Origin of the sequence: Arthrobacter sp. efr-133-TYG-120, assembly GCF_030209785.1 — a bacterium.
Lineage (GTDB): Bacteria > Actinomycetota > Actinomycetes > Actinomycetales > Micrococcaceae > Arthrobacter.
The window spans coordinates 57,672-100,847 of record NZ_JARVRI010000020.1; the positions used below are offsets into that span (position 1 = coordinate 57,672).

Annotated in this window: 31 protein-coding genes and 2 pseudogenes (1 of these 33 cut by a window edge); 15 read left to right on the forward strand and 18 right to left on the reverse strand. The window is 61.1% G+C overall.

Annotated elements, in window-relative coordinates; all coding sequences use genetic code 11:
- Nucleotides 1–3,320, reverse strand: the 5' portion of a protein-coding gene (gene mobF, locus QRN51_RS13050; RefSeq protein ID WP_284990281.1) for a MobF family relaxase. Its footprint begins 232 nt before the window's first position; the window shows 3,320 of its 3,552 coding nt (coding positions 1–3,320); the start codon lies at nt 3,318–3,320; its stop codon lies off the left edge, out of view.
- A 119-nt stretch (nt 3,321–3,439) separates the two neighbouring features.
- On the opposite strand from mobF, the gene QRN51_RS13055 reads away from it, so the two are divergent.
- Nucleotides 3,440–3,766 (forward strand): hypothetical protein, encoded by a 327-nt coding sequence (locus tag QRN51_RS13055; protein WP_284990282.1) that lies wholly within the window; start codon nt 3,440–3,442, stop codon nt 3,764–3,766.
- A 1,133-nt stretch (nt 3,767–4,899) separates the two neighbouring features.
- Here the strand turns inward: QRN51_RS13055 and QRN51_RS13060 are convergent.
- The 3 genes from QRN51_RS13060 to QRN51_RS13070 all read right to left on the reverse strand — a co-directional run bounded on the left by QRN51_RS13060 (nt 4,900) and on the right by QRN51_RS13070 (nt 8,822).
- Nucleotides 4,900–5,370: a hypothetical protein gene (locus QRN51_RS13060; RefSeq protein WP_284990284.1), complete on the reverse strand. Its 471-nt coding sequence runs from the start codon at nt 5,368–5,370 to the stop codon at nt 4,900–4,902.
- Nucleotides 5,371–5,482: 112 nt separating this feature from the next.
- Nucleotides 5,483–7,330 (reverse strand): helix-turn-helix domain-containing protein, encoded by a 1,848-nt coding sequence (locus QRN51_RS13065; protein WP_284990285.1) that lies wholly within the window; start codon nt 7,328–7,330, stop codon nt 5,483–5,485.
- Between the two features lie 541 nt (nt 7,331–7,871).
- Nucleotides 7,872–8,822, reverse strand: coding sequence for a LysR family transcriptional regulator (locus QRN51_RS13070; protein ID WP_284990287.1), 951 nt, complete (start codon nt 8,820–8,822; stop codon nt 7,872–7,874).
- A gap of 112 nt (nt 8,823–8,934) precedes the next feature.
- Between QRN51_RS13070 and QRN51_RS13075 the strand changes: the two genes are divergently transcribed.
- Both QRN51_RS13075 and QRN51_RS13080 read left to right on the forward strand, forming a co-directional pair.
- Nucleotides 8,935–10,179, forward strand: a complete 1,245-nt coding sequence (locus QRN51_RS13075; protein ID WP_284990288.1) for an MFS transporter — start codon at nt 8,935–8,937, stop codon at nt 10,177–10,179.
- A gap of 269 nt (nt 10,180–10,448) precedes the next feature.
- Nucleotides 10,449–10,874: pseudogene (locus QRN51_RS13080) on the forward strand (integrase core domain-containing protein); the annotation flags it as partial.
- Between the two features lie 554 nt (nt 10,875–11,428).
- Here the strand turns inward: QRN51_RS13080 and QRN51_RS13085 are convergent.
- From QRN51_RS13085 to QRN51_RS13140, 11 genes are all read right to left on the reverse strand, one after another.
- On the reverse strand, nt 11,429–12,910 hold the full coding sequence (locus QRN51_RS13085; protein WP_284990289.1) for an NAD-dependent succinate-semialdehyde dehydrogenase: 1,482 nt from the start codon (nt 12,908–12,910) through the stop codon (nt 11,429–11,431).
- Between the two features lie 63 nt (nt 12,911–12,973).
- Nucleotides 12,974–14,659: a thiamine pyrophosphate-dependent enzyme gene (locus QRN51_RS13090; RefSeq protein ID WP_284990290.1), complete on the reverse strand. Its 1,686-nt coding sequence runs from the start codon at nt 14,657–14,659 to the stop codon at nt 12,974–12,976.
- 578 nt (nt 14,660–15,237) lie between these two features.
- On the reverse strand, nt 15,238–16,404 hold the full coding sequence (locus tag QRN51_RS13100; protein ID WP_284990293.1) for an FAD binding domain-containing protein: 1,167 nt from the start codon (nt 16,402–16,404) through the stop codon (nt 15,238–15,240).
- A gap of 289 nt (nt 16,405–16,693) precedes the next feature.
- Nucleotides 16,694–18,322 carry a monocarboxylic acid transporter gene (locus QRN51_RS13105; RefSeq protein WP_284990294.1) on the reverse strand — a complete coding sequence of 543 codons (1,629 nt, stop codon included), beginning with the start codon at nt 18,320–18,322 and terminating at the stop codon, nt 16,694–16,696.
- Nucleotides 18,319–18,690, reverse strand: coding sequence for a DUF485 domain-containing protein (locus QRN51_RS13110; protein WP_284990295.1), 372 nt, complete (start codon nt 18,688–18,690; stop codon nt 18,319–18,321). The genes QRN51_RS13105 and QRN51_RS13110 overlap by 4 nt, the downstream gene beginning before the upstream one ends.
- 206 nt (nt 18,691–18,896) lie before the next feature.
- The gene (locus QRN51_RS13115; protein WP_284990296.1) at nt 18,897–20,114 is read right to left on the reverse strand and encodes an FAD binding domain-containing protein; all 1,218 of its coding nucleotides are present in this window, start codon (nt 20,112–20,114) and stop codon (nt 18,897–18,899) included.
- A gap of 1,995 nt (nt 20,115–22,109) precedes the next feature.
- The gene (gene pdxS / locus QRN51_RS13120; protein WP_284990297.1) at nt 22,110–23,036 is read right to left on the reverse strand and encodes a pyridoxal 5'-phosphate synthase lyase subunit PdxS; all 927 of its coding nucleotides are present in this window, start codon (nt 23,034–23,036) and stop codon (nt 22,110–22,112) included.
- A gap of 286 nt (nt 23,037–23,322) precedes the next feature.
- Complete coding sequence (locus QRN51_RS13125; protein ID WP_284990298.1) at nt 23,323–24,153, reverse strand: ABC transporter ATP-binding protein; 831 nt, start codon at nt 24,151–24,153, stop codon at nt 23,323–23,325.
- Entirely contained in the window at nt 24,134–25,081 is a 948-nt protein-coding gene (locus tag QRN51_RS13130) for an ABC transporter permease (RefSeq protein WP_284990299.1), read from the reverse strand. Before QRN51_RS13130 ends, QRN51_RS13125 begins: the two co-directional genes overlap by 20 nt.
- A 14-nt stretch (nt 25,082–25,095) precedes the next feature.
- Nucleotides 25,096–26,082 carry an ABC transporter substrate-binding protein gene (locus QRN51_RS13135; RefSeq protein WP_284990300.1) on the reverse strand — a complete coding sequence of 329 codons (987 nt, stop codon included), beginning with the start codon at nt 26,080–26,082 and terminating at the stop codon, nt 25,096–25,098.
- A gap of 58 nt (nt 26,083–26,140) precedes the next feature.
- The gene (locus tag QRN51_RS13140; protein ID WP_284990302.1) at nt 26,141–27,463 is read right to left on the reverse strand and encodes an aminotransferase family protein; all 1,323 of its coding nucleotides are present in this window, start codon (nt 27,461–27,463) and stop codon (nt 26,141–26,143) included.
- Nucleotides 27,464–27,623: 160 nt separating this feature from the next.
- Here QRN51_RS13140 and QRN51_RS13145 point away from each other — a divergent pair, with 160 nt between their 5' ends.
- Entirely contained in the window at nt 27,624–28,412 is a 789-nt protein-coding gene (locus tag QRN51_RS13145; protein WP_284990303.1) for a FadR/GntR family transcriptional regulator, read from the forward strand.
- Between the two features lie 288 nt (nt 28,413–28,700).
- On the opposite strand, the gene QRN51_RS13150 is transcribed toward QRN51_RS13145, so the two are convergent.
- The gene (locus tag QRN51_RS13150; RefSeq protein WP_284990304.1) at nt 28,701–29,669 is read right to left on the reverse strand and encodes an electron transfer flavoprotein subunit alpha/FixB family protein; all 969 of its coding nucleotides are present in this window, start codon (nt 29,667–29,669) and stop codon (nt 28,701–28,703) included.
- Between the two features lie 14 nt (nt 29,670–29,683).
- Nucleotides 29,684–30,463, reverse strand: a complete 780-nt coding sequence (locus QRN51_RS13155; protein WP_284990305.1) for an electron transfer flavoprotein subunit beta/FixA family protein — start codon at nt 30,461–30,463, stop codon at nt 29,684–29,686.
- 155 nt (nt 30,464–30,618) lie between these two features.
- Between QRN51_RS13155 and QRN51_RS13160 the strand changes: the two genes are divergently transcribed.
- The 5 genes from QRN51_RS13160 (at nt 30,619) to QRN51_RS13180 (ending at nt 34,623) form a co-directional block, all read left to right on the forward strand.
- A complete protein-coding gene (locus QRN51_RS13160; protein ID WP_284990306.1) occupies nt 30,619–30,867 on the forward strand; it encodes a biotin/lipoyl-containing protein in 249 nt (82 codons plus the stop codon).
- A 77-nt stretch (nt 30,868–30,944) separates the two neighbouring features.
- Nucleotides 30,945–31,841, forward strand: a complete 897-nt coding sequence (locus QRN51_RS13165; protein ID WP_284990317.1) for a thiamine pyrophosphate-dependent dehydrogenase E1 component subunit alpha — start codon at nt 30,945–30,947, stop codon at nt 31,839–31,841.
- Nucleotides 31,838–32,893, forward strand: a complete 1,056-nt coding sequence (locus QRN51_RS13170; RefSeq protein ID WP_284990307.1) for an alpha-ketoacid dehydrogenase subunit beta — start codon at nt 31,838–31,840, stop codon at nt 32,891–32,893. The genes QRN51_RS13165 and QRN51_RS13170 overlap by 4 nt, the downstream gene beginning before the upstream one ends.
- Entirely contained in the window at nt 32,886–33,551 is a 666-nt protein-coding gene (locus QRN51_RS13175) for a 2-oxo acid dehydrogenase subunit E2 (protein ID WP_284990308.1), read from the forward strand. The genes QRN51_RS13170 and QRN51_RS13175 overlap by 8 nt, the downstream gene beginning before the upstream one ends.
- Nucleotides 33,552–33,690: 139 nt before the next feature.
- The gene (locus QRN51_RS13180) at nt 33,691–34,623 is read left to right on the forward strand and encodes a cytochrome b/b6 domain-containing protein (RefSeq protein WP_284990309.1); all 933 of its coding nucleotides are present in this window, start codon (nt 33,691–33,693) and stop codon (nt 34,621–34,623) included.
- A 161-nt stretch (nt 34,624–34,784) separates the two neighbouring features.
- Here the strand turns inward: QRN51_RS13180 and QRN51_RS13185 are convergent, their stop codons facing one another.
- On the reverse strand, nt 34,785–35,489 hold the full coding sequence (locus tag QRN51_RS13185) for a FadR/GntR family transcriptional regulator (protein ID WP_284990310.1): 705 nt from the start codon (nt 35,487–35,489) through the stop codon (nt 34,785–34,787).
- 378 nt (nt 35,490–35,867) lie between these two features.
- On the opposite strand from QRN51_RS13185, the gene QRN51_RS13190 reads away from it, so the two are divergent.
- The 6 genes and pseudogenes from QRN51_RS13190 to QRN51_RS13215 all read left to right on the forward strand — a co-directional run.
- Nucleotides 35,868–37,475, forward strand: a complete 1,608-nt coding sequence (locus QRN51_RS13190) for a carboxyl transferase domain-containing protein (protein WP_284990311.1) — start codon at nt 35,868–35,870, stop codon at nt 37,473–37,475.
- 7 nt (nt 37,476–37,482) lie between these two features.
- Entirely contained in the window at nt 37,483–39,690 is a 2,208-nt protein-coding gene (locus tag QRN51_RS13195; protein ID WP_284990312.1) for an acetyl/propionyl/methylcrotonyl-CoA carboxylase subunit alpha, read from the forward strand.
- Between the two features lie 103 nt (nt 39,691–39,793).
- On the forward strand, nt 39,794–40,957 hold the full coding sequence (locus QRN51_RS13200) for an acyl-CoA dehydrogenase family protein (RefSeq protein WP_284990313.1): 1,164 nt from the start codon (nt 39,794–39,796) through the stop codon (nt 40,955–40,957).
- An 18-nt stretch (nt 40,958–40,975) separates the two neighbouring features.
- Nucleotides 40,976–41,509, forward strand: a complete 534-nt coding sequence (locus tag QRN51_RS13205) for a MaoC family dehydratase (protein ID WP_284990314.1) — start codon at nt 40,976–40,978, stop codon at nt 41,507–41,509.
- On the forward strand, nt 41,506–42,342 hold the full coding sequence (locus QRN51_RS13210; protein WP_284990315.1) for an HpcH/HpaI aldolase/citrate lyase family protein: 837 nt from the start codon (nt 41,506–41,508) through the stop codon (nt 42,340–42,342). The genes QRN51_RS13205 and QRN51_RS13210 overlap by 4 nt, the downstream gene beginning before the upstream one ends.
- 230 nt (nt 42,343–42,572) lie before the next feature.
- A pseudogene (locus tag QRN51_RS13215) lies at nt 42,573–42,791 on the forward strand (CoA-transferase); the annotation flags it as partial.
- Between the last annotated feature and the right edge of the window lie 385 nt (nt 42,792–43,176).

Below are 43,176 nucleotides of genomic sequence, written 5' to 3' on the forward strand. Positions count from 1 at the left end.
ACGGAAGGCATGTCGTCCTGTGGTGACAGATTCTGCAGGAGATTTCGCTTCCACTCGGTGTCGTGTATCAAGGCCGCCGCCGTGACCTTGATAGCCCGACGCCGGATCCGTTCCGATACCTGGTTGATCATGTCGGCGAGGTCGGGCCGATCTGTATGAACAGGCTGTGGAATGAAGGGCGGGTCACTCGCGGGCAATGTGGACACAAAGCTGAGGAGCCGGGAATGGATTATCGAAGTCAGATCCCTGGCTGACCCGCTCGTTTCCAAAGCCCTGGCAACGATCCGCTGGGCGCTCGGGCGACTGATCCCCGAGGATCGGCGCCACGCTGCCACGGTTGCACCCCAGGACGGGGCACGCTGCAACTCGTCGAACCTCGAAGGGGCGCGCATCTTGAGAAACTCTTCCAGGTCCTCGGCGGCAGCAATTTGCGCGAGGTAGTCGTATTCGGCGCTGAGTCTCTCCAAGCTGTCGGCCCCCATCCGCTCGGCCTCTCGCACTTCGTGGGCGGTCCGTTCGGCACCTTCGGCTGCAAGGACTTCACCCAGGATCTCCTGCCACGAGCTTTGGAAGGTTGGATCCAGTGGTTCGAGATCGGCGGGGTCGTTTTCGCTGATGTACGCGTAGTTGCCTCCGCGGCCACGAGTCATGCTCACGTAAAGCAGCTCACGTGTCAGCCCGACTTGCGTCACGACGGTATGGCCGGAGTCGACCGTGATCCCCTGGGAGCGGTGGGCCGTCGTCGCGTATCCCAACTCAACGGAACCCTCAACGTAATCGCGCCGCAGCGAAACAGTCGCGCCGGTATCCCGTCGAACCGCCACAAGGTTGCCATCGCGTCTCCCGACGCTTACGACGTCGAGCAGCGTGCCATTGCGGATAAAGTCACCGTTGCTGTCCGCCACAGTGCGGTCGTTGCGGCGCGCAATGACCGTGTCACCGCGACCAGCGCGCAGCCCATCGCTTAGAAGAGTCGTGCGTTCGGCGTCCACAAGCCCTTGGATGACGCGGTCCGCTTGGGCACGTTCGTTGAGCATGCTGACGGTGTCGTTGTCCGCGGCAATCAGGATGGACGACTTACCGGCCCGGATGTCCGATTGCCAGTCCAGGTATGCCTGATCGACCATGTCGAGGTAAGTGCCGTGCCGAATGCGATGGTGGCGGTCGTAGTCGCTAATGGCCGCGAAGTCTCCGCCCCGCAGTTTCAGCGAGGCCTCCCGCTCCCAGGCGTTTTCGAAGCGCCAGATCGTACTCAGCCGCACCGCCTTGCCCTGGCGATCCAGCCAGCCGAGAACACCGCCGGCGTCGATGGCATCCAGCTGGGCCGGGTCACCCACCAACAGGACCTTGGCTCCGGCGTCCCGGGCCTGTCGCACGAGCGCGGCGAGTTGAACGGTGGAGACCATGGAGGCTTCATCAACGACGACCAACTGGTTCGGATGGAACCGCCACCTGTTCTGCTCGGCGGCCAAACGAGTCACTTCCTGTGCCAACGCGGTCCTCGGTGCCACGGCGCTGCTCAGGCGCTTCTCGGCGTCATAGAAGCGCTCCGCTCGATTGATGGCCCCTTGCCCGACCGACTCGTAGAGCCATTTCGCGACATTCTCGGCAACCATGGACAACTCGCGCCCCAGGACTTCGGCGCTCGCCGCCGCAGGCGCCAGCCCGATCACGCTTCCGGCCCCGAACTGTTCCTCCCACGCAGCCTTGATCGCGCCGAGCGTAGTGGTCTTGCCGGTCCCGGCAGGCCCGACGACGGCGTCAAGGCGGTTTCCGTTCAGCAGCACCTCGGCGGCGGCGGCCCGCTGGTCAGAGTGCAGACCGCCGTTGCCGTGATGGCGGTAACTGGCCAGAGCCCCCATGGCGACAGACGCGCTGACGGCCGGTCCGCCGTCGTCGTTCTTTGCCATCACGACGGACTCCTCGCAGGCGAGCGTGCCCGCGTCGGTGTAAAGACGCGACCCGTGGAAGTCGAAGACGCTCCGTTCGCCGAGGCGGAGATCCGGCCGCGCCCCCGCGGCGACGCTGTACCGGTATTCGTTCAGCGGGACCGAGTGGGCTTCAGCCGCGGTGGCAACGGCGTCGATCAGGGCGTGGCGGTCACCCGGCGTCTGGCAGCGGATCGCGGCGCAGACGCGTTCGGCCTCGGCAAGCAGGTTCCAGCGATTCCACGTCGCGCGCTTGGCTGCCACCATGTCCCGGGTCAGGGACGCGACAGCCTCCACCCAGTCGGCGGCGAAGTCGGACGACCGGAAAGGATACGTTCGTGACCTTCGGATGGTGGATTCCAGGACGAGGCGGGGGTCGAAACCCTTGGACGAGGCCCTTTCGCGCCAATGACCCGAGAGCTGATGCAGGGGCGCGGTGGTTTCCGGCTTTGTAGTTCGGGTGGAGAGGGTTGCTTGTTGTCGGAGCTTTACGGTCTGCGTAGGGGTTGGTCTGGTCCCGCGGTTTTTGGTCCATTCGGCGACCAGGCGGTCGGTTTCCTGGTCGATGAGGCGGGAGCGGTTGGAGAATTCGCGGATCAAGACGTCGTCGATGCCCGTGAGCTGAGCGCTCGGATTGCGGGTGTTCGCTAGGGGATTGCGGATACCTGTGTCGGTGCCGAGGTCCCGTTTGAGGGCGTCGAAGAGGAGTCCGTTGTAGTGCTCGCTGGCGGCGACGGCGGCCTTGTAGAGCGTCCGCGAATCGAGAGTGACCCAGGCGCCGTCTGTGGTCCGTTGGATCCGGTTGGCGATGACGACGTGCGTGTGCAGTTGCGGGTCTCCCGAGCGTGATTCCCAGTGGTCGAATGCTGCGGCGATGGCGCCGCGGGTACCGACGTGCGCGACGCCGTTCCGCCCCGCTCGGGTGTGGATGACGAGATCTTCCAGCCAGTCCAGGGTGGCGTTGATGGCGTCGTGGTGGGTTTCAAGCATCTGGTCCTGGAGGCTCCGCGGGCTCAGCGCCCATAGGACGGATACAGACTTGGGGACGCTGAACGTCAGATCGAAGCCGGCGACAGCGTGGCGCGTGCCGGCTTGTCCCTGGCTGTTTTGGACGAGTGTGGGTTGGCCGTGCGGGCGGCCCAGGGGAGCGCCCGTGTCCGGGTGGGTGGCACTGTCGAAGATTGCTTTTGCGTCGGATTCGCTGACTGGATCCCCAGCTGCGCGGTTGATGCCGCTCAGGCCGGAGCCGAGCCAACGGCCTTGCGGCGTCCCGGCCTTCATGTAGTACGCGGTGGGGTCTGCGGGAGTAATCGTCAGGTCGTCCATCATCGTGGTCTTGAAGAGGTACTTCAGGCCTGACTGTGCGGAGAGCCGGGCGATGGACATGGTCATCGTTGTTTGGCTTCTGTCTTTCGGGCGGCATTGATCCAACCGTGACTGCGGAACTCCGGAACGGTGTTGTCGAGTTCGGCGCCGGTGGCCTGGGCGAGAGCTCGTAGCCTGCTGGCGAGATGGACCAAGTCGTGGGCGTCGGCTTGCTGGATGGTCTTAAGGCGGCCGATCTCAGTTTGGAGGCTTTTGATGGTTGCGCGTTGCTCAGCATTCTCGGCTTCGAGGTGGTCGACGACGGTGGACTGGGAGCGGAGATGGGCATGAAGGAGATTCTGGGTCTGTTTGCTGGCGGCGAGATCGGCGGTGAGTCTGGCTCCCAGGTTTCCAAGATGAGCTTCAGGTTCGATGACCCTGTCCTGGGCCGCAGCGAAGGGCAGCGCTGGACTCGCTCCGGCAGTCCGGTTCCGCCGTCGACGGTCCCGCTTTCTGTTGGCACACCGGGCTGAGCAGAACCGCTGCGACGTGCGCGACGGCTCGAATGTCTTCTTACATTCCTCGCAATTCTTCCCACTCACGATCGTTCATCAAGGTGGACCCGATCGACAACATGACTTCGCCGTGAGCCAGTGCTCACGGCGACGGCCTTTGGTGCCAGAGGTGTGAGCAGTTGATTAGTGATGGGCAGGATAGGGAGCGACGAGACCTCATGCCACTGCTCTCTTCTTTGGAGCGTGCGGACGGTTCTAGTCTCCTCGGGGGAGGCGGAGCGCCGATTAGTGCAACAGCTTGTTGCACTAATGCTGATGGTATGAGGGCGGGCACAGCTGTTGCAGGGTGAGCTTCCATCCGGCAAGGGAGTCTCAACCTGTCCAGATGGCGTCTGGACAGGTTGAGGTTCTTCCTGTTTCGGGGCTCGCCGGAGTCCGCGTGCGACGTAGGCCGCGACCTGCGTTTGGTGCCGATGAACTTCGTCTTGCTGTTGTCCTGGCTGTCTGACTCAAATTACTCCCGTAGCCTTGGCTGTCGAACCAGATTGCTGATGATCCGGTACAGGCAGCACCAGATCAGAACTGCTGGTACTGCCGTGATTGATGTGGAGGCGGTTTTGCCGAGGGCTTGCAAGCTACGGGAGCCGCCAGAGCACAGGTCTGTTCGCGGACCCGCCCGTGTAGCAACACTCCACAGAAGTTTGGATGACTGCGAGACATTAACCGATCCCCGGGGCGAGGAGTTACATAGCCGCTCTGAACCGAACGTCGATGAACTCGAAGAATGTCAGGTTGGGTTTCTTGAGTCACATCGTCTGTTGTCCGGAAAGCAGGAAACCAAGGCTACTCTGACATTGCTTGAGCGGGCTACTGACGTCAGGTTGGGGTGTAGCTCAGGCTGACTGCGTTCGCCGCCTTGGCCTTGCCAGAGTTGATCATGATTTACGGAATGTGGGTTTCCTCCGGTACGGACTCCCATCGGGTCGTTCTGCAGGGTTGCAGCTACTAAGACAAGTTGATGGATTAGCTCATCAAGATATTCCACGCTGCCCAACGATAGCTGGCGCCCAGACGGAAGCGATGCCTTGAAGTGAAATGGGGCGCTGCTGGCGACCCGACATATGCGCTGTTACCGGTGCGCTGGGCCGCGTTCAGAGCCTCTTCTGGTCCAGAGCTCCCTCCAAGCCATATGCTCCAAGTTCCGCGAGCTTGTCGATAACATCCAGGCAGCGGCCGCGGATCGACTTGTTCCCTTGTTTGTACAGGCGGAGCACGATGGCCACAAGATTTCTGCTGACTAACGGTCCGGGCGGTCGTATATCTCCCAACTCCGGCCCGGCGGACTCCAAGTACCTTTCACAGAGGTCGATGGCTGACGGCGGCAACAAGGCCGTGCTGCGATCGAGCGAGGCAAAGAGGTTGTCTGTATGTTCCGGGAACGCCGCGCATGCGATGAACTCCTGGAGCAACAATGCTGCCGTTTGCTGGTCAAGCTCATGGGCATGACGCAATGCCCGGGCAGCTGCTTTCCGAACTTCAGGGTCGATGTCGATTAGCAACTGAACCAGGACTACGGGTGCGGCCTCTGGGGAGCGGGATAAAGTCCTTAAGGTGGAAGCCATGATCGAACCGCGCGCCCTTGCCCTCCCCACCGGCTGACGGGCCGGATCGTGGCAGTGACCGGACCACCAAGGTCCTGATGTTGTTCGGACGAGGACCGCTGGTACGCGGGAATCAGACGTCGATAATGCGCTGCCGCTGCCTCACTTCGATGACGTTGTCGACTTCGAGGGCCATCGAGATGCGCGTGAGGTCGGAAACGCGAGAAAGGTTGAGTGCGAGCAGATCCTCAATCCGCCGGCGGGCTTCGACGACGATGTCTTTTTGGACATGTAGCTGCTCCGCAGTCTTACTCGCATTGAGATCGTTGTGGATGAGAGCTGACAAGGTCGGCAGGAGCGACGGATCTCGGGCCAAGTGGTCGGCACGTAACGGGCCAAGAACGTCGTCCGTGTAGTGGCTCAGGGCGGAAACATCCGGGAGCTGAAGCAGAAGCCCAGTCAGTCCTAGATCGCCCAATACCAGGGTCCCGGGGGAACTCTTGCGCAGGGCCGCCAGCTCAACGGCTCCGCGGGCCGTTGCAAAGGCCGCCGGATAGTCAGCGATGCTTGTGACCGGTCCCGTGATGGCACCGTGCGCGCGATCTGTGTTTTGGACGCCTTCTGAAGGAATCCGTCTGAGCTCGTCGCCGATGCCTCGCACTTCGTCGATCGGCGTCGGTGGCCCCAGCGGCCAGAGAGCAACAACGTACCCCTCGTGAGATCCCAGCAGCGGCTTAGGTGACACTTGCAGCGCCATCCGTGTGAACGTGGCGGCAAGCCAGTAAGGAAGGGCGCCCTCGTTGCCGGTTTCAAATCGGACTGCGACGACTGCATGGGGAAGCGACAGATCGTGGCCGAGGCGTGCGGCTTGGGCCAAGAGCGCTGTGCCGTGTCCTCTGCCTGACAGGAGCCCGGAGAGAATCTCGCCTGTGTCCCGCCACTCTGCCTGGGTCGCTGTCCGGGTTCGGAGGAGTTCCAGTGCCAGGGGCGCCGCGGCTCGTTCCATCGCCTGGCGATCCAGCGGTCGGAGCTCGGAGAGCTTACCGCTTGTCCAGATCCACGCGACGACCTTCTCCTTGATCATCACCGGAACCCGGACAACGGTCAGCATCCCTGTCGTATCCGGAACACGCACATCGGCCAGGAAGCCGGCATTGCCTGCGGACATGACATCAGGAAGCGGGAGCCCGGCCGCGTTCGCGAGGAGAGTCGTTGGGAGTGAAATGCCATCACGCTCAGTGTTGTAGAGGATGGTCCCGTTGGTCTCGGACACGGCGACGGGGCGCTCGAGAATCTCTGCCAGGGCACCGCCAAGGGCCCTGACTCCGCCCCCTTCCAGCGTGAGTGCCGTCAACCGCTCGTGGATCGCGTCGGCGTTCCTTTGCAGTTCATACTGCTCCTCGAGCGACTCATTCAACTCTTTGAGGACCGTGATCCTCGTCGCCTGTTCGGAGCGGAGACGACTGGTGGTGATGGCGACGGCCGCCTGGTCTGCCAACATCAAGAGACGCGATTCTTCTTCCCTGGTGAAGTGGTGCGTCAATCGGGTGTAGCAGTTGAGGGTCCCGAGCGTTTCATCGGAGGAGTTCAACGGCACGGAGATCATCGAGCTATAACCTTGGTCTCTTGCCGCAGCCCTCCATGCGAGCATCGTCGGATTACTCCCGAAGTCTTCGATCTGCACGGGAACACCCAGAGCGAAGGCCTGGCCCGACGGCGACGGGGTGTGAACGCCATGAAGTCGGACCGGGTGCCTTTCGTTGATATCTCGAATGTACTCGGCCGAGAGACCGTACGAGCCTTCGATCACCAGGACTTGCGACGCAGCATCCGGGATAGTGATCGCGCAAAAGTCGTAGGACAACAATTCGCAGGCGGTCTTGGCGATCAGGTCCAACAGCTCGCTCAGCGAAACGCCACGGTTGACCGCCGCACCGATATGGGCCAGCGCCTTCAGCCATCCCTGAAGATGCTGGGCCATACGATCAGGCCCCATTTTCACACTTACAGTTTTTCACGGTTTCCCTGGACCAGCGAGGGACTTCTCCGCTTTGGGCGACGGTCAGCTGGGTGCCTAGCCGAGTCCGCGGGGAGAAGCTGACGCAGCCGTCTTCCATTGGTCGAGGCGCCCCGCACTCAGAACATGCGGTCTCTGGAAACGAGGAAAGATTCGCTTCAACATCGTGCCCTCCGACCGACTGTCAGCTTGGCCGAGGGCGTGGAAGACCGCCATGTAGATCCAGATCTACTATCAGGTGAGACCGCTTCAAGCTGGAGCGCGGTCGCGACGTGTATCAGGGCGCCCACTCTTGTCAGTTCGCAACCGAGCACTCCCTCGAGGGTCCGTCGCCTCGGACAACGGTTTTCGGGCAACCGGTCGCGGCTCTGGCTCCCGCTATGGAAGGGTCAGTGCGTCCGTTCAGGGGCGCCGGAGTGGTCCTTGCGGATCAACCGCTGCGCATGAAATAGGCCAATCAGCCCGTCGCCGGCGGCAATGCCGGCTTTCCAGCCCTAAATGGCTCTCAAGAGAGGGCGCTGCTGCTTGCAACTGGCGCCTCGGCGTCGTCCCGTGAGACTACGTTCGGGACGGCGCGGACAGAATCACGGATTAGACCAAAGAGAGCTGCGGCAGCTTTACTGGGGGGTCGGTCAGATGGCCTGGCAAGGGACATGGGCCAGATGAGGTCTGTGTCAGTGACCTTAATGACCGTGACTTCTGCGTCGCGTCGGATGGCGAATCGGGGGATGAAAGCCACACCGAGACCGTGGCTGACGAAGTCGCTCACGGTGGCGATGTCGGGCAGTTCCATCGTCACCGGGCGGGCTAGCCCTGCGTCGGCGAAGGCGCGATCGACGATGGTGCGGTTTCCGTAGCCGATCGGTGAGTCGATGAAGTTGACCTCGGTGAGGTCGCGGAGTGCGACCTTCCCGAGTGATGCGAGCGGGTGATTGTTGGGGACGACGAGGTCGATCGGGGCGCGAGCAATGTCGAGGAGATCGACGGCGAAGCGTGACGTGGAGGGCATCGATACGAGGGCGAGGTCGAGACGCCGTTCGCTGATGGCTTCGACCAGTCCCTGAGACCCGGAGGGAGCAGCGGAGACGTGGATGCTCACATGTGGATGCTGTGCGTGGAACGTTCCGAGGAGTCCTGCGAGATCGACCAATCCGACGGAAGTCATCGTTCCGATGCGGACGGTGCCGCGCAGTCCGCCCTGGACCGCGCCGACTGCGTCACGTGCGTCCGCTGCGGCCTGCAGGGTGATCCTGGCCTCGGTTAGCAGGGCGGCCCCAGCGTCAGTCAAGGAGACATGTTTCGTGCTGCGGTCAAGAAGCATGGCACCGAGTTCGCGCTCGAGGGCCTTGATCGCTGCCGATATGGCCGACTGAACTACGTGGACCCGGGCGGCGCCCCGGGTGAAGCTTTGCTCTTCGACCACCGCCACGAAGTACTCAAGTTGACGCAGTTCCATCCTCTAATTATCTCCGAAACTGATAAGACTAAGCAAAAACATTCGTTGGACGAGATGAATTCTCTGCGGGAGCCTTGTAATACAAAGCCCGCACGATCTCTCGGAGTTCCTCATGTCAGCGTCAATCACAGTTCCTTCGCACCAAACAGATGGCTCCCTGCGCAGGCATTCGCAGAGCCGTCATCACCTCGGGTTCTGGATGATCGCGTTCGCGTTCCTCATCGCGATGGCCTTCTCCGCAGTCCCGGCACCGCTGTACCCGCTATATCAGGCACGGGACGGGTTCTCGACTTTCATCGTTACGGTGATCTTCGCCGTGTACGCGTTCGGTGTGGTGATCAGCTTGGTTTTCGCTGGCCATATCTCCGACTGGGTGGGGCGGAAGAAGATCCTGGTCCCGGCGCTGGTGCTCGAACTTGCCGCCGCAACGCTGTTCTTTGCCGTCCCCGGGCTGTGGGCACTGCTGGTGGCGCGGTTCATCTCAGGTCTCGGAATCGGTATGCTGACCGCGACGGCGACCGCTCACCTACACGATCTCGACGTCCGGCACCGTCCCGGAGCATCGACGCAGCGCTTCGAGATCGTGTCCACTGCGGCGAATATCGGGGGCGTCGGCATCGGTCCGCTCGTTAGTGGCCTGCTCGCCCAGTTCCTTGTTGAACCGCTGCACACCCCGTATCTGGTCTTCGGCATTCTGATCGTCGTGAGCATCGTCGCCGTACTGCTCACCCCCGAGACGGTGGAAGATCATCTCGTTAGGCCGACATACCGTCCGCAGCGCGTCAGCGCCGACCACGGTGACCGCGTCGGCTACATCGCCGCTCTCGCCTCAGGATTCGTGGCCTTCGCCGTGTTCGGCGTCTTCACCTCCATCGCTCCAGCCTTTGTCGGAAGCTTGCTTGATCGGCCCTCCCGAGCGATCTCGGGTCTCGTCGTATTCGCCGTGTTCGGTGCAGCGGCCATCGCCCAGACCGCCACAAGCCGATTGGGTCTCAAAAAACGCCAGACCGGCGGCCTCATCGCGGTAGCTATCGGTCTCGTCGTACTCGTGATCGGCATGATCGGCACGAACCTACCGACGCTCCTGACCGGTGGCGTGTTCGCCGGCGCCGGAGCAGGCATGCTCTTTAAAGCAGCCGTTGGAGCCGTCGCGGCAATGGCATCACCCGAAAGACGCGGTGGAGCACTCGCCGGCCTGTTCCTCATCTCCTACGTCGGACTCAGTGTCCCCGCCCTGGCGATCGGGATCGCCACCCTCGCCATCTCCTCGACCGCCGCGATGACCGGACTCACCGTGGTTCTCCTGATCACCCTTGCCATCGTCGGAACGCTCACACGACGCAGCCCGCGTCAGTAGCGCAAACATCAACGGAGGAACCAAGGTCACACTTGCGGTACTTGGAGTGCGGGCGGCACAGCGGTCGCGGCACAGTCTGGCCGCCGGATTCGACGTCCTCGTCTTGGTCATAGGCGAGGCTGACCGTCTGAATGCAACGGGCCTCGAACAGGGCGGGACTACCACGACCGGCACGCCTAGGTGTTCTTCCCACGGAGAGTGTGAGCGTGGCCCGAAGTAAAAAGGCGAGGGCCTCCGGTATCGATTGGGTTACCACACTCAATTGATGGCATTCGGCTATCGATGACCACTCCCGCGTCGTTTACTCGGAGATCCTCACCGACGAGAAACAGGAGACCGCAGCCGCGTTCTGGGTGCGGGCCAACGCGTTCTTCGCCTCCCAGGGCATCACCGTGCTGCGAGTCATGACCGATAACGGCTCCTGCTACCGTTCACGCTGCTTCAACGACGCCCTCGGCCAGGCCATCCACAAATACACCCGCCCCTACCGGCCACAGACGAACGGCAAGATTGAGCGCTTCCACCGCACCCTGGCTGCCGAGTGGGCCTACGCCCGCCGTTACTCCTCCGACCAAGCCAGAGCAGGCACCTACCAGGCCTGGATCCACGACTACAATCACCACAGACCCCATACCGGCATCGGCGGCAACTCACCCATCGACCGCGTTCACAACGTCAATGGGAAGAACACCTAGGCATGATCCTGATCGGTATGCCTGACATTGAGAAACGCCTTGCCCGCTACCCCACAGCCGCATCGGATTCGCCCACGAATACGGCGCTTAACCGCAAAGAACTCATTGTCCTCCCCGCTCAGCACCTCCCCGTCGTGCTCGAAAGCACCAACAACGACCGCGTCCACGCAGCCGTCGTCGCGACGACCGAATCGGCGGCGGAGACTACCGTCTCGGCGACGCCTGACCCAGATCAACACGCATCCAAACGCTCAACCCCGTCGACACCCTCGCTCCCGAGATTGTCGACGTGGCAAGGGGAACCCTCATCATCGGCAACTAAGCCCTGTGAATCACTGTCAAAATAGCCCTGCGATTCACAGTCCATTCGGGTTACGAAGGAATCGAGTGTGGTCCAACTTTGCCTTCCATCTCGGAACGAGCCTAACCACGACAGCCGACGTTTTGAGATGGGCCTGTGGTTATTACCGGGTCGGAACATTGGAAGCCAGGCCCTCCCCGTTGCGAACACGGAAGGGCCTGGCAGTGCGTGGTCTCTCGTCTTTTCCGCTGAGCTAACTCACGTTGGGGTCGGCGATGCCGATGTACTGGGTGTAGAGGTATTCCTCGATGCCTTCGAGGCCGCCCTCGCGGCCCAGGCCGGACTGCTTGACGCCGCCGAACGGGGCGGCCGCGTTGGACACGACGCCGGCGTTCAGGCCGAGCATGCCGGTTTCGAGGCGTTCGCCCATCCGGATGCCCCGGTTCAGGTCCCGGGTGAAAACGTAGGCCACGAGGCCGTATTCGGTGTTGTTCGCGAGCCGGACGGCCTCGTCCTCGGTGTCGAAGGTAATGATCGGGGCGACGGGGCCGAAGATTTCCTCGGACAGGATCCGGGTGCCTTCGGTCACGTCGAGGAGAAGGGTGGGTTCGTAGAAGTATCCCGGACCGTCCACCGGCGTCCCGCCCATGATTAGGACAGCACCTTCGCTCACGGCGTCGGTGACGAGTTCGTGGACCTTGTCCCGGCTCTTGGCATCGATGAGCGGGCCGACCTTGGACTCGGCCTCGGTGCCCCGGGCGGTGGTCATCCCGGCCATTGTCGCGGCGAACTTCTTCGCGAACTCCTCCGCGACGGACTTGTGCACGATGAACCGGTTCGCCGCCGTGCAGGCCTCGCCCATGTTCCGCAGCTTCGCCAGCATCGCCCCGGCGACGGCGGCATCGACGTCAGCGTCCTCGAACACCACGAACGGGGCGTTCCCGCCGAGTTCCATCGAGGTCCGCAGCACCGTTTCGGCGGCGTCCGCGAGCAGCCGGCGGCCGACCTCGGTGGAGCCGGTGAAGGAGAGCTTGCGCAGGCGCTGGTCCTTGATCAGCGGACCCGTCGTGGCGCCCGCGGTGGAGGTGGGGATGACGTTCAGCACGCCCGCCGGCAGCCCGGCCTCAAGCATTACGGCCGCGAACAGCTGCGAGGTCAGCGGGGTCAGGTTCGCGGACTTGAGCACCATGGTGCAGCCGGCCGCGACGGCCGGGGCGATCTTGCGGGTCGCCATCGCGAGCGGGAAGTTCCACGGCGTGATCAGCAGGCAAGGGCCCACCGGCTTCTTGGTCACCAGCAGCCGGGATTTCCCGTCCGGGGACACCGAGTACCGGCCGAAGGCGCGCACGGCTTCCTCGGAGAACCAGCGCAGGAACTCAGCACCGTAAGTGACCTCGCCGCGGGCCTCGGCCAGCGGCTTGCCCATCTCCAGGGTCATCAGCAGCGCGAAGTCCTCAGCGCGGGCCGTAACCATCTCGAAGGCGCGGCGCAGGATCTCGCCGCGCTCCCGGGCCGGGACCTTCGCCCAGGACTCCTGCGCGGCCGCGGCCGCGTCCAGGGCCGCCTTGCCGTCCTCGGGACCGGCGTCGGCGATGCTGAGCAGGACCTTGCCGGTGGCCGGGTCCTCGACGTCGAAGGTCTTCCCGGACGCGGCCGGACGCCACATGCCGTTGATTAGCAGGCCCGTCGGGACAGAGTCCAAGACTTCAAGTTCTTTGATTGCGGGAACAGACATTCATTTTCCATTCGCTAAGACGTTCAGTTCTAAACTGCAGGGCAGCGGAGCCGCCATGCATGGCTAGTAGGCTTTGACTCGTTGTTCGACTATGAGGTGGATGAGCGCGAACACGTGGTCTTCGTCGATGGCTTTCAGCGCGGCGATGATGGCGGCGGGGACGTCCGTGTCCTTCTCGACTTTGATGCCGAAGCCGCCGAAGGCCTGGGCCATGAGCGCGAAATCCGGGTTTCTAAGCTGTGTGCCGGAGATCCGTGCCGGGTAGTGGCGTTCCTGATGCGTGCGAATGGTCCCATATTCCTGGTTGTCCATCACGATCACCAGAGGTGTGGCGCCGTATTGGACCGCCGTTGCCAGTTCTTGGCCGTTCATGAGGAATTCGCCGTCACCGGCGATGGTCACGATCCGACGTCCCGGGAATGCCAGTGAGGCTGCAACGGCCGAAGGAACTGAATACCCCATAGAGCCATTGCGGGCGCTGATCATAGAGGCGTAACGCTGCGTGGGGAAGTAGCGGTGGGCCCAGTTAGTGTGCTCGCCGGCCCCAAGGGTGACCATCGCGTCGGCGGGCAGGGTAGGCACTAGGTTCGCCATCAACGTATCCATGCGGGCCTGCCCATCGCTGGCGGCGGCCGGAGGGAGAGTCGCGAAGGATTCCTGCTCCCTGCGCATCCTCGCCGTCCAGGCTTTCCATTCATCCTTGACAGGGAGCACGATCTTCACGAGGTCCCGTATGAAGACGTCTGGTTTGGCTACGATCTGGTAGGAGACCGGACCTGAGCGGCCGCGGAGAGACGAGTCGATGGTGACTAGGAAGTTCTTCTTGTTCCAGTCCTGACGGATCAGGAAGCCATCTGTAATGACATCACCGGGAACTGTTCCGACAAAAACCAGTAGGTCTGTTTCCTCGAGCAAATCATATGTTGGGCGTGGCCGTCCGTACCCGATCGGACCGACGTACGAGGGCGAATCGAAAGGTACCGTGCCCTCGGTGCGCCATTCGGCCGCCGCAGGAATGTGGTGCTTCTCCAGCCAGTGGGTGAGTTCGTCGGCGCATTCCTGGGTCCAGTCGTTTCCACCGGTGACGAAGAGAGGCTTGCTGGATGCGGCCAAGGCTTTGGCAAGAGCGTCGGAGTCGATCGTGGTCATTCCGCCAGAGGCAATCGGGATGGGAGGGTGGAGCTCAGCGGGGATTTGGTGCCGGATGACGTCCTCTGGCAGGCCGACAACGACCGGGCCGGGCCGTCCGCTCATTGCGGCGAAGAAGGCTTCTGCGACGATTTCGGAGGCTCGCTCGGCGTGGTCCAGGACCATGACGCGCTTGGCGCCGGTGCCGAACCAGGCCTTGATGTCGAATTCTTGGAAGGCCTCGCGATCCCGGTGGGCAAACGGAATGAGCCCAACGAACAGGACCATAGGAGTGGAATCCTGCCACGCGGTGTGCAGGCCGACGTGAGCGTTGGCCGCACCCGGGCCGCGAGTGACCATTGCGATGCCGGGCAGCTGGTTCATTTTGCCGTCGGCCTCGGCCATGTACGTGGCGCCGCCCTCATGACGGCACACTATAGTTTCGATCGCCGACTTATGCAGCCCGTCCAGGACGTCGAGAAAACTCTCGCCGGGGACCACATGGACCCGCTTAACTCCATGAGCAACGAGACTGTCAACGATAACGTGACCGGCCGACCTCAATGTGGCCGACCTCTGATCCCCCGCGATCTCATCGTTTGTGGCGGTTGTCTGTGTCATTTTGCTAAGAACTTTCTCGCTATATGCTGCTTGGGGCCCGCTAGGAGATGGGCTTTGAAGTAACGCTCGGTCGCTAACAACGGGGCGTTTTTACTCTGAGTGGCAGGTCGTTTACGGCAAAACCCTACGCAGGCGGCGACCAAATCCGGGCAAGTCCTGGATCCAGCGGGAAAAACGGCCTGGAACGGGGACCCGGTCTAGAGGCAGGTAGAAATCCGGATCCGTGCCACCTCCGAGAGGAAGGTAGAACTCAGGGGCCGGTTCGGGAGCTGCTGCATGCGTCTCTAGGGTCTTGTTTTCTGTGTGCATCTGATCCTCTCGGGGGCTGTTGACTGCGGTGTGCCTGAAACCTGCTGGGTCGGACGTACGTATTTCACTCGCATAGCTGCTCTAAAGCGAAAGTGCATGTTGCTCACGCATCCGGCCTGCCGTCAAGGGCTGCGCGGACAGCATGGGACTTCTTGGGGGTGACATATCGTTGGATATTTCACAACGGTCCGTCAGAGGAAGTCGCACAGTTTGTAGCCGACTTAGTCGATCCGCCACCGATGACTTGCACCCAGCGTGAGGAGTGCTTGTCATGCCGCTGCCTTCCAGGGAATGGCACGAAACCTCGCTCCAAGTGCGGAACTAGCGGCTAGGCGCGTGCCATGCTGGGCGATGTCCGCTAGGGCGCTGAGTCTGGTGAGTTCCCACCGTTGCAACCTTTCGGTTGGCAGGGGCTTGCGGGAGTCCCATCCGTCCAGTGCCAGAGCCAGAACGGCGGCGTCGGCGAAAGCCTTCGAAGTTCCGGATGCAGTATGTGGGCGGACAGTTCCGGCCGCGTCACCCATGAGGCAAGCCCTGCCATGAAACATACGCATCGGTTTTAGATCCTGGACTGGTTGCAGGAACACGGTGGACGAGAAGACCAGTTGACTGAAAAGGGCTGGCAGAGCAGTCTCTGCTAGGGGATGGAGGATGCCGAGTACATCTGTTGTTGCCTCACCAGGGGGTAAGAATGCCTTGTACTGTCTCCCCGATCTGCCCGTCAAAATTGGAGTAAGGTCTTTCAGCGCCGTGTTGACGTACCATACCCAATTCACTCGCCGGTGGCCTGGACGAAGATCACCATCTGCCCCAGGAACCAAGTAGCAGAGAAATTGCATACCGGGAGCAGAATAGGAGGTGAAACGGTTGGCGAGTTCCCCCACCAAGGCCGCAGGCAGGTCTCCCTCGCGTTCGAGCCCTCTCCATGCCACGTAGCCTGAGTACGTTGATTCATCGACCCCGCCCAAGAGTTTCCTGGAAGTGGAATTTACCCCGTCGGCAGCAACCAGAATGTCCCCGGATGTGCTGTAACCGTCCGCGAACTCGATGCTGACTCCGTCGTCCTGGACATTAGTCGCGGTGAGTGCACTATTCCGTCGATAACAGGAATCACCGATGAGCCGGCGCAGCACCCCATACAAGGTGTCCCATGCTGTCATTTGTTGAGCCATGACGTGAACCGATCGCTCACCGGATCGTGTGAGCTGGTGCCGCTCTTCGAGTCGTACAGAAACCGAAAAAGGGTCTACGCCTTCTGCTTCAAGAAGCCTCTCGATCTCTGGCTGCATAACAACTCCTGCGCCGCGCGATTCCATGACGGCCGCCGACCGCTCGTATACTGCCACATCGGCACCGATACGACGCAGTCGTACTGCAGCAGCCATCCCGCCTACAGAACCGCCCACGACAACCGCCCGGAATGGTGCCGTTTTCACGGCTTCCCATCCGTCGGACCTGTCGTGGCGGACTGGCGCCCGTCCATACCTAAACTGGTCAATGGATCCTTGAATCGGGGACTGCGGGACTTCGCGGCTCCCGAACTGGACGGCGTCTTGCTGGCCGGATTAGTCACTATCTCTCGTTCCTCATTCCTTACATAGCTACTGTCAGTAGCTCGTCTATTCGAGGTACTTTCCGGATGGGTTGGACTCGCGGTTTCCCCACTCAGGCCCCGAGACTGTCTCTCGATCGGCGGCGCCGAAAACATCCGGTGTATTAGATGGATCAGTGCGAGATTTCACGCTCCGCGCCCGCCCCGGTCATGGACCGCACCTCCATCTCGGCGGTTTTGGCAACGTCCGGGACCTCCTTTGAGAGCACAGTGCCCAGCCAACCCGCTAGAAAGGCCAACGGAACCGACACGATGGCGGGGTTGTCGTAGGGGAACCAGGCGAAGCAAGCGTTGGGAAACATTGCGCTGGCCAAGGGTTTTGCCGAACCGATGGGAGTTGAAATGGTGGAGGAAAATACAATGAGCACGATAGAACTGATCAGCCCCGTCGAGATCGACCACAAGGAGCCCTGGGTGTTGAACCGCCTCCAGTAGAGCGAAAAGAGAATTGACGGAAGGTTCGCGGAGGCAGCGACAGCGAACGCTAGAGCCACGAGGAACGCCAGGCTCATGCCTTTTGCGAAAATTCCACCAACAATCGCCAGTGCGCCCAGGACCAGCACCGTTATTCTGGCGATTCTGATCTCTTTGGAGGGGTCTGCTTTGCCGTCTTTGATGACGGAGTTGTAGATATCGTGAGCGAAGGAGGCGGCGGCGGTAATAGTCAGGCCAGCAACCACTGCAAGTGTTGTTGCGAAGGCGACGCCGGCCACAACGGCGAGGAACACCGTGCCCCCTAGCCCACCACCTGGTAGGTAATACGAAAGGGCCGGGGCCGCAGCGTTTGAGCCGCCTGGCATGAGCTTGATAGCTCCCTGGCCACCGGGTATCAGGGCGGCGGCACCGTATCCGAGGATCAGCATGCACATGTAGAAGCCACCAATAAGGCCGATCGCCCAGGTTACAGATTTGCGCGCCGCGACGGCGGTGGGAACGGTGTAAAAACGCATCAGCACGTGGGGTAGGCCAGCGGTTCCAAACACTAGTGCGATGGACAAGGAGATAAAACCGATCGGATCCTTGTACTTGTCCCCGGGCGCGAGCATTTGAGGGCGGTGGTTTGCTTCCGCTGCGGCACCCATGATGGCGTCAAGGTTGAAGCCGAATATGGCAAGAACCCACGCAGCCATGGCCACGGTGGCCGCGATGAGCATCACAGCCTTGATCATCTGCACCCAGGTTGTCCCCTTCATGCCGCCGATGAGGACGTAAAGAATCATGAGGACGCCAACGACGACGATGACCGCATTCTGTGCCAGTTCTGACGAGACGCCGAGGAGCAACGACACCAGTCCGCCGGCTCCGGCCATCTGGGATAGCAGGTAGAGGATCGATATGACGAGCGTAGAGATCGCGGCCGCTAGGCGAACGGGCTTTTGTTTCATTCGGAAGCTCAATACATCGGCCATCGTGAACTTGCCCGTGTTGCGCAGTGGCTCGGCCACGAGAAGGAGGGCGACCAGCCAGGCGACGAGAAATCCAATCATATAGAGCATGCCGTCGTATCCGTTGAAGGCGATTGCTCCGACGATTCCCAGGATTGAGGCAGCGGAAAGGTAGTCTCCGGCGATGGCCAGACCGTTTTGCCTGCCTGAAAAGGCTGCCCCCCCGGTGTAGAAGGAACTCGCGGTCTTCGATTGTTTGGCAGTTACCCGGACGACAACCGTGAGTGTCACCAGAATGAAGGCGACGAAGATGGCAATGTTGAGTGCCGGGTTTCCGAGGGTTTCGTGCGGGCTCATTTCGCTTCCCTTTCCAAGCTGGCGCGAATACGGCGGGCGATCGGATCGAGCTTGGTGTTGGCGTGACGGATATAGAGTCCGGTGATTATGAATGTACTCACGAACTGGAGGAGCCCGAGAAAGTGCCCGATGTTGAAGTAATTGCCGAGGAAAGGGGTCGACATGAAGCCTGTTGCATATACCGACAAGAGAACGAACCCGAAGTACCAGGCAAGGAAGAAGGCGGTCATGGGGAAAGCGAATCGGCGGAAGGTCCTTCGGAGCTCACGAAATTCATCTGATTCCCTCGCCCTAAGGAAAGCGTCCTGGGGAATTACGGGCTGCTCAATGGCCGTTAGTGCTTGTGGAACGGGAGGTGGTATTGACATTGGACATCTTCCTAGTTGGGGTGGTTTTCAACTGCACGTCGCCTCGCCGAGTCCGTGAACGGTAGAGGTTGAGTGCCTGTTGGTGCTCCGGTGCTCCGGCTGAAGTCGCTAGGGCTCCGTTGGTGCCAGCTACGGTTCCCGTGATTTGAGTTCTCTGAAGTCGCCTGAATCATGTCGGTTCAGTGCCCTCGCCCTGGTATTTGCTTCTACCTGGGGGCCGTGTGAACACCTCCGCCGCGGGGTCCATGAAGGCCGAACCGCATCGCGGGGTCGCCTGGTGCCCACGTGTTCAGATATTGGGCGCGTTCGCCCATGCGTCCGACGCGGTCTACCAGTGCGTTTCCGGTTCTAAGCTGGGCGGGCTCCCATGCACTTAGGGCAGCCTCGATATCGCCAGCCGACCGGCCGAGCGCTTCTGCCAACGTCCATCCGTCGGCAGCCGCTTTTGCTGTTCCTGCGGCCGCGTGGGGCCTCGCGGCGAAGGCGGCGTCGCCGATGACTGCCACCCGACCGTCAACCATGCGCTGGGACCGGACGTCCACGATCCGCTGGATGTAGGGTTGGGCCGTGCGGCGGATCAGTTCCGTCGCGGCGGGCGCAAGGACGTCCGCGGCATCCTGCATTTCCTGCACATAGCGGTCTTGCACGAGCCCTGGCGGTACAGAGGCTCCGCTGCGTGCGCCGAGTTTGTTGATGAACATCTCGTCCACCTCGGGGCCCTCTTGTACATTTCGGTACCAGACGTAATTCAGAAGTCGGCCGCCGGCACTCAAACGCTCCGGGGGCCCCGGGATTGGGTACATGCAGATGTGGGTGTTCGTGGCGAAGGAGTATGTCAGTGCGTTGCTTAGAAGGCCGAACGTGTCCCGCGAGACCTGGCTTTCCGGCACGGTGCCCCGCCATCCAATGTAGCCCGCGTACGTCGCGGGCACGTCTCCATTGAGTCGCTCGCGCCCAACAGAGGAAATACCATCCGCGAAGACCACCAGCTCGGCACGCTCGGTGCGGCCGCTTGCGAAACGGACCTCTACTTCGTCCGAGTCTTGGACGAAATCCACAGCAGATTCGCCCAACACGTAGTTGGTCCGGGAGAAGTCGAAGAGAAGCGCACCGTATAGGGTGCTCCAGGAACTGTAGCTCCAGTCGGCCGGTTCCTCGTGCAGGATCTCGTTCCCCGGGCCAAGATACCGCAACCATTCAGTGGCCGTGCTGACGTCCGCGGGTGTGAGGTGGCTGCGCTCCCTGAACCAGCGCAGCATCTCTGGCTGGAGGACGATACCTCCTCCCCGCCCGTCCAGCTCAGAGGAGCTGCGTTCGAAGATGGTGACAGCGAATCCGAGATCCTGCAGGAGCAGGCCGGCAGTGAGCCCCCCGATAGAGCCTCCGATTACCAGGGCGCGTACGCCTTCGTACGGCTTGTGCATGAGATTGACCTCCAAAAGCAACACCCTGGACCCTGTTAGCGGTTCACGGATGCTGGAAAGAACAGTGTGTTTTCAAGTATGAGGTCTGGAACACAAAAGGATAATGTGCAGGAAGACACATAAAAGCCAGAACTATGTGCCTGAACGCACTACTTTCGAGTGGGAGCCGACCGCTGGGCTGCGTTATCGCCGTAGTCAAGACCCGGCTGCCTCCAAGCCCACGTGGTCAGTGTCTTTGCCGTCGATGAGGCGCCGCACAATTTCGTCATCCGAGAGATTCGGTTCGTCGAGGAGCTACTCGAGGAGGCACATCAGATGCCGGAGTCTCTGGGTAGACACGTCATTGCTGGCCTTCATGGTTCTGCAGAATTTGGAATGCGCTCTCGTTCGGTTGGCGTAGATGACCCCGAGGAAGTCGCCCTACGCGACGAGGCAGCAGCCACCGCGCAGCGATACCCAGTAGGCTCTTCACCGCGAAAGTTTTACGAGGACGTAGCCAAGTACGCGTCCCGGCGCCTTCAGGCGGAACGGCTCGACGATCGCAGCCTGGACGACCCGCGTACATGGTGAGCAGATATTCCGCTTCCGGTGTTCCAGCTGCAACCATCGAAGTAATACCGAATCGATGGGCCAATGCACCTGAGCGGAGGGAGAGCATTCCCTTCGGCGCTCACGCGCTCGTCGATGAGTCGAAGTCAAAGGCCTACTTCGTCGCTGCGTCCGAGATAGCCCCCACCGATGTAGCCGGCGCAAGACGTGCCAGCAGCGCTCTGTGTAGGCTGGCCAGCCGTGCGTGCACTTCAAGAGTGAAAGCGTTGCATCCAGAAATGCCTTCATAGACGGCGCCAGCTGGTGCCGGTCCACCCTTCGGAACCCTGATGCCTCACGGAAAGTTGCGCCAGTTCGAGGACGACGGCTTCTATGGCTTCCGTGCGGTTTACTTGACCGCCCTTAGGTGTCTTTCGGCGCTTCGCTTCCCGGCCGACTGTCCGGGGTGAAATTGGAGGACGCTCTCGGGCCATTTCGCCGCATCCCTTGGAGGAGATCGGGTCGTAAAAGATGATGTCTGTGCTCCGCCGGCCGGTGGCTAGGTCTAAAGGAAGATGTTGCAGATCGTCCGGAGTGACCTTGCAGGGCTGCGGGACGGCACTCGGATACATCACGCCAAGGACGACTACACTAAGTTCCTGCGGACGGTGTGGCGCCGGTTCAGGGCTGGCGTTAGGGGAGCTGCCGTTTGCGCCAGAGTGCTGCCGCACTTGGCGTCTAGCTAGTGGACTCATGGTTCCTTCCTACGCCTGACGATTGTCCCACCGGTTCCGGCACCCATTTGCGATCCGCAGTGTGGGGCCTAGGGCGGGCTGCGCTCAATTTCAAGGCGAGCGGTTGCCGGGGTCTCCGCGCTCCACTCCGTCTCCTTGCCAGCTGATGGCTTTGGGCATGACGTTGTTATCGGTCAAGGGTGGCGTTACCGGTGTCGGCAGGAGCTGATCGAGAACTGCGCCAGCTCTCACCTGCACCCGTCACCAACGGCTTGGTATTGTCGGCTGTCGTTCAGGAGCCAGTACGAGTCCCCAGACGACGGTTTCACCTTCCGCCATGGGCATCAATGCTCCTTCAGTCAGGAATTGTGCAGGATTGCCACTTCCGGCTGGGGTCCACCATCCGGTGGCAGGGCAATGCTCTCCTGTTGGTGCCTGATAGGGACTGCGTTTCTTCATGAGCCTTCCTTATTCGTCATTCGTCGTGCTGGGCGTGACGGGTTGATCGCCGATCCGCCCTGGAGCGTCGACGCGTACCCATACTTCATAGCCCTCAGCCTTCTCGAACACTTGCCGCTGGCTGTTAGCGTTTGCCGCTAACCAGAGCAATTCTGAGTCCTGAGTTGTATCGTCGATGAAGCCGCAGCGAACTACGCTCCGACCCTGCCTAATTTCGACGAAAAGTCCCCGGAGGTGGGACCAATGGTCGTATCGGCGCATTTCGGCCACGGCTTTACCAGCCGCGCTCTGCGAGGCGGTGGGGCTGCGGGATTTCGTCGACGTTGATGCCGACCATGGCCTCGCCCAGGCCGCGGGAGGCCTTGGCGATCTCGTCCGGGTCATCGAAGAAGGTGGTGGCCTTCACGACGGCCGCGGCACGCTGGGCCGGGTTGCCGGACTTGAAGATCCCGGAACCGACGAACACGCCGTCGGCGCCGAGCTGCATCATCATCGCGGCGTCGGCCGGAGTGGCGATGCCGCCGGCGGTGAACAGCACCACCGGGAGCTTGCCGGTCGCGGCAACTTCCTTGACCAGCTCGTACGGGGCCTGCAGCTCCTTGGCCGCGACATAGAGCTCGTCCTCGGCCATGAAAGCGAGCTTCTTGATCTCGGCCCGGATCTGACGCATGTGCGTGGTGGCATTAGAGACGTCCCCGGTGCCGGCCTCGCCCTTGGACCGGATCATCGCCGCGCCCTCGTTGATCCGGCGCAGCGCCTCACCCAGGTTCGTGGCACCGCAGACGAACGGAATCGTGAAGTTCCACTTGTCGATGTGGTTGGCGTAGTCGGCCGGGGTCAGGACCTCGGACTCGTCAATGTAGTCCACGCCCAAAGACTGCAGGACCTGGGCCTCGACGAAGTGCCCGATCCGGGCCTTGGCCATGACCGGCACGGACACGGCCGCGATGATCGCCTCGATCATGTCCGGATCCGACATCCGGGACACGCCGCCCTGGGCGCGGATATCGGCCGGAACGCGTTCCAGCGCCATCACGGCCACCGCACCGGCGTCCTCGGCGATGCGGGCCTGCCCGGCGTTGACGACGTCCATGATGACGCCGCCCTTGAGCATCTCCGCCATGCCGCGCTTGACGCGGCTGCTGCCCGTGACGTTCTTCGCGGACGCGCCGGCTTCGCTGCTTACATCAGGTGTGGACACAAAAACTCCTGTGCGAGATTGAATGGGGAATTTGCGATACGGGGGCCTGCGCCTGTTTCCTGGGAAGGGAAAAGCGGGGAGGAACGTGCTTCCTCGACGCTAATAGCCACATATGAGGCATGCACGCGCCGCAGGCCGGGGTGGGCGTGGCCTGAAAAGAATCCACGCCCACCCCAGCTGGCTCCTCCAATGCGTTGCGGCTGCGTCAGCAGCAATGGTCCGGGAAGCGCAGGGAACAAACGATGATCCCGCTTATATGATTGAGGCTTTTTCCTGGCAGGGCTGGTCAGGACGCGCTCAGCATTGTCTCATCTGGTAGGGATTCGCCAGCATGCGCAGCGAACTGAGCGGAGATCTGATGCACGGTCTGTCGCTGCATTTCGCCTTTGTCGAGATCCATCACTATTGTTCCGGCGTGAAGCATGAGGAGCCGGTCGGCGTGCTTGAGTGCGTGGGCCATGTCGTGCGTGACCATCAAAGCCGTCGTTCCCGACTCTTTGACGATTCGCTCGGTGACCTCCTTTATTCGCTGAGCGCTATTCGGGTCGAGGGCCGCGGTGTGCTCATCGAGCAGCATGACAGCTGGAGAACCGAGCGCCGCGATGGCAAGGGCAATCGCTTGGCGCTGGCCGCCTGAAAGGCTTTCCGATGTCACGTGCAGGCGATTCTCCAGCCCCATCCCGAGCATTTCGATCTGGTGGACAGCGATGTCCCGAACTGCCCTGTTTCTCGCCGGCGTCAACCTGTATTTCTGGCGCGTTCCCGACAAGGCCAGGGCAAAGTTCTCTTCCACCGTCAGCGACGAGATCATGTTGTCCTGAGGATTCTGGCGGACACGGCGAACCAATGGAACCCGCTTCCAAGATGGCAGGAAGGTTATGTCCCTCCCGCGGACGATGATTTGGCCGGAGTCCGGCAAGACAGTTCCCGAGATCATGTTCAGGAGCGTAGACTTTCCCGCACCATTTGATCCCACAACTGCGACGGTCGTTCCCTTCTCGATGGTGAGTGAGAAATCGGAGATGACTTTGTTTACTTCTTTGCCTAGTCCCCTGAACTGCTTAGACAAACGGGTGATCTGCAGATCGGTTGCTGAGTTAGAAGAAGCTTGCAACACGGTCCTCCTCATAAAATTTGACACGTGACATCTGAAGGTCGTTTCGGCCCCGCTTGGATGTCAGTCCGGTGAGCACATTGCCGTTGTTCCGCAACCAGACCACTAATACAACGAGCGCTGCTGTGATCAGTTGGACAAGGTTGGGGTTAATACCGAGTTGAATGGCGTAGACGACCACGAGCCGGTAGATGAAAACCCCGAGTATCAGGCCGATGATGACTAGCGTGGTCCTATTAGCTCGAATCAGGCTCAGCCCCACCATCATTCCGGCCAGGCCTATGACGATGATTCCGTTTTGGATGGTGACGTCCATGAAACCCTGGTTCTGGACGATTAATGCACCAGATACTCCAGCGAGGCCATTGCCGATGGCCAGGCCGACCACTTGTCGTGACTCGGTTCGAATCCCTAAACCTCGAGCGGTCTGGATACTTTGGCCGGAAGCGATCAAGGAAACACCATATTGAGTGCGGAGGAAGACCAATATGAGGAGGCCCAGAACGATTGTGATGGCAGATCCCGCGACAATCGTCGACGCCTGAGGCGTAAGACCAAGGCCTTGAAACCAGGAGAAGATACTCTTCTTGCCCATGAGGGAGAGGTTTCCGCTCCCCATAATGACCAGAGCTACCGAATAGGCTGCCGCGGAGACCAAAATACTTGCCAGTAGGACGTTCAGCCGTAGCCACAGGTGCATGGCCGCTGTAACGAGCCCCGTCAGTGCCCCGGCGATCATTGCGACCAGGATTGCCGTAAGCGGGTTGACGCCATTGATCGCCATCACCGCCCCTGTCGCACCGCCGATCCCAAATGAGCCCTGCATCGTGAAGTCGGGAAGGCTCAGAACGCCCATCGTGATGTATATGCCAAAAACGAGCGGAATGTAGAGCAGCCCGACCTGGACCGCAATAGTTATTGATTCGAGCATGTGATTCGGCCGTCCTACTTCTTCAGGAGCTGGTCTTTGAGCGACTCGGGCAGAGTCAGTCCGAAGGTCGCCAGCTTGTCGGTAGCGATAGCGAAGCCTCCGACGCGCGGGATGACAACCGGAGTGGACGCGGGGTTTGCTCCGTCTAAGATCCCTAGCATCAGTTTGGCACTTTCTCTGCCGACATCAACGTAGTTATAGCCGGAAGCCAGAACGGCCCCGGCGTCAACCGCTGACGTAGTGCCGCCAAACACTGGGACCTTGGCCGCATCGGCAACTGCGGTGATTCCGCCGGCGGCACTGATGGTCGTGGTATCGCCGGGAATCATGATGGCATCAACGCGGCTCACAAGGCTCTGGGCTGCCTGGGTCACATCTGCGCCGGTTGTAATGGTGGACGTGACGCTCTTGAGGCCCAGCGATTCGATGTGTTTCTGCGCGGCTTTGGCCAATGTGTCGCCCGCCGGGTCTCCGGTCTTCCAGATTAGGCCGATGGTCTTAATCGACGGGTCAAGTTTTAGCATTGCATCGATATCCGGGGCCGGGTTCAACACATCGGCTACGCCGGTGACATGCCCCCCGGGGGCATCCATAGACGCCACCAAACCAGCTTCCACCGGGGTGGATGAGGCCATAAACACAACGGGGATCCCGTTGGAGGCATTGGCCTGCAACTGTGCCGCGGCCGTTCCTACGCCGCCGATCACATTGCACCCGCTGGTGATGAACTTTTGGGCGATGCTCTGTTCAGTGGCCGGATCGGCGTTCGGGTTTTCTATGACGATCTTCAGGCCTTTAGCCTTTGCGTCAGCGAGTCCTCCTTCTAGTCCCGTCATGATGTCGGTTATCGCCGTCGCCGTCGCATACTGATCGATGCAGACGGTTTTTCCCGAGTAAGGGTTCGAGCTATCTGGCGCCGGTGTCGAGTTGGAACAGGCCGTTAGCGCCAAAACGGATAGGCCCAAGATTCCGGCCAAAGCAGGGGATTTATTGGTTCGCATGGAGCTTCCTTACTGATGTGTCCGATGGGGTGTCAGGGGTTTGAGGTGCACGAGGGTATTAGGCGAGGCCTTCTTCTTGAGCGACCTGTGCGAGAGCAGCCGAGAGTGCAGCGACTGTTTGGTCAACGTCCTCCCGAGTAAAAATGAATGAGGGACAGACACCGATTCGCTCCGGATCGGAGGGGAGGCTCGGCGCGCCGAAGCCGGGGTTGATGAGTACTCCGCGTTCGCGGGTTGCTTTGCCGATTCTGGCGCCGATCCGCTTCGACCCGGCAAAGGGGGAGCGCGTCACCTTGTCGGCGACCAATTCAATTCCAGTCAGCATTCCAAGCCCCGAGATTTCTCCCACGATTGGGCTGTTAGCCAGGGCCTGACGCAGGGAATCGAGGAGATACTTGCCGGTGTCGGCGGCACGTTCCACCAAATGGTGTTCATTCAGGTAGTTAAGGACGGCAAGCCCCACGGCGCATGACAGGGGGTTACCGCTGTACGTGTAGCCATGGTCGAAGAGCCCTGAGCCAGCTGCGATTGCGTCGTAGATCGCATCTGTGGTGATGATTCCGCCGAGGGGTGTATATCCGCTCGATACACCCTTACCGAAGATGATGATGTCCGGAACGATATTCCAGTGATCTATGGCGAAGTTCTTTCCTGTGCGCCCTATGCCACACAGGACCTCGTCAGCGATGAACAGGATGTTGTATTTGTCGCAGATCTCCCGGATGCGTTTAAAGTATCCTTCGGGAGGTATGCGGGCCAGATCGGCCGAACCCACGACGGGTTCAGCTATGAACGCAGCTATCTCATCGGGTCCTTCATTCAGGATGGCCGCTTCGAGTTCCTCGGCTGCAGCCATGTCATATGCAGGTGAAATATGCGGGAAATTACTCAGGTAAGGGGTGTATTCCAGTCGTCGGGCTGAGTAACCCGATGCTGCAAGCGCGCCCAGGGTGTTGCCGTGAAAGCTCTTCCACCGGCCAATGACTTTCCACTTGGAAGGCTGACCGCTTTCTACGAAATAATGTCGGGCAAGTTTGATGGCGGTCTCGGTTGCCTCCGCCCCACCTGATGTAAATCGAACGTGGTTGAGATCCCCTGGGGCCATGTCCGCGAGGACCTGCGCCAAGTCCTCCTGTGGGGCACTCGTAAATCCGCCACAGAACGCCACCAGCTCAGCCTGTTTGTGCATCGCGTCGAGGACTTCCTTGACCCCGTAGCCGATGTTGACCACAACGTTTAGGCCCGAGGATGCATCGAGGTATCGATTGCCGGCTTCATCCCAAAGGTGAACGCCCTCTGCGCGCTGTACGCGGGGCGGGATAGCGGTGATGTCACGGTGGAAGACTTTCGTCTCGTCGTGAGTCATCGTTGCGGGTTCCACGTGAAAACCTCCTAATTGTGTCCTAGCCCACCTAAGGGGCCGTTGGGATTCAGTGTAACCCTTGGTGTTACCAATTTGTGTTCGGTATCACCAATTTTTTAAATTGGTCGACCTGAGTGACTCCGGCTGACTACACTGGGAGCTGAACTTGACCAGAGTATTGAGCACCCGCGAACTGTCGTCCCGCCGAGGACGAGCTAGGAAGGGTTACGGCGGAAAACATATGTCACAAGCAGTAGAACCAGCGGCCGAACCATCACGAGATCCCTTTGCCGCACTCGCCCAGGAAGACCCCCTTGTCGCAGCCCTCTCCGAAATCGTCAAGAGCCTGAAGCCGGGTGATAAGTTGCCAACGGAGCGCGAGCTCACGAAACAACTGGATGTCGGGAGGACCGCACTACGCGACCGACTGGGAGTCCTCGAAGGACTCGGGATACTGGAGCGTCGTCCCGGGTCGGGGACGTACGTGCAGGAATTCAACCCCGGATCCGTCTCGATGGCGTTGAATCTTGGAATTAGTTCGGCCCAGATCCCTCTCGCGGCCTTAGAATCGGTTCGCATCGCTCTGGAGCGGCAGGCAGCCATTGAGGCCGCCATCAGCGCCGACCCGGTTCTGGTTGCCTACATGCAGCGTGCACTGGACCAAATGGCAGTAGCCCAAGACGAACAGTCGAGAGACGAAGCCGACAGACAATTCCATCAGGCGCTCCTCCGATCAGCCTCCAACCCGGCGCTGACCTTCTTCGCGGATGCAATAGCCGGCGTTTTGACGCAAGATGTGAAGACGCGATCCAGCCAGGTGCGGGCCGCGGACGCTGCTGTAAGTTCGGCAGAGTTTTTTGTCAATGCACATCGTGAAATTCACGCAGCGATCCTCGCCCGCGATCCCGACAGGGCCATGGCGGCCGTGAACCATCACTTCGTCCGCTTGGAAACAGTGCCACTCTAAATGCGAGGACGTCCTCGTGCTAACGCCACCAGGCTTGGCTTGTTATTGGATCCATCAAGCCCGCGCACCTGAGGTGTGCCTGACGGTCTGGGCCCGCGCCAGGCGACAGCCAAGAAAAACCAGGCGCGTGGCTTTACGGGTAGTGCCTCACTTACTGATGATGAGTGCGGATCGAATGCAGAACGCGCCCGGCTCGGGACCCATTCACTAAGAACTCCGAGCAATCCTTTGGAGGCTATCCGGCCTGTTTCACTGCCTGACACAAACAGGCCGGATAGCCCGTACGGGTTACCCTCGCCGCGACCTAATGGCCTCAATCAGCTCCGGAACGACTGTAAAGACATCTCCAACAACACCGAAATCCGCCACATCGAAAATGGGCGCATTGGGGTCTGAATTGATGGCCACAATAGTCTTTGCTGTCTGCATTCCGGCCCTGTGCTGAATGGCTCCAGAAATACCCAGCGCCACATAGAGGTTTGGAGCAACACTGACACCTGTTTGGCCGACCTGTGCGCCGCGGGTGACAAAGCCGGCGTCGACAGCAGCGCGGGAAGCGCCAACGGCAGCGCCGAGTGCATCGGCAAGTTGCTCCACTAGCGCAAAGTTCTCTTTCGACCCAAGGCCCCGGCCCCCGGAGACCACTCTCTCGGCTGTGCGGAGTTCCGGTCGGGGGGAAGCCGACATCGCCCTCGACGATTCGACGACCGCGGACGTGCTTCTGCCAAAACACACTTCAGCAACGCTCATTTCAGGCGTAACCGGCCCGGCGGAATCCTCTATCGAGCCCTGCCGAATGGTAATGACGGGGAGTCCATCCTCAACGGTGGATTCGGCGAGGTAGGAACCACCGAACACCGAGTGAGTGGCCAAGATTCTCCCGTCGGACAATCGTAGATCGACTGCATCGGCGATGAGGCCGCCCCTTGTGCGAACTGCCAGCCGGGCAGCCACTTCACGACCGTCTGCCGAGCAGGCCAGTATCACCGCGCTAGCCTGAAATTGTTGCACGGCAGAACACAGGGCCTCGACCTGGGGCGTCAGAAGCAGAGTCTCGGCATCGTCGCAGTGAGCAGCGAGAATGTATTCGGCTCCAAGAAAGCCCAATTCGGCTACGACGTCGCCCCTAAGTGGGCGTGATGTTACAAGGACGGCCACGGGCGTCCCGACCCGGGAGGCTGCAGCAATAAGCTCCCGCGAGCTGGGGCTGATCTCACCTTCGGGAGAAAGGGCAATAGATACCAGAACGTTCGACATTGTTTGTTCCTCTTTCAGACTAGCCGGCCGGCAATCAGGAAGTCGGCTAGCTCAGCGGCCGCCGTGCCTTCGTCCACGATTTTCCTGCCGGCCGCCCGTTCTGGCCGAGCAGTAGTGGATAGGACAACACATCGCCCTACGCCTGCCTGGTCGGCTTTGATCACACCCAGGTCGGCTAATGAAAGGCTCGTGACGGGCTTCCGCTTGCCCGTCAAGATGCCCTTAAAACTGGGAAATCGAACCTCCGCTGAACGCTCGGTAATCGTGATGACGGCCGGAAGTTTTGCGTGGACCCACGAGTCCACCCCGTCGGCATGGCGCTGCCCCCGGACAATATTTTCTGAAATCTCCACTGCTTCCACGGATCCAAGAAGGGGGATTTCCAAGTATTCAGCAACCATGGCCGGAACTGCACCCGTGCGCCCGTCAGTTGATTCGTTTCCCGCTATGACGAGATCAAATCCAGTCTTGCTGAGGGCTGCGGCGAGGGCCATTGAAGTCCGGACCGCGTCAGCACCCGCCAGGGCGTCATCACACACATGGACGGCTGAATCCGCGCCTATCGACAGGGCCCTGCGCAAAGCCTGACTTGCTTCGTGAGGTCCGAGAGACAAAACCACTACCTCGGTCCTCTCGTCGAAATCCTTGAACCGAAGCGCCACTTCCAACGCTCGTTCATTGACTTCGTCAACGACATTCTCGCCCGCGTTGCGCTCGATGAGGCCCGTTGCCAGATCAAGCTTTCGATCGTCAGCGGTGTCTGGCACCTGCTTGATGAGCACGATGATCTTCACTAATCAACTCCTTTGTTGAGTATGGCCGCCAGTGATGACGAAGCGGCTGAGTCCCCCTTGACAGAGCGTTCACTTGTCGTAGAGTGGTGATACCAATTCGTCATGCGGTAGTACCACTCTACACGCGGCGACTTTGAACGAAAAGGAAGTGTCTCATGAGCCATCAGGTGTTCATTAATGACCTAGGCGACGGCGTGGAAGAGGCCGTGTTCGCAGCCTGGCTCAAAGATGTAGGCGATTTCGTCGCCGTAGGCGAGCCAATAGCGGAGGTGATGACGGACAAGGTAAACCTTGAGATCGAATCCACAGTGGCCGGTGTTCTCACGAATCAGGACTGCGAACCCGAGGACAGTGTCCGCATCGGCCAGGTAATCGGAGTCATCGAAGTGCAGCAGGAATCATGACCTTCGATCATGCAACGGCCCAAGGCCGAATGAACCTTTGGCGTGCAATGATCCGAGGCCGGGCCTTCGACCAAGCAATGTGCCGACACAACAGCCATTGGCATGAGGCCCGCGGTGAAGAAGCGGTCTTTATCGGCGGATTCGCGGGTCTCGAGGCAGACGACACCGTCGCGCCTCATTTCCGGGGTGCCTGCGCAGTCAGCCTCATGCGGGGGACTGATCCCGCCACATTGGCTGCCGGAATATTCGGTACAGATGGCAGCAATTCGGGGGGCAACTGGCGTGGGGACATCTGCCCTACTCCGAGTGATCGGTTTATAGGGATGTTTTCCGGATCTCTGGGTACGACAGTCGCCTATGCAACTGGGGCCGCGCTTCATCTGCAGCAGAAGAAGTCAAACAATGTAACTGTCTGTGCATTCGGCGACGGAACTTCGAACGCAGGAATCGTGGCTGAATCCATGAACTTGGCTTCCATGTTGAGGCTTCCGCTAGTTCTCATCTGTCAGAACAACCAGTATGCGACCTCACTCCCAGCAACCACTGCGATAGCCGGGGGACAAGTATCAGACCGGGCGAGAGCGCTCGGAATTGCCGCCGTCGACGTTGATGGCAACGACCTGGAGGCAGTGATCAACGCGAGAGTCACGGCCGTCGAACGGGCAAGAGATGGCGGAGGACCCACTCTGATCCATGCCCTCACCTACCGCATGGGTGGTCATTACATGAACGACCCAGAAACCTATCGGTCAAGCGAAGAAGTGGCTGCGTGGGAGAGTCTTGATCCCATCATCCGATTCGCTCAGTCGCTAATCGCTGCTGGGGAACTCACTGCCGATACCGCTGCGGCTGAGACAGAATCTGTAACTGAGCAAATGGATATCATCGCCGCGGCGGCTAAGGAGGGCCTTGCATCTGAGCATTCGATGAGGGGCCCGTCGGCGTTCGCCGAAGACTGGAGAGTTGCATCATGAGCAGGATGACCATCAGCGAAGCTATTGTTGCCGCAATCGGCGCTGCCATGGACAAGGACGACTCCATCTACCTGATGGGCCAAGATATTGGGATCTTCGAAGGCCCCATGCAGTCCACCAAGGGTCTGTGGGAGAAATTTGGCCCCGCCGGGCGGCTCATCGATGCACCCATCTCGGAGGCCTCCATGATCGGCAGCGCCGTCGGCGCTGCAATGGCAGGAAGCAGACCCATCGTAGACCTCATGTTCGCCGAGTTCCTTGCGCTCACCATGACACCACTAGCCCTCGAAGGCGCCTCGGTAGCCTACCGAACCCGAGCTAACGTCACCGTCCCCCTTGTCGTGAGGGCGAAATTCGGGATCGGCCCGCACCGCGGACACGCCGAGTCCTGCATCGGCATGCTGATGGGTTTCCCTGGACTCAAGATTGTCATCCCAACAACACCGCAGGATGCCTACTCTCTGATGAGCGCCGCCATTCGAGATAACAACCCGGTCGTCTTCCTTGAGCACATGAGCCTACTGCACGGCGCACGGGCGGAAGTGGACCCCGATCTGAGAACCGAGCTGGGGACGGCAAGCGTGCGGCGACCAGGCAATGATGTCACTGTCGTAGCCTCCGGTCTGATGGTCTCCCGTGCTCTCCGAGCCGCCAAGACCCTGGCGGCCGAAGGGGTCGACGTTGAAGTAATCGATGTGCGCTCGATGGCCCCCCTGGATACTCTGACCATCCTGACGTCGGCACAGCGAACAAACCGCCTAGTCATCGTGGAAGAGTCTTGGCCGGTGGCCGGTCCGGCCTCCGAGATCTGCGCTCAGCTCGTCCGTGCGGCTGACGGCCTGCCCGACTTCACCATGGATTTTGTGGAACCACCACACACGCCAGTTCCCTTCGCGGCGCACTTAGAGTCTGCGTTTGTTCCTAGCGTCGAAGACATCGTCGCGACGGTAACCAAAGCCGTGGAACGCACCACTCAACCCAAAAGACAGCTTCCTGGAACTGACTTTGCCTCGGGAGACGTCCTCGCATCGGAAGCCGAAGCGCGTGGCTGAACCGAACAGCTCCAGCACGCCAGGCGAACGGCGTGTGCGGATTTCTGGGATTCGCAAGATCATCGCCGATCGTATGGCACTATCCCACACTCAAATCCCCGGCGTCCACGTCGTCGAAGAATGCGACCTCACGAACGTTGATCTCAGCAAGATCGTCGCCATCACCAGCGCATCTATTGGACTCCTTGCCGCCAAATATCCCTACTTCAACGCGCATGTCATCGAATCAGAGATCGTCTGCTTCGATGAGTGCAACGTAGCGATTGCCGTGGACACCCCGCGCGGCCTCATGGTCCCGGTCATCCGCAATGTGGGCAATCTGGACGTCAAAGAGATCGACGCGGAAGTCAGACGTCTGGCGATTCTGGCGCGGGAGGGCAGGCTCACCTCCGCTGACATAACCGGGGCAACAATTACTCTTACGAGCCCAGGGAAGAGAGGGGGAGTCGTCGCCACGCCGCTCATCAGTCACCCGCAAACTGCGATCGTTGGAGTTCACCGTGCCGTGCCGCGCGCCGTGATCAGAAGCGGCGAGATGGTTATTCGAACCATTTCCAACGTCACGGTGACCTTTGACCATCGTGTGATCGATGGAGCCACTGCCGGGGACTACACGATTGAACTCTGTCGGCTCCTCGAGTCGTCGGCACAAATTTAGACCATTCACTCGAAGGCAAGGTCGCGCCGAAAATGTCCACCCGAAATCCGTCATCGCAGGCGCCGCCACTTGGCTTTGGCAAAGCTTAGGTGCGGTTATCTTCTTCACCCAGCTCATAGAAGCACGGAGCAACCAACCCATGTCGACATCGACGAAATTCCCCCCGGTTAAGAGCAAGTGGCCTCGGATTGTTCGGAACATCGCAGTCGCCTTGATGGCGCTGCTGGTGACCGTTCTGGTGGCTCGCTTGCTACGCGAGACCACCCCGGTGCAATCCTTCCTCACCTCGTATCCGGGTGAGACGCACTCGCCTGAGGGAGTGCCAGTAGGACTTCCGCCCTGGGTTGGTTGGCAGCATTTTCTTAACTCGCTGCTAATCGTGCTGATCATCCGATCCGGCTGGCATGTCCGAACCAGAACCAAGCCATCAGCGTACTGGACGCGAAAAAAGGACAGATGGCCGGGAAAATCCAAGAGCAAACCGACCAAAATCAGCCTCGACCTATGGTTTCACATTTCCCTCGATACTATATGGGTACTGAACGGGATCGTTTTCTTTGTCCTTATTTTTACCACCGGACATTGGAAGCGCCTCGTCCCCGATAGCTGGGGCATATTCCCCAACGCAATATCGGCTGCCCTGCAGTACTTCTCGCTGAGTTGGCCCGTGGATAACGGCTGGGTCAGCTACAACTCCCTGCAGATGTTGGCCTACTTCACGACCGTCTTTATCGCCGCGCCTCTGTCCATCATTACTGGCCTGCGAATGTCGCCGGCCTGGCACCAAGCCCCCTTGAAGCTGCACCGGATGTTTCCGATCGAGATAGCCCGTGCTGTGCATCTATGGGTGATGTTCTACTTGGTTGCTTTCATAGTGGTCCACGTGGCCTTGGTGCTCGCTACGGGCGCCTTACGAAACCTGAATCACATGTATGCGTCACAGGACACTGTGAGCTGGGCGGGTCTCTGGATCTTCGCTGGTTCCCTGGCGATCATGATCGCAGCATGGGGATTGGCGCGTCCGCTGTTCCTGCGGCCTCTGGCCTCAATCACAGGTTCCGTCACCAGATAAAGAGCGTAGGGGCGCTAGGTTCACAGGGCCGCGCCCTCGTAGGGGGCCAAATCCGGCAGGACTCGGGCGACGGTCATTGTTAATCGGACGCCCTCGCTTGAAGAAAAATCCAACCGTGCCACGCTCGCTATCTGGATGACTAGTGTCAGTGGCCATTGATCTTAGCTGACAGGAAGTGCATCGAAATGGTCATCGACTGCCTGCATGGCTGCCGAAGGGTCTCGGTTCACGATTGCGTCATGGATCCTGCGATGGTGTTCAACCATCAGTGCCCGGGCCGAGGAAGTGAGTCTGGCGCTGCTCAGCCGGGCACTTCGATATGCCAAGTCTTGCGTGAATACGTCAGACAAAGCCTCAGCGAAGAAAGTGAGAGCCGGATTTCCGGCGGCCCGAAGAAGGGACTGGTGGAATGCGCGGTCGGCATCCATGACGTCAACCTGTACATCCGTGGACGCCATGGTGTTGACGGCGCGCTGCATGTAGGCCACGAGCACAGGGTCTGAATTGATGGCCGCTTCGCGTGCTGCCTGTCGCTCGAGCGCAATCCGGACAGACTCAAGCGACGTGAGCGGAAGGTGGGAAGATCCAATCGCAAGGTTCAGGGCTAGGGCCAGGGCGTCCGGCTTCAGCATCTCGACGAACGTCCCCGCGCCCGTCTGGCGCCGCAGAACTCCCAGACCTTCGAGGACCCCGAGCCGGTCGCGCAAAGCGGTCCTGCTCACGCTGAGCCTTATTGCCAATTCCCGTTCGCTAGGGAGCCTGTCGCCGGGATTCAAGTCGCGGATAAGCCGGGCAAGGGCAGCCGAGACAGGATCGTTTGCGAAGACGTTGGCAAACGAATGAATTTCCTCATCATGGATCGTCATCAGCCGTCGCTGCCTTTCGTCCGTTTTCACGGTGGGGTCCTCCGATTCTATAGCGATTATGCATCGACGCCTTGACAAGGCTTTCACTTCTCGTAGGGTGGTGATACCAATTGACATATCGGTATGACCACTTTGAATGGAATGCTGAACACGCACTCAAGTTCCCGCCCATCACCCCCCGTGACGAAGAGGACCGTCGGAAGACTGTGGAAAACGGGGCAGGTGCGCTCGAAGGTCCGTCGGGTCCGGCCAGTTGCACGAGCTTCCTGAACTTCGGTCACTCTCTCAAAAGGGCAGCGGTCGTCGTATCTCAAAATTGACCGCTATCTGCCAACCCAATACTGCGGGGGGCAAACTTATCCGGAATGGAAGATGCTAATGCACACGTTGCAAAGCCGGGTGGATGCTACGAGCGCCGCCTTCGCCGCGAACCGGGAGGCCCAGCTGGGGCTGGCCGGCGAGCTTAAGGAACGCCTCGCCACGGCCGCGCTGGGCGGTCCGGTTAAGTCCCGGGAGCGCCACCTGGCCCGCGGCAAGCTGCTGCCGCGGGAGCGCATTGATCGGCTGCTCGATGACGGCAGCCCGTTCCTGGAAATCGCCCCGCTCGCGGCCAACGGCATGTACAACGATGACTCCCCGGGCGCCGGCGTCATCGCCGGGATCGGCCTGGTGCACGGCCGCCAGATCCTCGTCATCTCCAACGACGCCACCGTCAAGGGCGGCACCTACTATCCGATGACGGTAAAGAAGCACCTCCGCGCCCAGGAGATCGCGCTGGAGAACCGGCTGCCCTGCATCTACCTCGTGGACTCCGGCGGGGCATTCCTGCCCAAACAGGACGAGGTCTTCCCGGACAAGGAACACTTCGGCCGGATCTTCTTCAACCAGGCCAAGATGTCCGCGGCCAAGATCCCACAGATCGCCTCGGTCATGGGCTCCTGCACCGCCGGCGGCGCGTACGTCCCCGCGATGAGCGACGAGACGGTGATTGTCCGCAACCAGGGCACCATCTTCCTGGGCGGCCCGCCTCTGGTGAAGGCCGCGATCGGCGAGATCGTCACGGCGGAGGAACTCGGCGGCGGCGACGTGCACTCGAAAATCTCCGGCGTCACCGACCACCTGGCCGAGAACGATGAGCACGCCCTCCAGATCGTCCGCGACATCGTCTCCACCCTGCCGAAGCCTTCCGCACCCGTCTGGGACGTGGACACCGTCGTCGAGCCCGTTGCCGACCCGGACGAGCTCTACGGTGCCGTTCCCACGGACGTAAACGCCCAGTACGACGTGCGCGAGGTCATCGCACGGCTGGTCGACGGCAGCCGGTTCCATGAGTTCAAGAAGAACTACGGCACCACCCTGGTCACGGGCTTCGCCAAGCTGCACGGCCACCCGGTGGGCATCGTGGCGAACAACGGCGTGCTGTTCAGCGAGTCCTCGCTCAAGGGCGCCCACTTCATCGAACTCTGCGACCAGCGCGGCATCCCGCTGATCTTCCTGCAGAACCTGTCCGGCTTCATGGTCGGCAAGGACTACGAGCAGGGCGGCATCGCCAAGAACGGCGCCAAGATGGTCACCGCCGTCGCCACCGCCCGGGTCCCCAAGCTCACGGTGGTGATCGGCGGGTCCTTCGGCGCCGGCAACTACTCGATGTGCGGGCGGGCGTACTCGCCGCGCTTCCTGTGGATGTGGCCCGCCAGCCGGATCTCGGTGATGGGCGGCAACCAGGCCTCCAGCGTGCTGGCCACGGTGAAACGTGACCAGTACGAGGCCCGCGGCGAGGAATGGTCCGCCGCGGACGAAGAAGCGTTCAAAGCCCCGATCAAACAGCAGTACGAGGACCAGGGCAGCCCCTACTACTCCACCGCCCGGCTCTGGGACGACGGCGTGATCGACCCCGCGGACACCCGCACCGTCCTGGGACTGGCGCTCGACGTCGTCTCCCGCACCCCACTGCCGGAGACCTCCTTCGGCCTGTTCCGGATGTGAGCCAGCCATGAATCTTTCTTCGTCGACCATCTCTTCGCCCACCACGCCTTCCGTGGCCACCCCGCCAGCCACCCCCGCAACCGGCACCCCTTTGTTCGGCACGGTCCTGGTCGCCAACCGCGGCGAGATCGCCTGCCGCGTCATCCGGACCCTGCGGGCCCTGGGCATCCGTTCGGTGGCCGTCTATTCCGACGCCGACGCCGGTGCCCGGCACGTGCGGGAGGCCGACGTCGCCGTCCGCATCGGCCCGGCGGCCGCCACCGAGAGCTACCTGAAGATCGACGCCATCCTGCGGGCCTGCCGCGACACGGGGGCCGAGGCCGTGCACCCGGGCTACGGCTTCCTGAGCGAAAACGTCGACTTCGCCCGCGCCCTGGAAACAGCCGGGATCACGTTCATCGGCCCCGGCGTGGAATCCCTGAACGTCATGGGCGACAAGATCCGGTCCAAGAACCACGTCACCGGCTACGGTGTCCCGGTGGTCCCGGGCATCGCCGAACCCGGGATGACCGACGCGCAGCTGATCGGGGCCGCGGCCGGCGTCGGGTTCCCGCTCCTGATCAAGCCCTCCGCCGGCGGCGGCGGGAAAGGCATGCATATCGTCGAACGCCCCGAGGACCTCGAAGCCACCCTGGCGACCGCCCGCCGGGTCGCCGCCAGCGCGTTCGGCGACGACACCCTGTTCCTGGAACGGCTCGTCACCACCCCGCGGCACATCGAGGTCCAGGTCCTCGCCGACAACCACGGCAACGTCATCCATCTGGGGGAGCGCGAGTGCTCCCTGCAGCGCCGCCACCAGAAGGTCATCGAGGAGGCGCCGTCCCCGCTGCTGGAATCCCTGCCCGACGGCGCGGACGTCCGGGCCCGGATCGGCGAGGCCGCCTGCAACGCCGCGCGCAGTGTCAACTACTCCGGCGCCGGCACGGTCGAATTCCTGGTCTCGGACAACGCCCCGGACGAGTTCTTCTTCATGGAAATGAACACCCGCCTCCAGGTCGAACACCCCGTCACGGAGATGGTCACCGGCATCGACCTCGTCGAATGGCAGATCCGGATCGCCGCCGGCGAGGAACTCACCGTGACCCAGGACCAGATCGTCCTCACCGGGCACTCGGTGGAAGCACGCGTCTACGCCGAAATCCCGGAACGGAACTTCATGCCCTCCGGCGGGCGGGTCGTGCTCCTGGACGAACTGCCCGCTGACTCAGCAGGCTCAGCAGGCAGCGTCCGGGTGGACTCGGCGCTGATCGAAGGCCTGGAAATCTCCTCCAGCTACGACCCCATGATCTCCAAAGTCATCGCGTGGGGAGAGAACCGGGCCGCCGCCCTCGACACCCTCGACGAGGCGCTGGCCGGGTACACCGCGCTGGGGATCGACACCAACGTCGAATACCTGCGCCTGCTGATCAACGACCCCGACGTCCGCGCCGGCCGGCTCGACACCGGCCTGATCGAACGCAGGATGCCGGAGTTCACCTTCCGGAAGACGGCCGACGCCGAACTCGCCGCCGCCGCGCTCTACCTTAAGAAGATGGACGACCAAGACCGGTCATTTCCTGGGAGCAGCCTTTGGAACTGTGGGAACGGCTGGCGGCACGGCAACCGCGGAATCTGGCGCATCCGACTCGGTACTTCCCCAAGCGAGAGTGCCATCGTAAGCGTCACGGGAGTAGGTTCGTCCGGTCCGTTCAAGGTGCGGGTGGAGAACGGCTTGGAATTCTGGGCAATATTGGCGACCTTGAGCGACGACTACGTCGGGCTCAGTTACAACGGCAAAGCCCTGAGGTACTCGATTGCCTCGACTGGTGCTGGCACAGATGGCTGGCCAACCGAGTTGTTTCTTGGCAACGAGGGCTGGTCCTGCCGCCTCGAAGTACTCACCCGGGAGACGCGGCTCTCCCAGGTGCTGGCCGCGATCGAACGCGAAGAAGGCGCAGCCGACCCCGCAGTGCGCTCACCGATGCCCGGGACCGTGGTGTCGGTGTCCGTCAGCAACGGCGACACCGTGGTGGCCGGCCAGGTGCTGCTCTCGGTGGAAGCCATGAAGATGGAGCACCAGCTTGTGGCGCCCCTCGACGGCACCGTCCACATCAGCGTCGGCTCCGGCGACCTCGTCAAGGCCGACCAGGTGCTCGCCACCATCCACCCGCCCGAATTCTCCAGAGCCGAGGACACCATCAAGGAAGCCGTCATCGCGATGGGCGCGGCCGAATGACCCCGCCGTACTGACGCAGGCGCAATCACCAACCGGTACTGACCGCCAGCTCTATTGAACGTTCCACAAACCACAGATGTATCCCAGACACAGGAGTCACCCCATGGCTAGTTTTGACCTCAGCGAGGACTACCAGGACCTCAGCAACACCGTGCGCGAATTCGCCGACGAAGTGGTGGCCCCGGTGTCCGCCAAACACGACGAGGAGCACAGCTTCCCCTACGAAGTGGTCTCCCAGATGGCGGACATGGGCCTGTTCGGCCTGCCGTTCCCGGAAGAGTTCGGCGGCATGGGCGGGGACTACTTCGCCCTCGCCCTGGCCCTGGAACAACTCGGCCGGGTGGACCAGTCGGTCGCGATCACCCTCGAGGCGGGCGTGTCCCTCGGCGCCATGCCGATCCACCGCTTCGGCAACACCGCCCAAAAGGAGGAATGGCTGCCGCTGCTGGCCTCCGGCAAGGCCCTCGCCGGCTTCGGCCTCACCGAACCGGAAGCCGGGTCCGACGCCGGCGGCACCAAGACCACCGCCAAGCTCGGCGGCGGTGAATGGGTCATCAACGGCAACAAGGAGTTCATCACCAACTCCGGCACCGACATCACCAAGCTCGTCACCGTCACCGCTGTCACCGGCCAGGACGAACGCGCGGACGGCAGCATCAAGAAGGAAATCTCCACCATCCTGGTGCCCACCAACACCCCGGGATTCACCGCCGAGAAGGCCTACAACAAGGTCGGCTGGAACGGCTCGGACACCCACCCGCTGACGCTCAACAACGTCCACGTCCCCGAAGCAAACCTGCTCGGCACCCAGGGCCGCGGCTACGCCAACTTCCTCTCCATCCTGGACGAGGGCCGGATCGCGATCGCGGCGCTGGCCGTCGGCGCGGCCCAGGGCTGCGTGGACCAGTCGGTGAAATACGCCAAGGAACGCAGCGCATTCGGCCAGAACATCGGCAAGTACCAGGCCATCGCGTTCAAGATCGCCCGGATGGAAGCACGCGCCCACACCGCCCGCTTGGCCTACTACGACGCGGCCGCCCGGATGCTCGCCAGCAAGCCGTTCAAGACGCAGGCGGCCATCGCCAAGATGGTCGCAGGCGAGGCAGCCATGGACAACGCGCGGGACGCCACCCAGGTGTTCGGCGGCTATGGCTTCATCAACGAATTCACCGTGGCACGCCACTACCGCGACTCCAAGATCCTCGAAGTCGGCGAGGGCACCACGGAAGTCCAGCTGATGCTGATCGCCCGCGAACTGGGCCTGTAGCCGGCTGAAAGGATCATCATGACCAAGAGAGTCCCAGTCCCCATAAAACAGGCTCGTGTCATCGAACAGCGCGGGCTGTACTTCGACGAACTTGAAGAAGGCGTAAGCTATGCGCACCGTCCTGGCCGTACCGTTACCGAAACAGACAATGTGCTGTTCACTACGATGACCATGAACACCCAGGCACTACACCTCGACGCCGCGTGGAGTGCAGGCCAGCCATTTGGTCAACGGCTGATGAACTCCATGTTTACCCTTGCTGCCATGGTGGGGCAGTCAGTACCTCAACTTACGCAAGGCACCATCATTGCCCAGCTGAGCCTGACGGATGTCTCCTTCCCCCAACCGCTCTTCCACGGGGACACCCTCTACACCGACACAGCCGTCATTGAAAAGCGGCTGTCTTCCTCCCGGCCGGGACAGGGCATCGTCACTATGAAACACACCGGCAGAAATCAGCATGGTGTGGTGGTCGCCGTAGCCACGCGCAACAGTTTGATATGGACACGTGCTGCACACAGCGCGTTCCGACAGGACGGCCAGCCATCATGAGTTTTGCGATTGGTTCGGCCCTGCTCTTCTGCCCTGCAGACCGGCCTGAACGCTACCTAAAGGCGGCCGAGCGCTCTGATGCCGTGATACTCGATCTAGAAGACGCCGTCGCGCCTGACGACAAGGAACGCGCCCGAAGCGAGATCAAGGCCCAGTTGGGAGGCAAGGGGAATGCTCCGAGTCTAGATCCCGGCCGGACAATCGTGCGCATCAATCCGGTGGGCACGGATGAGTTCGAAAACGACCTGCAATGTCTTGCCCTTACGCCTTACCGCACGGTCATGTTGGCCAAGACCGAGGACGCCCAACAGCTCAGAGCTCTCGCAAGCTACCGAGTAGTTGCTCTCTGCGAGACGGCCGCCGGTGTCGCTAACGCGGGTTCAATTGCCGCTGAACCGAATGTCGTGGCAATGATGTGGGGCGCCGAGGACTTACTGGCATCCCTTGGTGGGACCTCAAGCAGACATTCGGACGGAGGCTACCGTAGCGTAGCACTCCATGCCCGGTCTTCGGTGCTGATGGCCGCAGGTGCCGCTGGGAAACACGCCATCGATTCCGTTTACTTGGATATCGCTGATCTTGAAGGACTTGCGTTGGAAGCGTCCGACGCCGTTGCTTCGGGTTTTGGCTCCAAGGCGTGCATTCACCCTAGCCAGGTGGCAGTTGTCCGGGCCGCCTATGCACCCTCCGATGCTGACGTCTTGGAGGCTCGCAAGCTGCTGGCAGCGGCGGCAGCTGCGGGGAGTGGGGTGTTCCGCTTCAACGGCCGGATGATTGACGGACCAATTCTGAAGCACGCCGAGGCCACGTTGCAGAGGACCGTCTGTCACTAGGTGGGAGCAGGTAGGACTCAGTAGAGGCAGGAGAAATACAGATTCTGGCACGGGCGAGGCCCACCTTTGCCCGTGCCTCGATCGCGATAGGGCGACGGCCAGATGAGCGGCGACGCCCCGGCACGCTAAGTACCGGGGCCGGAATATCAGCCCAAGAGACCCATAAACCTGGGCCAAGACCAACCCCGATTCATGACACACGCTGAGGAGAAGAAATGTATTAACACACATCAACCGCCGCTGATGCCTTACACGGCACGCGCCGGGACGGCATGTCGCTCGCCGTCGGAGGCTTTGGCCTCAGCGGCATCCCGGCTGATCTGATCGAGGCGGTGCGCGATTCCGGCGTCAATAACCTCACCGTGGTGTCCAACAACATGGGCGTGGACGGCAAGGGCCTCGGCATCCTGATCGAAGCCGGACAGGTCCGCAAGGTGATCGCCTCGTATGCTTCCTACCCATCCCTCAGCGATCACAAATCCGTTACTCGAATCGGCTCAGGTGTGGGTCCGATTCTTTGTCCAGCGGTGGAACGAAGATTGGGCACACCGATGCACCCACCGGTCCGGGACTGATCGGGCTGAACTGGAAGACGCTACCCAGCCGAAAGCTAGAGACCCGCCGGTAGCTCGTGAGAGTGCGCGACACATTCGAAACCCGAGGACGTTAGATCATGCGAACCACCATTGACACCCAGATCACAGTCACTGTCACCGACCGTGCCAGCATGGAACACTAGCTCGATGAAGCCTTGACCGTCGCCATGACACGGGCAGTGCACGAAGGGCGTCGGGGCATTCTGGTCACTCGACATGGCTTCGGTTCTTTCACGGG

Coding starts and splice junctions, on each gene's coding strand:
- QRN51_RS13055 (WP_284990282.1), top strand. CDS start 3,440: ATGGACCAAGTCGTGGGCGTCGGCTTGCTGGATGGTCTTAAGGCGGCC.
- QRN51_RS13060 (WP_284990284.1), bottom strand. CDS start 5,370: ATGGCTTCCACCTTAAGGACTTTATCCCGCTCCCCAGAGGCCGCACCC.
- QRN51_RS13065 (WP_284990285.1), bottom strand. CDS start 7,330: ATGGCCCAGCATCTTCAGGGATGGCTGAAGGCGCTGGCCCATATCGGT.
- QRN51_RS13070 (WP_284990287.1), bottom strand. CDS start 8,822: ATGGAACTGCGTCAACTTGAGTACTTCGTGGCGGTGGTCGAAGAGCAA.
- QRN51_RS13075 (WP_284990288.1), top strand. CDS start 8,935: ATGTCAGCGTCAATCACAGTTCCTTCGCACCAAACAGATGGCTCCCTG.
- QRN51_RS13085 (WP_284990289.1), bottom strand. CDS start 12,910: ATGTCTGTTCCCGCAATCAAAGAACTTGAAGTCTTGGACTCTGTCCCG.
- QRN51_RS13090 (WP_284990290.1), bottom strand. CDS start 14,659: ATGACACAGACAACCGCCACAAACGATGAGATCGCGGGGGATCAGAGG.
- QRN51_RS13105 (WP_284990294.1), bottom strand. CDS start 18,322: ATGAGCCCGCACGAAACCCTCGGAAACCCGGCACTCAACATTGCCATC.
- QRN51_RS13110 (WP_284990295.1), bottom strand. CDS start 18,690: ATGTCAATACCACCTCCCGTTCCACAAGCACTAACGGCCATTGAGCAG.
- QRN51_RS13115 (WP_284990296.1), bottom strand. CDS start 20,114: ATGCACAAGCCGTACGAAGGCGTACGCGCCCTGGTAATCGGAGGCTCT.
- QRN51_RS13130 (WP_284990299.1), bottom strand. CDS start 25,081: ATGCTCGAATCAATAACTATTGCGGTCCAGGTCGGGCTGCTCTACATT.
- QRN51_RS13135 (WP_284990300.1), bottom strand. CDS start 26,082: ATGCGAACCAATAAATCCCCTGCTTTGGCCGGAATCTTGGGCCTATCC.
- QRN51_RS13150 (WP_284990304.1), bottom strand. CDS start 29,669: ATGTCGAACGTTCTGGTATCTATTGCCCTTTCTCCCGAAGGTGAGATC.
- QRN51_RS13160 (WP_284990306.1), top strand. CDS start 30,619: ATGAGCCATCAGGTGTTCATTAATGACCTAGGCGACGGCGTGGAAGAG.
- QRN51_RS13165 (WP_284990317.1), top strand. CDS start 30,945: ATGTGCCGACACAACAGCCATTGGCATGAGGCCCGCGGTGAAGAAGCG.
- QRN51_RS13170 (WP_284990307.1), top strand. CDS start 31,838: ATGAGCAGGATGACCATCAGCGAAGCTATTGTTGCCGCAATCGGCGCT.
- QRN51_RS13180 (WP_284990309.1), top strand. CDS start 33,691: ATGTCGACATCGACGAAATTCCCCCCGGTTAAGAGCAAGTGGCCTCGG.
- QRN51_RS13185 (WP_284990310.1), bottom strand. CDS start 35,489: ATGACGATCCATGATGAGGAAATTCATTCGTTTGCCAACGTCTTCGCA.
- QRN51_RS13190 (WP_284990311.1), top strand. CDS start 35,868: ATGCACACGTTGCAAAGCCGGGTGGATGCTACGAGCGCCGCCTTCGCC.
- QRN51_RS13195 (WP_284990312.1), top strand. CDS start 37,483: ATGAATCTTTCTTCGTCGACCATCTCTTCGCCCACCACGCCTTCCGTG.
- QRN51_RS13200 (WP_284990313.1), top strand. CDS start 39,794: ATGGCTAGTTTTGACCTCAGCGAGGACTACCAGGACCTCAGCAACACC.
- QRN51_RS13205 (WP_284990314.1), top strand. CDS start 40,976: ATGACCAAGAGAGTCCCAGTCCCCATAAAACAGGCTCGTGTCATCGAA.
- QRN51_RS13210 (WP_284990315.1), top strand. CDS start 41,506: ATGAGTTTTGCGATTGGTTCGGCCCTGCTCTTCTGCCCTGCAGACCGG.